The sequence below is a fragment of the Blastococcus sp. KM273128 genome (genome assembly GCF_021698975.1).
In the GTDB taxonomy this organism is placed as follows: Bacteria; Actinomycetota; Actinomycetes; order Mycobacteriales; family Geodermatophilaceae; genus Blastococcus.
The window spans coordinates 1-41,686 of sequence record NZ_SSXA01000050.1 but is presented as its reverse complement, the minus strand read 5'-3'; the positions used below and the strand labels follow the sequence as shown (position 1 = coordinate 41,686).

At 74.1% G+C, this 41,686-nt stretch carries 36 protein-coding genes; 30 read left to right on the top strand and 6 right to left on the bottom strand.

Features of this window, described 5'->3' with window-relative positions:
* The first annotated feature begins 102 nt into the window (after positions 1–102).
* The 9 genes from murG (at position 103) to E9529_RS14620 (ending at position 8,729) form a co-directional block, all read left to right on the top strand.
* Positions 103–1,200 carry an undecaprenyldiphospho-muramoylpentapeptide beta-N-acetylglucosaminyltransferase gene (gene murG / locus E9529_RS14660; RefSeq protein WP_236831887.1) on the top strand — a complete coding sequence of 366 codons (1,098 nt, stop codon included), beginning with the start codon at positions 103–105 and terminating at the stop codon, positions 1,198–1,200.
* The gene (gene murC / locus E9529_RS14655) at positions 1,197–2,654 is read left to right on the top strand and encodes a UDP-N-acetylmuramate--L-alanine ligase (RefSeq protein WP_236831886.1); all 1,458 of its coding nucleotides are present in this window, start codon (positions 1,197–1,199) and stop codon (positions 2,652–2,654) included. The genes murG and murC overlap by 4 nt, the downstream gene beginning before the upstream one ends.
* Entirely contained in the window at positions 2,651–3,466 is an 816-nt protein-coding gene (locus E9529_RS14650) for an FtsQ-type POTRA domain-containing protein (RefSeq protein WP_236831885.1), read from the top strand. Before murC ends, E9529_RS14650 begins: the two co-directional genes overlap by 4 nt.
* Positions 3,467–3,835: 369 nt before the next feature.
* Complete coding sequence (gene ftsZ / locus E9529_RS14645) at positions 3,836–5,152, top strand: cell division protein FtsZ (protein WP_236831884.1); 1,317 nt, start codon at positions 3,836–3,838, stop codon at positions 5,150–5,152.
* 122 nt (positions 5,153–5,274) lie between these two features.
* Positions 5,275–6,012 carry a peptidoglycan editing factor PgeF gene (pgeF, locus tag E9529_RS14640; RefSeq protein WP_236831883.1) on the top strand — a complete coding sequence of 246 codons (738 nt, stop codon included), beginning with the start codon at positions 5,275–5,277 and terminating at the stop codon, positions 6,010–6,012.
* An 8-nt stretch (positions 6,013–6,020) separates the two neighbouring features.
* Positions 6,021–6,821 (top strand): YggS family pyridoxal phosphate-dependent enzyme, encoded by an 801-nt coding sequence (locus E9529_RS14635; protein WP_236831882.1) that lies wholly within the window; start codon positions 6,021–6,023, stop codon positions 6,819–6,821.
* A 25-nt stretch (positions 6,822–6,846) separates the two neighbouring features.
* Positions 6,847–7,560, top strand: coding sequence for a cell division protein SepF (locus tag E9529_RS14630; RefSeq protein WP_236831881.1), 714 nt, complete (start codon positions 6,847–6,849; stop codon positions 7,558–7,560).
* 51 nt (positions 7,561–7,611) lie between these two features.
* Entirely contained in the window at positions 7,612–7,899 is a 288-nt protein-coding gene (locus tag E9529_RS14625; RefSeq protein ID WP_091934897.1) for a YggT family protein, read from the top strand.
* 98 nt (positions 7,900–7,997) lie between these two features.
* Positions 7,998–8,729, top strand: a complete 732-nt coding sequence (locus tag E9529_RS14620; RefSeq protein WP_236831880.1) for a DivIVA domain-containing protein — start codon at positions 7,998–8,000, stop codon at positions 8,727–8,729.
* Positions 8,730–8,955: 226 nt separating this feature from the next.
* Here E9529_RS14620 and E9529_RS14615 read toward each other — a convergent pair whose 3' ends face one another.
* From E9529_RS14615 to E9529_RS14605, 3 genes are all read right to left on the bottom strand, one after another.
* Positions 8,956–9,876, bottom strand: coding sequence for a carbohydrate ABC transporter permease (locus tag E9529_RS14615; protein WP_236831879.1), 921 nt, complete (start codon positions 9,874–9,876; stop codon positions 8,956–8,958).
* A complete protein-coding gene (locus tag E9529_RS14610) occupies positions 9,873–10,862 on the bottom strand; it encodes a carbohydrate ABC transporter permease (RefSeq protein ID WP_236831878.1) in 990 nt (329 codons plus the stop codon). The genes E9529_RS14615 and E9529_RS14610 overlap by 4 nt, the downstream gene beginning before the upstream one ends.
* Before the next feature lie 129 nt (positions 10,863–10,991).
* Entirely contained in the window at positions 10,992–12,368 is a 1,377-nt protein-coding gene (locus E9529_RS14605; protein ID WP_236831877.1) for an ABC transporter substrate-binding protein, read from the bottom strand.
* Positions 12,369–12,722: 354 nt separating this feature from the next.
* Here E9529_RS14605 and E9529_RS14600 point away from each other — a divergent pair, with 354 nt between their 5' ends.
* Positions 12,723–13,655, top strand: coding sequence for an ABC transporter ATP-binding protein (locus E9529_RS14600; protein WP_236831876.1), 933 nt, complete (start codon positions 12,723–12,725; stop codon positions 13,653–13,655).
* A 63-nt stretch (positions 13,656–13,718) separates the two neighbouring features.
* Positions 13,719–14,423, top strand: coding sequence for a hypothetical protein (locus E9529_RS14595; RefSeq protein ID WP_236831875.1), 705 nt, complete (start codon positions 13,719–13,721; stop codon positions 14,421–14,423).
* Positions 14,424–14,441: 18 nt separating this feature from the next.
* Here E9529_RS14595 and ileS read toward each other — a convergent pair whose 3' ends face one another.
* On the bottom strand, positions 14,442–17,603 hold the full coding sequence (ileS, locus tag E9529_RS14590; RefSeq protein ID WP_236831874.1) for an isoleucine--tRNA ligase: 3,162 nt from the start codon (positions 17,601–17,603) through the stop codon (positions 14,442–14,444).
* Positions 17,604–17,734: 131 nt separating this feature from the next.
* Here ileS and E9529_RS14585 point away from each other — a divergent pair, with 131 nt between their 5' ends.
* From E9529_RS14585 to E9529_RS14530, 12 genes are all read left to right on the top strand, one after another.
* Positions 17,735–19,246: a potassium/proton antiporter gene (locus E9529_RS14585; RefSeq protein WP_236831873.1), complete on the top strand. Its 1,512-nt coding sequence runs from the start codon at positions 17,735–17,737 to the stop codon at positions 19,244–19,246.
* A gap of 306 nt (positions 19,247–19,552) precedes the next feature.
* Positions 19,553–20,782 carry a DUF4032 domain-containing protein gene (locus E9529_RS14580; RefSeq protein WP_236831872.1) on the top strand — a complete coding sequence of 410 codons (1,230 nt, stop codon included), beginning with the start codon at positions 19,553–19,555 and terminating at the stop codon, positions 20,780–20,782.
* Positions 20,783–20,917: 135 nt separating this feature from the next.
* Positions 20,918–22,276, top strand: a complete 1,359-nt coding sequence (locus E9529_RS14575) for an extracellular solute-binding protein (RefSeq protein WP_236831871.1) — start codon at positions 20,918–20,920, stop codon at positions 22,274–22,276.
* On the top strand, positions 22,273–23,232 hold the full coding sequence (locus tag E9529_RS14570) for a carbohydrate ABC transporter permease (RefSeq protein WP_236831870.1): 960 nt from the start codon (positions 22,273–22,275) through the stop codon (positions 23,230–23,232). The genes E9529_RS14575 and E9529_RS14570 overlap by 4 nt, the downstream gene beginning before the upstream one ends.
* 3 nt (positions 23,233–23,235) lie before the next feature.
* Positions 23,236–24,069: a carbohydrate ABC transporter permease gene (locus tag E9529_RS14565; RefSeq protein WP_236831869.1), complete on the top strand. Its 834-nt coding sequence runs from the start codon at positions 23,236–23,238 to the stop codon at positions 24,067–24,069.
* Positions 24,070–24,124: 55 nt separating this feature from the next.
* Positions 24,125–25,414: an ABC transporter ATP-binding protein gene (locus E9529_RS14560; protein WP_236831868.1), complete on the top strand. Its 1,290-nt coding sequence runs from the start codon at positions 24,125–24,127 to the stop codon at positions 25,412–25,414.
* Between the two features lie 85 nt (positions 25,415–25,499).
* Complete coding sequence (gene lspA / locus E9529_RS14555; protein ID WP_308195288.1) at positions 25,500–26,081, top strand: signal peptidase II; 582 nt, start codon at positions 25,500–25,502, stop codon at positions 26,079–26,081.
* 74 nt (positions 26,082–26,155) lie between these two features.
* On the top strand, positions 26,156–27,103 hold the full coding sequence (locus E9529_RS14550; protein WP_236831866.1) for an RluA family pseudouridine synthase: 948 nt from the start codon (positions 26,156–26,158) through the stop codon (positions 27,101–27,103).
* 10 nt (positions 27,104–27,113) lie between these two features.
* Complete coding sequence (locus E9529_RS14545; RefSeq protein WP_236831865.1) at positions 27,114–27,917, top strand: CPBP family intramembrane glutamic endopeptidase; 804 nt, start codon at positions 27,114–27,116, stop codon at positions 27,915–27,917.
* 33 nt (positions 27,918–27,950) lie between these two features.
* Positions 27,951–28,385 (top strand): GNAT family N-acetyltransferase, encoded by a 435-nt coding sequence (locus E9529_RS14540; RefSeq protein ID WP_236831864.1) that lies wholly within the window; start codon positions 27,951–27,953, stop codon positions 28,383–28,385.
* A 200-nt stretch (positions 28,386–28,585) separates the two neighbouring features.
* Positions 28,586–32,146 carry a DNA polymerase III subunit alpha gene (gene dnaE, locus E9529_RS14535; protein ID WP_236831863.1) on the top strand — a complete coding sequence of 1,187 codons (3,561 nt, stop codon included), beginning with the start codon at positions 28,586–28,588 and terminating at the stop codon, positions 32,144–32,146.
* Between the two features lie 45 nt (positions 32,147–32,191).
* Complete coding sequence (locus E9529_RS14530; RefSeq protein WP_236831862.1) at positions 32,192–32,755, top strand: hypothetical protein; 564 nt, start codon at positions 32,192–32,194, stop codon at positions 32,753–32,755.
* Positions 32,756–32,761: 6 nt separating this feature from the next.
* On the opposite strand, the gene E9529_RS14525 is transcribed toward E9529_RS14530, so the two are convergent.
* A complete protein-coding gene (locus tag E9529_RS14525) occupies positions 32,762–33,559 on the bottom strand; it encodes an LON peptidase substrate-binding domain-containing protein (RefSeq protein ID WP_236831861.1) in 798 nt (265 codons plus the stop codon).
* A 117-nt stretch (positions 33,560–33,676) separates the two neighbouring features.
* Here E9529_RS14525 and hisD point away from each other — a divergent pair, with 117 nt between their 5' ends.
* The 6 genes from hisD to hisH all read left to right on the top strand — a co-directional run bounded on the left by hisD (position 33,677) and on the right by hisH (position 38,248).
* Positions 33,677–34,981 (top strand): histidinol dehydrogenase, encoded by a 1,305-nt coding sequence (gene hisD / locus E9529_RS14520; protein ID WP_236831860.1) that lies wholly within the window; start codon positions 33,677–33,679, stop codon positions 34,979–34,981.
* A complete protein-coding gene (locus E9529_RS14515) occupies positions 34,978–36,090 on the top strand; it encodes a histidinol-phosphate transaminase (RefSeq protein WP_236831859.1) in 1,113 nt (370 codons plus the stop codon). The genes hisD and E9529_RS14515 overlap by 4 nt, the downstream gene beginning before the upstream one ends.
* A 5-nt stretch (positions 36,091–36,095) precedes the next feature.
* Positions 36,096–36,692 carry an imidazoleglycerol-phosphate dehydratase HisB gene (hisB, locus tag E9529_RS14510; RefSeq protein WP_236831858.1) on the top strand — a complete coding sequence of 199 codons (597 nt, stop codon included), beginning with the start codon at positions 36,096–36,098 and terminating at the stop codon, positions 36,690–36,692.
* Positions 36,693–36,708: 16 nt separating this feature from the next.
* Positions 36,709–36,885: a hypothetical protein gene (locus tag E9529_RS14505; protein ID WP_236831857.1), complete on the top strand. Its 177-nt coding sequence runs from the start codon at positions 36,709–36,711 to the stop codon at positions 36,883–36,885.
* Between the two features lie 5 nt (positions 36,886–36,890).
* Complete coding sequence (locus tag E9529_RS14500) at positions 36,891–37,487, top strand: nucleotidyltransferase family protein (RefSeq protein ID WP_236831856.1); 597 nt, start codon at positions 36,891–36,893, stop codon at positions 37,485–37,487.
* 122 nt (positions 37,488–37,609) lie between these two features.
* Complete coding sequence (gene hisH / locus E9529_RS14495) at positions 37,610–38,248, top strand: imidazole glycerol phosphate synthase subunit HisH (RefSeq protein WP_236831855.1); 639 nt, start codon at positions 37,610–37,612, stop codon at positions 38,246–38,248.
* 5 nt (positions 38,249–38,253) lie between these two features.
* On the opposite strand, the gene E9529_RS14490 is transcribed toward hisH, so the two are convergent.
* Entirely contained in the window at positions 38,254–39,018 is a 765-nt protein-coding gene (locus tag E9529_RS14490; RefSeq protein ID WP_236831854.1) for an SDR family NAD(P)-dependent oxidoreductase, read from the bottom strand.
* A gap of 92 nt (positions 39,019–39,110) precedes the next feature.
* Between E9529_RS14490 and E9529_RS14485 the strand changes: the two genes are divergently transcribed.
* On the top strand, positions 39,111–41,444 hold the full coding sequence (locus E9529_RS14485; protein ID WP_236831853.1) for a M28 family peptidase: 2,334 nt from the start codon (positions 39,111–39,113) through the stop codon (positions 41,442–41,444).
* Positions 41,445–41,686 lie beyond the last annotated feature (242 nt).

The window sequence follows — 41,686 nt, the reverse complement described above, 5'->3', positions numbered from 1 at the left end:
GCCCCGCCCCGCCTCCCGCTCGGGGGCGCCGCTCCGGGAGGAGCGCACCGGCGCGCCCCGGCAGCGGCCGGTCGTCCCGCGCGGCCGTCCCGGGGGTGAGCGGTGAGTGCGGTCCGCTCCGTCGTCCTCGCCGGGGGCGGCACCGGGGGGCACATCGAGCCGATGCTGGCCCTGGCCGACGCCCTCCGCCGGCGCGACCCCGCGCTGCGGCTGACCTGCCTGGGCACCGCCCGCGGCATGGAGACCCGGCTGGTGCCCGCCCGCGGCTACGACCTGCGGCTGATCCCGCCCGTGCCGCTTCCCCGCAAGCCCACGCCCGACCTGCTGCGGGTGCCGGGCCGGGTGCGCCGCGCCGTGGCGGACACCCGTGCCCTGCTCGAGGAGCTGGACGCCGACGTCGTCGTCGGCTTCGGCGGCTACGTCGCGCTGCCGGCCTACCTCGCGGCGCGTCGCGCACGCGTGCCGGTGGTGGTGCACGAGCAGAACGCGCTGCCCGGGCTGGCCAACCGCATCGGGGCCCGCCTGGCCGCCCGGGTGGCGGTCACCGCCCCCGGCACGCCGCTGCACCGCGGGGAGCACGTCGGCATGCCGCTGCGCCGGGCGATCTCCTCCCTGGACCGGGCCGCGCGGCGGGCGGAGGCGCGGGCCGAGTTCGGCCTGGACCCCGACCGTCCGACGCTGCTGGTCTTCGGTGGCTCCCAGGGCGCCGCCTCGCTCAACCGCGCCGCGGTCGGTGCGGCCCGGGCGCTCACCGCCGCGGGCGTCCAGGTGCTGCACGCCCGGGGGCCGAAGAACACCGACGTCGTCGTGCCGGGGCCGGCGGGCGGCGGGGCGCCCTACGTCCTCGTCGACTACCTCGAGCGGATGGACCTCGCCTACGCCGCCGCCGACCTGGCGCTGTGCCGCTCGGGCGCGGTCACCGTCGCGGAGCTCTCGGCGGTGGGGTTGCCGGCGGCGTTCGTCCCGCTGCCCATCGGCAACGGGGAGCAGCGACGGAACGCCCTGCCGGTGATCGAGGCCGGTGGCGGCCTGCTGGTGGAGGACGCCGACCTGGACCCGGGCTGGATCACCGGCACCCTCCTGCCGCTGCTCACCGACCCGGCCGCCCTGGCCGGGCTGGCCCGCCACGCCGCCGCGGCCGGGGTCCCCGACGCCGACGAGCGGCTGGCCGACATCGTCTGCGAGGTGGCGAGCCGGTGAGCGCGGACTCCGTCGCGGCCTGGACCGGCCCCGTGCCCGCGCTGCCCGAGCTGGGGGCCGTGCACCTGATCGGGATCGGCGGTGCCGGCATGAGCGGCATCGCCCGCATCCTGCTCGCCCGCGGGGTGCCGGTCTCCGGCTCCGACCGGCGGGACGGCCCCACGCTGCTGGCGCTGCGGGCCCTGGGCGCGCGGGTCGAGGTCGGGCACGACGGCGCCCACCTGGGCGACGCCGCCACCGTGGTGGTCTCCACGGCGATCCGGGCGGACAACCCCGAGCTCGTCGCCGCCCGGGAGCGCGGCCTGCGCGTGCTGCCCCGCGCCGTCGCCCTGGCCGCGGTGATGGCCGGCCGCCGGAGCGTCGCCGTCGCCGGCACCCACGGGAAGACCTCGACGACGTCGATGCTCACCGTCGCGGTGCAGGCGTGCGGCGTCGACGCCTCCTTCGCCATCGGCGGCAACCTCAACGAGTCGGGCAGCAACGCGCACGCGGGGGAGGGGGACGTCTTCGTCGCGGAGGCCGACGAGAGCGACCGCTCGTTCCTGCTGCTCTCGCCGTTCGCCGCCGTCGTCACCAACGTCGAGGCCGACCACCTGGACAACTACGGCGACCTCGCCGCGGTCGAGGCGGCCTTCGACCGGTTCCTGCAGACCGTGGACCCCGCGGGCTTCGTCGTGCTGTGCGCCGACGACCCGGGTGCGGCGCGCCTCGTGGGGGTGCCCGCCCCGGCGCGGGTGCGCACCTACGGCACCGCCGAGGACGCCGACCTGCGCATGGTCGACCTCGAGGTGGGCCGGGAGCACACCTCCTACACCGCGGTGCTGGACGGCGCGGTGCTCGGCCGCGTGCAGATCCGGGTGCCGGGGGAGCACATGGCCCGCAACAGCGCGGCGGCGCTGCTCTCAGGTCTGGAGCTCGGCCTGCCCGTGCGCGGGCTGGTGGAGGGGCTCGCCCGGTTCGGCGGGGTGCACCGGCGCTTCGAGCTCAAGGGCACCGCCGGCGGCGTGCGCGTCTACGACGACTACGCCCACCACCCGACCGAGGTCGCCGCGCAGCTGCGGGCGGCCCGCGCGGTGGCGGGGGACGGGCGGCTCGTCGTCGCCTTCCAGCCGCACCTGTACAGCCGCACGCAGGAGTTCGCCGAGGGCTTCGGCGCGGCGCTCGGCCTGGCCGACGAGGTCGTGGTGATGGACGTCTACGGCGCCCGGGAGGACCCCGTCCCCGGGGTGACCGGGGCGATGGTCGCCGACGCCGTCCCGCTGCCCGCCGAGCAGGTGCACTTCGAGCCGTCCTGGTCGGCGGCCGCCCCCGCCCTGGCCGCCCGCGCCCGCCCCGGTGACCTGGTCATGACGATGGGCGCCGGCGACGTCTCCATGGTCGGCCCGGAGGTGCTCGACGCCCTCCGCGCCGGTGAGCCGGGCGGGGAGGACGACGCGCCGGGCACCGGCCGGTGAGCCGGACCGGCAGCACCACCCGTGACCGGACCCGGCGCGGCCGCGGCCGCGCCGAGCGCCGGCCTGCGGAGCGCCGGGGCGGGCGCGTCACCCCGCTGCCCGACCGGCGCCCGGCCCGCGGGCGCACCCGTCGGCGGCGGTCGCTGCAGCTCCTGGCGGCGCTGACCGTCGTCGCGGCGGTCTGCTGGCTGCTCTGGCTCGGCCCGTGGCTCGCGGTCCGGACCGTGCAGGTGGACGGGACGGCCACGCTGAGCGCCGAGCGCGTGCAGGAGGTTGCCCGGGTGCCCGAGGGGGTGCCGCTGCTCCGGGTGGACCTCGGCGCGGTCGAGGACCGGGTGGCCCGGTTGCCGCAGGTGCGCGACGTGCAGGCGGCCCGCGGCTGGCCCGACCGGATCGTCGTCACCGTCGCCGAGCGGGTCCCGGTGGCGGTGGTGGGCCCGCCCGGGCGGCGCTCGCTCGTCGACGCCGAGGGCGTGCTGTTCGACACCGTCACCGGCGACCCCCCGCGCGGCGTCGTCCCGCTGACCGTCGAGGCGCCCGCGCCCGACGACCCGGCCACCACGGCCGCGATCTCCGCGATCCGCGCCCTGCCCGGGGAGCTGCGGGAGGACGTCGCCGAGGTCAGCGCGCCGGACGCGCAGTCGATCTCGCTGACCCTGGCCGACGGCACCGCGGTGGTGTGGGGCGGCGCCGAGGACTCGGCGACCAAGGCCCAGGTGCTCGTCGCGCTGCTCGACCGGATCGCCGACGGCGAGCTCGAGCCGGCCGACGTCGTCGACGTGAGCGCGCCCTCCGCCGTCGTCCTGCGCTGAGCCGGCCACCGGTCCGGTGGCGCTCGGTGGCGACGCGCGTGCGCACCGGGTGGGCGGGGCGCGGCCGCCGACACGCCGTCGTCCGCGACACGCCCGACACGCGCCACGGCCGCGGATCTTTCTGTTCACGCGCGTCGGCCGCGCCTGGATCACGGGATGAGACGTTTCCGGCGCGAGTCGTCACAGCCAGTGGTGTAGAAGTGACCAACGGGTCGTCGGAGTCTGGTGCGATCCCGGTCCACCGACACGCCGACCCGGAGAGGGTGCTTGTAGCGCCTTCCGGCACGCACCTAACTTCAACTCCGTCGACCTGGTTGACATAACTGTAAGGCTGAACTCGAGGTTGAGGGAAGACGGTAGGAGCGCCGCATGACACCTCCGCACAACTATCTAGCGGTCATCAAGGTCGTCGGCATCGGCGGCGGCGGGGTGAACGCGGTCAACCGCATGATCGAAGTCGGCCTCAAGGGGGTCGAGTTCATCGCGATCAACACCGACGCGCAGGCGCTGCTGATGAGCGACGCCGACGTCAAGCTCGACGTCGGCCGCGAGCTGACCCGTGGGCTCGGCGCGGGTGCGCAGCCCGACGTCGGCCGGCAGGCCGCCGAGGACCACCGCGAGGAGATCGAGGAGGTGCTCAAGGGCGCCGACATGGTCTTCGTGACCGCGGGCGAGGGCGGTGGCACCGGCACCGGTGGCGCCCCCGTCGTGGCCTCGATCGCCCGCAAGCTCGGGGCGCTGACCATCGGTGTCGTGACCCGGCCGTTCGCCTTCGAGGGCAAGCGGCGCGCGGTGCAGGCCGAGTCGGGCATCGAGGAGCTGCGCAACGAGTGCGACACGCTCATCGTGATCCCGAACGACCGGCTGCTGCAGCTCGGCGACCGGAACGTCAGCGTCATGGACGCCTTCCGCACCGCCGACCAGGTGCTGCTCTCCGGTGTCCAGGGCATCACCGACCTGATCACCACGCCCGGCCTGATCAACCTGGACTTCGCCGACGTCAAGTCGGTCATGTCCGGGGCGGGCTCGGCGCTGATGGGCATCGGCAGCGCCCGCGGCGACAACCGCGCGCTGCTCGCCGCCGAGCAGGCGATCGCGAGCCCGCTGCTGGAGGCCTCGATGGAGGGTGCGCACGGCGTGCTGCTGTCGATCTCCGGCGGGTCCGACCTCGGCCTCTTCGAGATCAACGAGGCCGCCTCGCTCGTGTCGGACGCCGCGCACCCCGACGCCAACATCATCTTCGGTGCCGTCATCGACGACGCCCTGGGTGACGAGGTGCGGGTGACCGTGATCGCCGCGGGCTTCGACGGCGGCCGGCCCAACGCGCGCACGGAGGGTGCGGCCGCGAGCAGCTCGCCGCAGGGGGGCGTCTCCACCGGGGCCGCCTCGCCGTTCGCCGCCCACCGCCGCCCGGTGGCCGCGCCGCCGGTGGCCCCCGCCCCGCCGCCGGCCGCTGCGCCGTCGGCCAGCGCCGCACCGGCGCCGGCGCCTGCCGCCCCGCCGGTGACGGGGGAGCGGCTCGCCCAGCAGCCCCCGCAGGCCGCCGGTGGGCGTCCCGCAGCCGGGGGCGGCCTCACCGTGCCCCCGCTGCCGCCCATCCAGGGCTCCGGGGGCAACGGGCGCCGGCCGCTGTCGAACGAGGACTTCGAGGAGGAGCTCGACATCCCGGAGTTCCTCAAGGGTTGAGGACCCCCTCGCCCCCCGCACCTCGCACGCTCGGCGCGGGGCCCTGCGAGGGGGCCTTCCAGCCAGGACCAGGGCGGTAGCCTCACGTTCCTATGGATACGAGACCGGCCGCTCCGTCGGGGGTGCGACCTCGCAGGGTCGTCACCGACCGGCGGGGCGGCCGTTCCCGTCCGCCCTACGACTCCTTCAACCTGGGCTCCCACGTCGGGGACGACCCCGCCGACGTCGCCGCCAACCGGGCCCGCGTGGCGCGGGAGCTCGACGTGGAGCAGGACCGGCTGGTCTGGATGGACCAGGTGCACGGCACCGGCGTCGCCGTCGTCGACGGGCCGCAGGACGGTCCGGTGCCCGGCACCGACGCACTGGTCACCGCCACCCGCGGCCTGGTCCTCGCGGTGCTGGCCGCCGACTGCGTGCCCGTCCTGCTGGCCGACCACGAGACCGGCGTCGTCGCGGCTGTCCACGCCGGGCGGGAAGGGGTCCGGAAGGGCGTCCTCCCTGCGGCCCTGTCGGCCATGGCCGGCCTCGGCGCCCGGGCCCGGCACGTGACCGCGCTGCTGGGCCCCGCCGTCTGCGGCGCCTGCTACGAGGTGCCCGCGGCGATGCAGCGCGAGGTGGCGCGGATCGCGCCCACCGCCGCCGTCCCCACGCGGGCCGGCACCGCGGGGCTGGACCTGCGGGCCGGGATCGAGGAGATCCTCCGGCGCGCCGGCATCCCCGAGGTCGTGCAGGACCCGCGCTGCACCGTCGAGGACCCGACGCTGTTCTCCCACCGGCGCGACGGCACCACCGGGCGCCAGGCCGGCCTCGTCTGGCTCGATCGAGGGACCACCCGTCCAGTCGGTCGCCGAGGGGGATGATCCAGGCCGTGAGCCGGCTCGAGGACAACCTGCACGCGGTGCGCGCCCGCATCGACCAGGCCGCCCGCGCCGCCGGGCGCGACCCCGCCGCGGTCCGGCTGCTGGCGGTCAGCAAGACCTGGCCCGCCGACGACGTGCGGGCGCTCGCCGCGCTCGGCCAGCGCGACTTCGGCGAGAACCGGGTGCAGGAGCTGCTGTCCAAGGCCGGTGAGCTCGACGACGTCGCCGTCCGGTGGCACTTCGTCGGCCAGTTGCAGCGGAACAAGGCCGCGGCGGTGGCCCGGGCCGGCGCCGTCGTCCACTCGCTGGACCGCGCCGCGCTGGCCGCGACGCTGGACCGCGCCGGGCAGGAGGCGGGCCGCCCGGTGGACGTGCTCGTCCAGGTCGACCTCGGCGGCCCCGAGGGAGAGGTGGCCGCGCGCGGCGGGGTGGCGCCGCACGAGGTGCCCGCCCTCGCGGACGCCGTCGAGGCGGCCGCCGGCCTGCGGCTCCGCGGCGTCATGGCCGTCGCGCCGCGGGGGGAGGAGCCCGGCCCCGCCTTCGCCCGGCTCGCCCGGGTGGCCGAGCGGCTGCGGGCCGACCACCCCGGGGCGGTCGAGATCTCGGCCGGGATGAGCGGCGACCTCGAGGACGCGATCGCCGCGGGCGCCACGCTCGTGCGTGTCGGAACCGCGTTGTTCGGCGACCGCCCCCTACCCTGCGGTGAGTTCGAGCAACACCAGCCACGCGAGTCACAGCAGTCGCACCCGCCGCGCCGGCACCGGTCGGACGGGGACGACGAGCCGACGACCGGGCAGACGCGACGCTGAGGACACCAGCAGAGGGGGAGGTCCGATGGCTGGAGCCATGCGGAAGATGGGGATCTACCTGGGGCTCGTCGAGGACGACGTGCCCCGCGGCTACGGCCGGTACGACGCCCGCCCGTCCGACGAGCTCGAGCACGACCGTCGCTACGGCCGCTACGACGAGGACCGCTACGACGACGACTTCGCCGACACCGGCTACGCCGACGACGGCTACGCGGACGACTACGCCGACGACGTCCCCGCGGTGCCCCCCGCCCGCGACCCCGAGCCGCTGTCGGTGCGCCGCGTCCAGGCCCGCCCGCTCGGCCTGGCCCCCACCGGCGCGAGCGCGGCGGGCTCCACCGCCTCCCGCGTGCTGAGCACCAGCAGCGGCCCCGTGGCCGCTGCCGGCCTCGCGATGCGCGAGCCTGTGGCCGCCGCCCCCGAGCCCGAGCCCGAGGCGGCTCCCGCCCCCGCGGCCAAGAGCTACCAGGTCGTCACGCTGCACCCGCGCACCTACAACGAGGCGCGCACCATCGGCGAGCGGTTCCGCGACGGCATGCCGGTCATCATGAACCTCACCGAGATGGACGACGCCGACGCCAAGCGGCTCGTCGACTTCGCTGCGGGCCTGAGCTTCGGACTGCGCGGTAGTATCGAGCGCGTCACGGCGAAGGTGTTCCTGCTCAGTCCGCAGGACGTCGCCGTCACCGCTGAGGACAAGGCGAAGATCCGCGAGGGCGGGTTCTCCGAGAAGTCCTGAGCGGCGCGCAGTGGAGTCGGCACCGGCTGGTGCCCTGATCGAGCGGGGCCCGTGTCTCTTTTCTGGCAGATCGTCTCGTCGGTGCTGCTCGTCTTCCTCGTCCTGCTCTTCGCGCGGTTCGTCGTCGACTGGGTGATGGTGCTGGCGCGCAGCTGGCGGCCCTCGGGCGCGGTCGCGGCCGGTCTCGAGATCGTCTACTCCACCACCGACCCGCCGCTGAAGGCGGTGCGGAAGGTGATCCCGCCGCTGAACCTGGGGTCCATCCGGTTGGACCTCGGGTTTATGGTGCTGCTGATCGCCGTGGTGGTCCTCCGGAACGTCACGCTCGCACTCGCATGACAGCTGAAACCCCCCGGGTCAGAGCCGTCGGATGGTGGCGTCGTGCCACTGCTCCCGCCACGTCCCTGTTCCCGCCGTCCGACCTGAGGTGACCTGCGATGCCACTCACGCCTGCCGACGTGCACAACGTCGTCTTCAAGAAGCCGCCCATCGGCAAGCGGGGCTACGACGAGGACGAGGTGGACGCCTTCCTCGACGTGGTGGAGGCCGAGCTGGCCCGCCTCATCGAGGAGAACAACGAGCTGCGGTCCAGCGTCGGCCGGGCGGGTGCCCGCGCCGAGGAGACGCCGGCCCCCGCCCCGGTGCCCGCGCCGCAGCCGACCCCCGCCCCGCCGCCGGTGCAGCAGCCCCGCGAGGACGACAGCGCGCGCGCTTCGCGCATGCTGGCGCTGGCCACCGAGACCGCTGACCGCTACGTCAACGAGGCCAAGACGCAGGCCGAGCAGATGCTCAGCGGCGCCAAGACCAACAGCGAGCGGCTCATGACCGAGGCGCGCGCCAAGAGCGAGCAGATGGTGGCCGAGGCCAAGCACCGGGCCGACTCCATGATCGGTGACGCCCGCACCCGCGCCGAGACGGTGGAGCGGGAGGCCCGCGCCAAGGCCGCCGCCCTCGACCAGGACGCCGAGCGCCGGCACGTCGAGGTCATGGGTGGCCTCGAGGAGAAGCGCAGCAGCCTGGAGCGCAAGATCGAGGAGCTGCGCACCTTCGAGCGCGAGTACCGCACGCGGCTGCGGTCCTACCTCGAGTCGCACCTGCGCGACCTGGACAGCCGCGGTTCGGCCGAACCCGCCGCCGCCGGCCGGCAGAACCAGCACGCCAGCGCCTGACGCGCCACGACGGAGGCCCCGGACCGACAGGTCCGGGGCCTCCGTCGTGCTCAGGCTCGTCGGTGTGCCCGGCGCCCGGGCCGGGGGGGTCGACCGCGCCGCGCGTGCCCCCACCCCGCCGCACACCACGAGGTCCGCTACCGCCCGCCGAGGCAGGTGACGTGCTGGAACGGCCTCCTGCGGGGTCCCGGCGCGAGCTAGCGAGTGCCGGGGGGCAGGAGGTCCTTCACCCCTTGACGCTGCCGGCGAGCAGGCCCCGCACGAAGAACCGCTGCAAGGCCAGGAAGACGATCAGCGGCAGGACGATGGACACGAACGCGCCGGCCGCGAGCAGGTACCAGTCCGAGCCTCGGGTGCCCACCATGTCGGCCAGTCGCACGGTGAGCGGGGAGACCTCCTGCGCGCCGCCGGCGAAGGTGAGGGCGACGAGCAGGTCGTTCCACACCCACAGGAACTGGAAGACGGCGAATGCCGCGATCGCCGGGGTGAGCAGCGGCAGCAGCACCTGGAAGAAAATCTTCACGTGCCCCGCGCCGTCCATGCGGGCGGCCTCGACCAGCGAGGGCGGGATCTCCTTCATGAAGTTGTGCAGGAGGAAGATCGCCAGGGGCAGGGCGAAGATCGCGTGCGACAGCCAGATGGTCCAGAACGACCCGGCCAGCCCGCCGTCGACGTACAGGCTCAGCAGCGGGATGAGCGTCACCTGGATGGGGACGATCTGCAGCGAGAAGACGGCGACGAAGAGCATGTTTCGGCCGCGGAACGGCACCCACGCGAAGGCGTAGGCCGCCAGCAGCGCCAGGGTGATCGGGATGACCACCGCCGGCAGCGTGATCACCAGCGAGTTGACGAACAGCGACGCGAAGTCGGTGCCGCCGTAGAGCACCTGGTTGTAATTGTCGAGCGTGAACTGCGGATCGGTGATCGCCGTCCACCAGCCCGAGCGCCGGATGTCGAGCTCCGGCCGGAAGGAGGTGATCAGCAGACCGAGGATCGGCACGGTCCACAGGACGGCGATGACGATGGCGATCACCGACGCGGCGGGGGAGGTGAGCCGCTTCTTGGCCCGCTCCGCGCGGGTGTGCGTCCGGCCGCGCGTGTCCGCCTCCCCGGGCACCGGGGCCATGACGGGGGTCGTGGTGGTCATCGGATCTCCTCGGCCAGGCGCAGCTGGCGGACGTTGTAGGCGATGATCGGGATGACCAGGAGGAACAGCAGGACCGCCAGCGCGGCGCCGAGGCCGAAGTTGAACTGGCGGAAGGCCTGCGTGTAGAACTCGTTCGCCACGACGCTGGTGCCGAAGTTGCCGCCGGTCATGGTGCGGACCACGTCGAAGACCTTGAGCGTGACGATCGCGATCGTGGTGAGGACCACCACCAGTGCGGGCCGGATGCTCGGCACGGTGACGTAGCGGAACATCTGCAGGCCGCTCACCCCGTCCAGCCGCGCCGCCTCGACGACGTCGTCGGGGATCGCCTTGATGGCCGCCGAGAGCACCGTCATGGCGAAGCCGGCCTGGATCCAGATCATCACGACGATGAGGAAGAGCGTGTTGGCCGGCGCCGTGAGCAGGAACTGCTGCGGCTCGAAGCCGATGGAGACCAGGAGCTGGTTGAGCAGGCCGATCTGGTTGACGCCCGGCTGGTCGGGGCGGAACTCGTAGACGAACTTCCAGATGACGCCCGCGGCCACCATGGAGATCGCCATGGGCAGGAAGATCAGGGCCTTGGCCAGCGACTCGAACCGGGTGCGGTCGACCAGGTAGGCGTAGACCAGGCCGAGGCCGGTCGTCACCACCGGGACCAGCAGGACCCAGAGCACGGTGTTGAGCAGGACGTTCTGGAAGTTGTCCTGGGTGAAGACGGTCGCGTAGTTGTCGAAGCCGACGAACTCCGAGCCGTCCCGGTTGTAGAACGAGCCGCGCACGGTCTCCAGCGCGGGGTACACGAGGCCGACCAGCAGCAGGATGAACGTGGGCCCGAGGAAGCCGGCCACCACGACCCAGGTGGGCACCCGCTTGGGCCGGTCGACGGCGAACAGGATCGCGCCCATCACAGCGGCGAACAGCAGGATCGCGACCACCATCAGGGCGATCTTGTGACCGGCGGTGTTCGCCTCCAGGAACCACTCCACGGGTGGCCCCCTCCTTCCGACGGGGGATGCCGGGGGACGGCTGCGCTGCAACCGGCCCCCGGCATCCGGGCTGGTGGGCGCCCGGTCAGCCAGCTGGCTGACCGGGCGCCCGGTGTCACGACCGCGAGGTCAGGACGCGGGCCACGCCTGCTCGACGTCGGTGAGCACGGCCTCGGTCGGCTTGTCGTTCGCGATCCAGCTGGTCAGCTCCGTCCAGAGGCGACCGGCGCCGATCTCGGCCGGCATCAGGTCCGACCCATCGAACCGGAACACCGACTCCGGGTCCTGGAACAGCTCCGCGGAGAGCTGGTCCACCGGGGACTCGAGGTTCTCGATGTCCAGGCCGGTGTTGGCGCTGACCCAGCCCGGGCCGGAGACCTGGGCCTTGATGTTGGCCCACTCCGGGGAGGAAAGGTAGGTCTGGAAGGCCTGGGTGGCCGGGTCCTCGTTGAAGGCCGCGGTGAACTCGCCACCGCCGAGGACCGGGGCCGACTCGCCGTCGATGGGCGGCAGCGGGAAGGCGAAGACGTCGCCGTCCGGGCCGACCTCGGTGCCCTCCGGCCAGTTGGCCTGGTAGAAGGACGCCTGGCGGTGCATCCAGCAGCTGCCGTCGAGGATCGGCAGACCGGCGTCGCCGAACTCGGTGGAGGCGATGGACTGCACCTCGCCGAGGCCGCCGTTGACGAACTCGGGGTTCTTGAGGATCTCGCCGACGGTGTTCAGCGCCTCGACGATCTGCGGGTCGTTGAACGGGATCTCGTGGTTGACCCACTGGTCGTAGACCTCGGGGCCGGCCGTGCGGAGGACGACGTCCTCCAGCCAGTCGGTGGCCGGCCAGCCGGTGGCGTCACCTGAGCCGATGCCCGCGCACCACGGCTTGGCGCCGGTCGCGGCGATCTCCTCGGAGAGGGCGATCATGTCGTCCCAGGTCTCGGGGACCTCGTAGCCGGCCTCCTCGAAGGCCGACGGCGAGTACCAGACGAAGGACTTGGCGTTGGCGCCCAGCGGCGCGGCGTAGAACTCGCCGTCGACGCTGCCGTACTCCTTCCAGCTCTCGTCCCAGTACTCGTCGACGTTCGCCTCGGTCTGCGCGGGGGCGGCCACGACGTCACCGGAGCGGACGAGGTTGGCCAGCAGGCCCGGCTGCGGGATGAAGGCGATGTCCGGCGCGTTGCCCGACTGCGTGCGGACGACGAGCTGGGCCTCGAACTCTCGGGAGCCCTCGTACTGCACGTCGACGCCGGTGCACTCCTCGAAGGGCACGTAGGAGTCGATGTGCGGCTGGTCCTCCGGGTCGACGATCGAGGTGTAGACGGTGACCGTCTCGCCCTCCAGGTCGCCGAACTCCTCGTAGGGCGCGCAGTCGATCTCCGTGTCCGCGGCCGCCGCGCCGCCGCCGCTGCCACCCCCGTCGATCTCGTCGGCGCCGCACCCGGTGAGCAAGAGCGTCAGCCCCAGCCCGCCGGCCAGGGCCGCTGCCCCGCGGCCCCTCGCACGCTTGCTCATGTGGTCCCCTCCAGACTCCTGCGGCTCCGTCGCCGCGTCGTGTGACCCGTGCCGGCACCCCATCGCGGGTGCGGCCGCCACATCCGTCCGGCGACAGTAGCCGCGCGGGAGACCCCCGGTGGCAACGTTGCCGTAACGGTTGTGCAGCATCCGATCGGGAGTACCTCGTTCGGGTGCCGCTGCGTCGGGGAGCATATGGGAGCGCTCCCACGACTGTCCCGCCCTTGGTGCACGATCGGGGGAGGAATTCCTCCTCACCGGGTGATCCAGCGGGGGGCGGCGGCGACGTCCTGGTGGTCGTGGGGCCACCGGGCATGCCACAGTGACCGAACCGTTCGGCGCAGGAAGGGACCCATGGCCGCCATCACGTTCGACCACGCCACGCTCGTCTACCCCGGCGCGAGCCGCCCATCGGTGGACGCGCTGGACCTCGAGATCGCCGACGGGGAGTTCCTGGTGCTGGTCGGCCCCTCCGGCTGCGGCAAGTCGACGTCGCTGCGGATGCTGGCCGGCCTGGAGGAGGTCACCGACGGCACCATCCGGGTCGGGGACCGGGACGTCACCCACCTCCCGCCCAAGGACCGCGACATCGCGATGGTCTTCCAGGTCGCCATGGGCCGGGCCATCGTGCGCCAGCCGCAGGTGTTCCTGATGGACGAGCCGCTGTCCAACCTCGACGCCAAGCTGCGGGTGCAGACGCGCACCGAGATCGCCGCCCTGCAGCGCCGGCTGGGCGTCACGACGGTGTACGTGACCCACGACCAGGTCGAGGCGATGACGATGGGCGACCGCGTCGCGGTGCTCAGCGAGGGCGTCCTCCAGCAGGTCGACACGCCGCGCAACCTCTACGACCGGCCGGCCAACGTGTTCGTCGCGGGCTTCATCGGCTCGCCGGCGATGAACATCGTCCCGGTGACGCTCACCGAGGGCGGCGCGCAGGTCGCCGGCCACACCGTCCCGCTGCCGCGCGAGGCGCTGTCGGCGCTCGCCCGCGAGGGGAGCAGCACGGCCACCCTGGGGTTCCGCCCGGAGTCGGTGGAGTTCGTGGCCGAGGGCCAGGGCATCCCGGTCGAGGTGCTGCTCGTGGAGGAGCTGGGGTCGGACGCCTTCGCCTACGGCCGCCTGGCCGCGGGGGAGGCCGGGGGTGAGGACCGCCAGCTCGTGCTGCGGGCCGACCCGCGCCGCCCGCCCATGAAGGGCGAGGTCGTCCACGTCGGGATCCGGCCGGGCGAGGCGCACCTGTTCTCCGCCGAGACCGGGCTCCGGGTCGCCGAGCCGCAGGGCTGACACCCGCCGCACCGGGGGCGTCCGACGGCGCCCCCGGTGCGGCCGCGCCCTACAGTCCCTGCTGTGATCGCGATCGCCGCGCTGCTGGTGCTGCTGGGCCTCGGGCTCTTCGTGGGCGGTCTGGTCACCGGCAGCACCGCGCTGTACTGGGCGTGCGTGGCGGCCTGCGTCGTCGCCGCGGCGGTCCTCGTCGTGGCGCGGCGGCAGATCGCCGCGCGCGCCGAGCCGACGGCGGGTGCCCCCGCGGCCGCCGGCACCGGGTCGACGGCGTCCGGCGCGCGGACCGCCGCCCCGGCGACTGGCCCGCCCGACGGCGCCCCGGCCGCCTCCGGCGCGGCGGCGACCGGGCCGGACCTCGCCACCGGTGCGACGGCGGTACCGCCCGCGAGGACGGCGCCGTCCCCCGAGCCGTCTTCCGAGCCACCCGCCGCGGAGGCACCCGCCGAGGAACCGCCGGCCGCCGAGCCGCCGGCCGCGGAGCAGCCCGTCGCCGAGCCGACTGCCGGGGCGCCGGAGCTGCCCGACCCGCCGGTCGAGGAGGTCGAGGTGACCGACCTGCTCATCGTCGTGGACCTCACCGACGAGGTGCTCGTCGTCGACGAGCACCCGCGCTACCACCTGCCCGGCTGCGTCCACCTCCGCGGGCACGAGCCGATCCCGCTGCCGCTGGACGAGGTGCGCACCGACGGGTTCACCCCCTGCGGGGTGTGCCGGCCCGACCGGCAGCTCGCCGACCGGGCTCGGGCGCGCAGGGCCCGGGGCGCCTGAGCCGCGCCCGGACCGGCGTCAGCCGGCGGCCCGGATCACCCAGAACCGCGAGCCCTCCGGGCCCCCGACGCCCTCCCCGGACCCGGCGGTGCCGGCGTGGACGGCGACGGCCAGGACCTCGCCGGCGAGCTGCTCGGCGTGCTCGGTGAGGGCCTGCGCCATGGCGCCGTCAGCGGTCCACGACAGCTCGATCCGGTCGCTGACCTCCAGGCCGCTGCCCTTGCGCGCCTCCTGCACCAGCCGGACCGCCTCGCGGAACAGCCCCGCGCGCTCCAGCTCCGGGGTGAGCGCGAGGTCCAGCGCCACGGTCAGCCCGCCGCTGCTGGCCACCGTCCAGCTCTCGCGGGGCGTCTCGGTGACGATCAGGTCGCCCTCGGCCAGCGCGACCTCCGCGCCGTCGACCTCGACGGTGGCGGTGCCGGCCCGGTAGGCGGCCACCAGCGACGGGGCGTCGGCGGCGGCGACGGCCTTGGCCACCGCCTGCACCTGCTTGCCGAGGCGACGGCCCACGGCGCGGAAGTCGATCTTCACGCTCACGTCGACCAGGTCACCGCCGACGGAGGCGAGCTCGAGCACCTCTGCCACGTTGAGCTCGTCGGCCACCTCGGCGACCAGGTCGCGGGGGAGGGTCCCCCAGCCCGGGGCCGCCACGACCGCGCGCGCGAGCGGCTGCCGGGTGCGCACCTTCGCGGCGGTACGGGCCGAGCGGCCGAGCTCGACCAGCCGGCGCACCAGCGCCACCTGCTCGACCAGGGCGTCGTCCAGCGCCTCGGTGTCCACGGCCGGCCAGCTGGCCAGGTGCACCGAGTCCGGCGTGTCCGCGCCACCCAGGCCGGGCACGATGGCGCGGGCCCACACCTCGTCGGTGACGAACGGGGTGAAGGGCGCCATCAGCCGGGTCAGCCCGTCGAGCACCTCGTGCAGGGTGCCCAGCGCCGCTGGGTCGCCGTCCCAGAAGCGGCGCCGCGACCGGCGCACGTACCAGTTGGACAGGTCGTCGACGAACTGGGCGAGCAGCCGGCCCGCGCCCTGGGTGTCGAAGTCCTCCAGCGCCGCGGTCACGTCACGGGTGACGGCGGCGAGCTCGGCGAGCGCCCAGCGGTCCAGCAGCGGGCGGTCGGCCCGTGCCGGGGCGGGGGAGGCCGCTGCGTCCCAGCCGTTGGTCTCCGCGTACAGGGTGAAGAAGCTCGCGGTGTTCCAGTAGGTGAGCAGCACCTTGCGGACGACCTCGGACAGCGTCTCGTGCCCGACCCGCCGGGCCGACCAGGGCGAACCGCCGGCCAGCATGAACCAGCGGACGGCGTCGGCGCCGTGCCGGTCCATCAGCGGGATGGGCTCCAGGATGTTGCCCAGGTGCTTGCTCATCTTGCGGCCGTCCTCGGCCAGGATGTGGCCCAGGCACAGCACGTTCTCGTACGAGCTCTTCTCGAACACCAACGTGCCGACGGCCATGAGCGTGTAGAACCAGCCGCGGGTCTGGTCGATCGCCTCGCAGATGAACTGCGCCGGGTAGGCGGCCTCGAACTCCTGCTGGTTGCGGTGCGGCGCGCCCCACTGGGCGAACGGCATCGAGCCCGAGTCGTACCAGGCGTCGATGACCTGCCGGACCCGCCGGTAGGTGCCCTCCTCGCCGGGCCGGGTGAAGGTGACCTCGTCGATGAACGGGCGGTGCGGGTCGAGGTCGGAGAGGTCCCGGCCGGTCAGCTCCGAGAGCTCGGCCAGCGACCCGACGGCGACCACGCGCGACGGGTCGGCGTCGTTGCGCCAGATGGGCAGCGGCGTGCCCCAGTACCGGTCGCGGGAGAGCGCCCAGTCGACGTTGTTGTCGAGCCAGTCGCCGTAGCGGCCGGTCTTGATGCTCTCCGGGTACCAGTTGGTGCGCTCGTTCTCGGCGAGCAGCTGGTCCTTGATCTGGCTGGTGCGGATGTACCAGGACGGCTGCGCGTAGTACATGAGCGGCGTGTGGCAGCGCCAGCAGTGCGGGTAGCTGTGCTCGTACCGGATCTCGCGGAACAGCACGCCGCGGCTGGTCAGGTCCTCGACCAGCGCGGGGTCGGCGGCCTTGAAGAAGTGCCCGCCCACCAGCGGCACCTCGCGCAGGAAGTGCCCGGTGGCGTCGATCGGGTTGACCACGGGCAGCCCGTAACCCCGGCAGACGGCGAGGTCGTCGGCGCCGAACGCGGGGGACTGGTGCACCAGCCCGGTGCCGTCGTCGGTGGTCACGTAGTCGGCGAGGACGACGAAGTGCGCGTCGCCCTCAGGGAACTCGACCAGCTCGAACGGCCGCCGGTAGTGGGTGCGCTCCCAGTCGCGGCCCGGGGCCCGGCCGAGCACCTCGGCGTCCTCCCCGAGGACGGCGGCCAGCAGCGGCTCGGCCACCACCAGGGGGACGTCGTCGGTGCCGGCGGGGCGGGCCACCACGTAGGTGACGTCGGGGTGCACGGCGACGGCGGTGTTCGAGGGCAGCGTCCACGGCGTCGTCGTCCAGATCAGCAGGTCGGCCCGGCCGGCCCACTCGCCGTCGGTGACCGGCAGGCGGACGTACACCGAGGGGTCGGTGATCGACTCGTACCCCTGGGCGACCTCGTGGTCGGAGAGCCCGGTGCCGCAGCGGGGGCAGTACGGGGCGACCCGGTGGTCCTCGACCAGCAGGCCCTTCTCGAAGACCTGCTTGAGCGACCACCAGACGCTCTCGATGTAGGCCGGGTCCATCGTCCAGTAGGCGGTGGACATGTCGACCCAGTAGCCCATCCGGTGGGTCAGCTCGGTGAAGGCGTCGACGTGGCGCTCGACGGAGGCGCGGCACCGGGCGTTGAACTCGGCGATGCCGAACCGCTCGATGTCGGGCTTGCCGGCGAAGCCGAGCTCCTGCTCGACGGCGATCTCGACCGGCAGGCCGTGGCAGTCCCAGCCGGCGCGGCGGGGCACGTGCCAGCCCTGCATCGTCTTGAACCGCGGGAAGACGTCCTTGAACGCGCGCGCCTCGATGTGGTGGGTGCCGGGGCGGCCGTTGGCGGTCGGCGGGCCCTCGTAGAAGTTCCACTGCGGGCGGCCCTGGGACGCCTCCAGGGACCGGTCGAAGACCTTCTCGCGCTCCCAGCGTTCGAGGATGCGGTGCTCCAGCGCGGGGAGGTCGACCTGCGGGGGCAGCGCGGTGAAGGGACCGGTGGGAGCACTCACGGCACCCATTCTCCCCGAACCGGCAAACCGGTCCGGCGGTGCGTCCCCGGGCGCCGCCGACCCGCCGTCCCGCACGCGCCCGGCGGCCCCGGAGCAGGGGTGCGGGAGACTGCCCCCATGGGGCGGGCAGGGTGAACACGGCGGTCACCGTCGCCCTCGCCCTCGGCGCGGGCGTCGTCATCCTCGCGGCCGTGGCGCTGCGCCTGGCCGACCGGCTCGGGCTGCCCAGCCTGCTGTTGTACCTGGCGATCGGCGTGGTGCTGGGGGAGAGCGGCCTCGGCATCCAGTTCGACGACGCCGAGCTCACCCAGACCCTCGGCGTCGCCGCGCTCGTCGTCATCCTCGCCGAGGGTGGCCTGACCACCCGGTGGGCCGACGTCCGGCGGGCGATCGGGCCGGGGCTGACGCTGGCCACGGTGGGGGTCGCCGTGAGCGTGGCGGTCACCGCGGCGATCACGGTGTGGCTGCTGGACGCGTCGTGGGGCTTCGCCCTGCTGCTGGCCGCGGTCGTCGGGTCGACCGACGCCGCGGCGGTCTTCGCGGCGCTCCGCCGGCTGCCGCTCCCGCGCCGGCTCGCCGCCGCCCTCGAGGCCGAGAGCGGCCTGAACGACGCCCCGGCGATCCTGCTGGTCACCACGCTGGCGGCCCTCCTCACCGAGGCCTCCGCCGGCGCCTGGTGGCTGGTCGCGCTCCAGGTGGTCGGCCAGCTCGCCGGCGGGGCCGTCGTCGGCGTCGGCACCGGGCTGCTCGGCGCCGAGCTGCTGCGGCGGGTGGCGCTCCCGCTGGCCGGCTTCTACCCGCTGGCGACGCTGGCGCTGTGCGTGCTCGCCTTCGCCACCGCCACGCTGGCGTGGACCTCGGGCATCGTCGCCGTCTACCTCTGCGGCGTCGTGCTCGGCAACGTGGCGCTGCCGCACCGCACGGCGAGCATCGGCTTCGCCGAGGGCATGGCGTCGCTGGCCCAGATCGGGCTGTTCGTGCTGCTGGGGCTGCTCGTCTCGCCGCCCCGGCTGCTCGACGCCCTCGTGCCGGCCCTCGTCGTCGGCGGCGCGCTGCTGCTGGTCGCCCGGCCGCTGTCGGTCGTGGTCTCGCTGGTGTGGTTCCGCTGGCCGTGGGCGCAGCAGGCCTTCGTCTCCTGGGCCGGCCTCCGCGGTGCCGTGCCGATCGTCCTGGCGACCTTCCCCGTCACCGCCAACGTGCCCGGGGCGGAGCGGATCTTCGACACCGTGTTCGTGCTGGTCGTCGTCTTCACGATCGTCCAGGGCTGGTCGCTGCCGTGGGTCGCCCGGCGGCTGCGGATCGGCGCGCCGGTGGCGCCGCGCGAGATCCAGGTGGAGGCCGCGCCGCTGGAGGAGCTCGACGCCGAGCTGATGCAGATGCGGGTGCCGGAGGGGTCCCGGCTGCACGGCGTCTACCTGCCCGAGCTGCGGCTGCCCGAGGACGCCGCCGTGGTGCTCATCGTGCGCGAGGGCAAGGCGTTCGTGCCCGACGAGACGACGCGGCTCATGCACGGCGACCAGGCGCTGCTGGTGTCGGCGCGCGCGTCCCGGCCCGAGGCGGAGCGGAGGCTGCGGGCAGTGAGCCGGGCCGGCCGGCTGGCCATGTGGCGCGGCGAGGACGGCCGCCCCGACGAGAAGGACTAGAAGGACCACCCTTCCGCCCACGACTCGCAGGCTCGCCGCGGGGCCCTGAAGGGTGGCCGTTCCAGCACGTCACCTCCCCACGACTCGCAGGCTCGCCGCGGGGCCCTGAAGGGTGGCCGTTCCAGCACGTCACCTCCCCACGACTCGCAGGCTCGCCGGGTCCCTGAAGGGTGGCCGTTCCAGCACGTCACCTGCCCACGACTCGCAGGCTCGCCGCGGGTCCTTGGAGGGTGGCCGTTCCAGCACGTCACCGGGGCCGCGACGTGGGATCGTGACGGTCAGCACCGACACCCCCCGGAGCGCGCCATGCGGTACCTCTTCCGACCACCGGCCGACGACGCCGCCGGGCTGCTGGCGCTCCCGTGGCACCAGCCGCTGGAGGAGTGGGACCAGAGCCTGCTGCTCGACGTCCCCTCGCGCGGCATCTCCCGCCACGTCGTGCGCTTCGTCGCCGTCGAGGACCGGGTCTACGCGCTCAAGGAGATCGACGAGCGGCTCGCCCGGCACGAGTACGCGCTGCTGGCCCAGTTCGAGGCCGAGGGGCTGCCGACGGTCTCGGTGCTCGGCATCTGCGTCGACCGGCCCGACGACCAGGCGGCGATCCTGGTGACCCGCTACCTCGAGTACTCGATGTCCTACCGCTGGCTGTTCTCGGGCCCGCGTGGTGGCCGGTCGGCCGACCAGCTGCTGGACACGATGGTCGTGCTGCTGGTCCGGCTGCACCTGGCCGGCATCTTCTGGGGCGACTGCTCGCTGTCCAACACCCTCTTCCGGCTGGACGCGGGCACCTTCGCCGCCTACCTGGTGGACGCCGAGACCGTCGAGCGCCACCCGCGGCTCTCACCCGGCCAGCGCCGCTACGACGTCGACCTGGCCTGCGAGCGGGTCGGCGCGGAGCTGCTCGACCTGCAGTTCGGCGGGCTGCTGCCCGAGGACGTCGACCCGATCGAGGTGGCCGAGGGCCTGCCGCGGCGGTACGAGTCGCTGTGGGAGGAGGTCACCCGCGAGGAGGTCTTCCGCACCGACGAGCAGCGCTACCGCGTCGCCGAACGGTTGCAGCGGCTCAACGAGCTCGGCTTCGACGTGGGCGAGGTCGAGCTGCGCACCACCGAGGAGGGCACCCGGCTGCGGGTGGAGACCCGCGTCGCCGAGCCGGGCCACAACCGCCGCGAGCTGTTCCGCCTCACCGGGCTCGAGGTGCGCGAGCGGCAGGCGCAGCGGCTGCTCAACGACGTCCGGGCGTTCCGCGCCTACCTGGAGCAGAAGTCGGGGCAGCCGGTGCCCGAGACGATCGCCGGCCACCGCTGGCTCGCCGAGGTCTACCAGCCGGTCCTGGACGCCGTCCCCGAGGAGCTGCGCGGCCGGCTGGAGCCGGCCGAGGTCTTCCACGAGGTGCTCGAGCACCGCTGGTTCCTGTCGGAGAAGGCGGGGCGTGACGTCGGGACGACGAAGGCCGCGCGCTCCTACTTCACCAACGTGCTGCCGGGCACGCCGCAGGAGCTCACCACCCCCTCCGTCATCGCCGGCCGGGGATGAAGCGCAGGTGGCGGGCCGGTCGGCCGGTCATCACGTGTGCGTCTCGTTCCGTTTGACAGCCCCTGGCGACGGTACGAGGCTTCCTGCACCCCCGAGATCATCGGGCTGCACCGGACGCCAACGGAGGCGATGCGCGTGTCAGCGATTTCCGAAAGCCACCCGGCCCGAGCTCAGACCAGGGCTCCCGTCCAGGGCCGGGACCGGCCTCGGCGCCGCCTCGCGGGTGCAGCCGCAGGCGCGCTCCTCGCCTCGGGCCTGGCGGCCTGCGGGGGCGGGGGCGGGGGCGCCTCGACGCTGACCTGGTACATCAACCCCGACGCCGGCGGGCAGGCCGAGATCGCCGCCCGGTGCACCGAGGAGGCCGGCGGGCGGTACACGATCGAGACGGCGCTGCTGCCCCGCGACGCCGCGTCGCAGCGCGAGCAGCTGATCCGGCGCCTCGCGGCCAACGACGACTCGATCGACCTCATGAGCCTGGACCCGCCGTTCATCCCGGAGTTCGCCCAGGCCGGCTTCCTGGCCCCGGTGCCCGACGACGTGGCCGACCGGGTCACCGAGGACGTCGTGGAGAGCGCGATCGAGGGCTCCACCTGGGACGGCGAGCTCGTCGCGGTGCCGTTCTGGGCCAACACCCAGCTGCTCTGGTACCGGCTGTCCGTGGCGGAGGAGGCGGGGCTGGACATGTCCCAGCCCGTCACCTGGGACCAGATCGTGCAGGCGGCCGAGGAGACCGGCACGCTGGTCGGCGCGCAGGGGACCCGGGCCGAGTCGCTGACCGTCTGGTACAACGCGCTGATCGAGTCCGCCGGCGGCTCGATCATCACCGAGTCCTCGCCAGAGGACCCGGCCCAGATCGAGCTCGGGCTCACCTCCGAGGCCGGTGTCCGGGCCGCCGAGGTGATGCAGATGGTCGCCGAGTCGGACGCCGTCAGCGCCGCCTTCTCGACCTCGAACGAGGACTCCACGGCCACCGGTTTCGAGAGCGAGGACGGCGGCTTCCAGGTCAACTACCCGTTCGTCTACCCCCGCGCGCTGGGGGCGGCCGAGGAGGGGACGCTCGACCCGTCGGTGCCCGAGGACTACGGCGCGGCGATCTTCCCGCGGGTGGACGAGGACACGCCGGCCGCCCCGCCGTACGGCGGGATCAACCTCGGGGTGAGCGCCTTCAGCGAGAGCCCCGAGCTGGCGTACGAGGCGGCGGAGTGCATCGTCTCGGACGAGAACCAGGCGTACTACTTCATCACCAACGGCAACCCGGCGTCGTCGACCGCGGTCTACGACGACCCCGAGGTGCTCGAGGCCTTCCCGATGGCCCCGGTGATCGAGGAGTCCCTGGAGCTGGCCGCACCCCGGCCGCAGACCCCGTACTACAACGAGATCTCGGTCGGCATCCAGCGCAGCTACCACCCGCCGTCGAGCGTCGAGCCCGGCCAGACCGGTGAGGCGGCGACCGAGCTCATCAGGGCAGTCCTGGCGAAGGAGGACCTGCTGTGAGTACCACGACGCTGCCACCGACCAAGAAGGACGAACCGGTCTCGGCACCCAAGGCCCGGGCCAGCGACCGGGCACGCAGCGAGCGGAAGCTGGGCTGGCTGCTCGCCGGGCCCGCGTTCGCGGTGATGCTGCTCGTCACCGCCTACCCGATCCTGCAGGCCACCTACGAATCGCTGTTCGACTACCGGCTCACCGACCCGGAGAACCGCTCCTTCACCGGGCTCACCAACTACTGGGTCATCCTCACCGACTCGCTGTGGTGGCAGTCGATCGGCGTCACCGCCTTCATCACCGTGGTCACCGTCGCCGTGGAGCTGGTGCTCGGCTTCGGGCTGGCGCTGGTCATGGTGAAGGCGCTGCGGGCGCTGCGGCCGGTGCTGCGGGCGGCGATCCTCATCCCGTACGCGGTCATCACCGTCGTCTCGGCGTTCGCCTGGCAGTTCGCGTTCGACATCCAGTCCGGCTTCGTGAACTCGTGGTTCGCCTGGCTGCCCGGCGTCTCGGAGAACACCGACTGGTTCGGCGACCGCTGGACGGCGCTGCTGGTCATCTGCCTCGCCGAGATCTGGAAGACCACGCCGTTCATCTCGCTGCTGCTGCTCGCCGGCCTGGCGCAGGTGCCCGAGGTGCTGCAGGAGGCGGCGAAGGTCGACGGCGCGACCCGCTGGCAGCGGCTGTGGCGGGTGACGATCCCGAACATGAAGGCGGCGATCATGGTGGCGCTGCTGTTCCGCACCCTGGACGCGTTCCGGGTCTTCGACAGCATCTTCATCATGACCGCGGGGGCGAACGGCACCGAGTCGGTGTCGTTCCTGGCCTACCGGCAGACGATCGCCCGGCTGGAGATCGGCCTGGGGTCGGCGGTCTCGGTGCTGCTGTTCCTCGCCGTCGTGCTCATCGCCTTCAGCTTCATCAAGCTCTTCAAGGTCGACCTGGCCCAGGCGCGGGGGGAGTAGCAGATGTCCACGCGGAAGAAGGTCCTCTGGGGGATCGGTGCGGCGGTCATCGTCGTCTACTGCCTGTTCCCGATCGCCTGGATCGTCTCGGTGTCGCTCAAGGCGCCCAGCGACCTGTCCAACGAGAGCTTCCTGCCGAGCCAGGTGACCTGGGAGAACTACGAGCTGATCCTCACCGGCAGCGCCAGCGACCTGTTCCTCCCGGCGCTGCGCAACTCCTTCGGCATCTGCCTGATCGCGACGGCGATCTCCTGCCTGCTGGCGATGTTCGCCGCCTACGCGATCGCCCGGCTGGACTTCCCGGGCAAGAAGCTGATCCTGTCCACGGCGCTGGCCGTGGCCATCTTCCCGGTCATCTCGATCGTCACGCCGCTGTTCAACCTCTGGCGGAACATCGGCCTGTACGACACCTGGCCGGGGCTGGTCATCCCCTACCTGTCGCTGACCCTGCCGATCTCGATCTGGACGATGTCGGCGTTCTTCCGGGAGATCCCCTGGGAGATGGAGCAGGCGGCGCAGGTCGACGGCGCCACCACCTGGCAGGCCTTCCGCAAGGTGATCGTCCCGCTGGCCGCTCCCGGCGTCTTCACCACGGCGATCATCGCCTTCTTCATCGCCTGGAACGACTTCATCTACGGCATCTCGCTGACCTCCACGGAGGCAGCCCGCCCGGTGCCCGCGGCGCTCGGTCTGTTCACGGGTGCCTCACAGTTCGAGGAGCCGACCGGCGCCATCTCGGCGGCCGCGGTGATCGTGACCATCCCCGTGGTGGTCCTCGTCCTGCTCTTCCAGCGGCGCATCGTCGCCGGCCTCACCAACGGCGCGGTCAAGGGCTGATCGCCGTGACCGACCGCAGCTGCACCTCATCGACCCAGCGAGGGGACGAATCCTGATGGCCTCCATCGAGATGAAGAACATCGTCAAGCAGTACGGCGACGGCTTCCCGGCGGTGAACGACGTCAGCCTGGACATCGCCGACGGGGAGTTCATGATCCTGGTCGGCCCGTCCGGCTGCGGGAAGTCGACCCTCCTGCGGATGATCGTCGGCCTGGAGGACATCACCAGCGGCGACATGGTCATCGGCGGCAAGCGGGTCAACGACCTCGCGCCGCGCGACCGCAACCTGTCGATGGTCTTCCAGAACTACGCGCTCTACCCGCACATGACGGTGTTCGAGAACATCGCCTTCCCGCTGCGGCTGGCCAAGACGCCCGACGACGAGGTCCGCCGCAAGGTGGAGGAGGCGTCGGACGTGCTGGAGCTCAAGGAGCACCTGGAGCGCAAGCCGGCCAACCTCTCCGGCGGCCAGCGGCAGCGCGTCGCGATGGGCCGGGCCATCGTCCGCGACGCCGAGGCGTTCCTCTTCGACGAGCCGCTGTCGAACCTCGACGCCAAGCTCCGCGGCCAGATGCGCACCGAGATCTCCCGCCTGCAGCGCCGGCTGGGCATCACCACCGTCTACGTCACCCACGACCAGACCGAGGCGATGACCCTGGGCGACCGGGTCTGCGTGCTGCGCAAGGGCAAGATCCAGCAGGTCGCCTCGCCCCGCGAGCTCTACGAGCAGCCGGTCAACCTCTTCGTCGCCGGGTTCATCGGCTCCCCGCCGATGAACTTCCTGCCGGCGACGCCGGAGGGCAACCGGCTCAAGACGCCGTTCGGGGACATCGAGCTCGACGAGAAGCGGGCCGCCGCGGTCGCCGGGCACGACCTGCTCCTCGTGGGCATCCGGCCGGAGTACTTCGAGGACGCCACGCTGGTCGACGAGGCCAAGCGGCCGGTCGGCTCGACCTTCCGGGCGCGGGTGGACGTCACCGAGTGGCTGGGCGACTCCCAGTACGCCTACATCCCCTACGACGCCCCCGACTCGATCAGGGCGCAGCTGCGCGACCTGTCCAAGGAGCTCGACAGCGAGGAGCTGCGCACCCAGGCGATCGTCTCCATCGACGCGACCAGCCGGATCCGCGAGGGCCGCGAGGCCGAGTTCTGGCTGGACAGCCGCAAGGTGCACGTCTTCGACCCGGAGACCGGCGACAACCTGACCCGCGACGCCGAGGCCGGCGCCGAGCTCACCCGGCTGGCCAACGAGGACCGGCTGGAGCAGATGGAGGACTCGCACGCCGGCTCGCGGGCCGACGAGGGGCAGGTGCGGACGGGCGGCGCCACCGCGGTCGGGTCGTAGCGGACGGGGCGGGGCGGCGCGCGGCTATCGTCGTCGGCGAGGGTGGCGCGCCGCCGCGCCACCCCGCCGACCCGAGGAGCCCGAGCTGTCCGAGCACGTCGACCCGGCCGACGGCGCCGGTGGTGGCTCCACCGCCGCCGCGCCGCCCGGCCGGCCGCGCACCCGGCTGCTGCTGTCCCTGGCCGCCGCCGTCTTCGTCCTCGACCTGGTCACCAAGCTGGTGGTCGTCGCGACCATCGAACCGGGGGAGGACATCCGCGTCCTGGGTGGCGCGCTGTACCTCACCAACCTGCGCAACACCGGCGCCGCGTTCTCGTTCGCGGAGGGCGCGACGGTGGTGTTCAGCCTGATCGCCGCCGTCGTGGCCGTCGTCATCGTGCGCACCGCCCGTCGCCTGTGGTCCACGGGCTGGGCGGTGGCGCTGGGGCTGGTCCTCGGCGGGGCGCTGGGCAACCTGGTCGACCGGGTGTTCCGCGACCCGGGCTTCCTGCGCGGCGGCGTCGTCGACTTCCTGTCGGTGTTCGGGCCCGACGGGAGCGTGTGGCCGGTGTTCAACGTGGCCGACTCGGCGATCGTCTGCGGGGGAGTCCTCGGCGTGGTCCTGGCCCTGCGGGGGGTCGAGTTCGACGGCAGCCGCAGCGGCGCCGAGCGGCCCGGCACCGCGTAGGGCGAGGGCTCGGCCGCCCGCCGCCGCTCGCGGACCCGGGCCGTTCCACCGCCTCCTCCGCACCGACCCGCACAATGGGTGCCGTGACCAGCACTCCCGGCCTGCACCGGGCCCTCCCGGTGCCCGACGGCCTGGAGGGCCAGCGGGTGGACCAGGCCCTCTCCCGGCTCTTCGGCCTCCCCCGCACGACGGCGGCCGAGCTCGCCGACGCCGGCCACGTCGTCGTCGACGGCCGGGCGCGCGGCAAGGGTGACCGGCTGACCGGGGGCAGCTGGCTGGAGGTGGAGCTGCCGCCCCCGCCGGGCGAGCCGGCCCCGCCGCAGCCGGTCGAGGGCATGACGGTCCTGCACGACGACGACGACCTGGTGGTCGTCGACAAGCCGGTCGGGGTCGCGGCCCACCCCAGCCCCGGCTGGGACGGGCCCACGGTGATCGGCGGCCTGGCCGCCGCCGGGTACCGCATCTCCACGTCCGGCGCCGCCGAGCGGCAGGGCGTGGTGCACCGGCTGGACGCCGCCACGACCGGCGTCATGGTCGTCGCCAAGAGCGAGCGGGCCTACACCGCGCTCAAGGCCGCCTTCAAGGAGCGGACGGTGGCGAAGGGCTACCACGCGCTCGTGCAGGGCCACCCCGACCCCTCGCGCGGCACCATCGACGCGCCCATCGACCGGCACCCGCGGCACGACTGGAAGTTCGCCGTCGTCAGCGGCGGCCGCCCCTCGGTGACCCACTACGAGGTGACCGAGGCGTTCGCCGCGGCCAGCCTGGTCGACATCAGGCTGGAGACCGGCCGCACCCACCAGATCCGGGTGCACTTCTCCGCGCTGCGCCACCCCTGCGTGGGCGACACGACCTACGGCGCCGATCCGACGCTGGCCGCCCGCCTCGGGGTGGCCCGGCAGTGGCTGCACGCGGTGCGGCTGGGCTTCCCGCACCCGGCCGACGGGCAGTTCGTCGAGTTCACCAGCGCCTACCCGCCCGACCTCGCCGGCGCGCTGGCCGTGCTGCGCGCCGAGGCCTGACCCACCGGCGGTGACGACCCTGCCGGTCGCCCTCGACGCCTTCGGCCCGGCGGCGCTGGCCGCGGTGGTCGTGGCGGCCTACCTGGTGGTGGGGGAGCCCGTCGTCGGTCACGTGCTGCACCGCCGGTTCGAAGGGCGGCTGCGCACCGACGCGGGGGCGCGCCGCTCGTTCTACCGGCGGCTGCTGGTCCTCGAGTGGGGGCTGGCGGTGGTCGCCTCCGTCGTCTGGCTGGCCTCGCCGGGGGTCGACGCCGCGGCCGTCGGGCTGGTCTGGCCGCGGGGGTGGCCCGGGCCGGGGACGGTCGTCGTCGTCGTGGTGGTGCTGCTGTTCGTCGTCGCCTCCACCCGCCAGCTGCGGGCGGGAGCGCTGCTCGAGGCCGCCCGATCGGCTCGCCGCCCCGGGGAGGGCCGGCACGCCGAGCCGCCCGGGCAGTCCACCCTGGCGCTGCTGCCCCGCACCGAGGGGGAGCGGCGGCTGTTCACGCTGGTCGGCGTCACCGCCGGGGTGTGCGAGGAGTGGCTGTACCGGGGCTTCTTCCTCGCCGTGGTCGCGGCCGTCGCCGGCGGCCCGCCCACCTGGGTGCTCGTGGTCGTCGCGGCGGTCGCCTTCGGCCTCGCGCACGCCTACCAGGGCCGCGCCGGGATCGTCCTGACCGGCGTGCTGGGCGGTGTGATGGCGCTGGTCTACGTGGACACCGGCTCGCTGCTGCTGCCCGTGCTCCTGCACGCGCTCATCGACCTGCGGTTCCTGCTGGTGCCGGCCAGCGCGCTCCCGGCGTCGGTGCACGAGGCGGGCGGCCCGCCGGGGCGCTGACCGGCCCGCCGCGGCGGGGGCGAGAATGGGCCGGTGCCCAGCCCCACCGCGCAGGTCGCCGCCCCCGCCGACCTGGCCGAGGTCCTGGCCCTGCGCACGCGGGTGTTCGTCGAGGAGCAGGGCGTCCCGCCGGAGATCGAGCAGGACGCCGCCGACGGGACCGCGGTCCACGTGCTCAGCCGGGACGACGCCGGCCGCGTGGTCGCGACCGGGCGACTGCTGCTCGACGGGGCCACGGCGCGAATCGGCCGGATGGCCGCCGACGCCGGGGTGCGCGGCCGCGGCCACGGCGCCGCGGTGCTCGCGGAGCTGCACCGGCAGGCGGTGGACCGCGGGGCCCGCGAGGTGGTGCTGCACGCCCAGCTCCCGGCCCGCCGGTTCTACGAGCGCGCCGGCTACACCGCCGTCGGCGAGGTCTACGAGGAGGCCGGCATCGCGCACATCACCATGCGGCGACCGCTGCCCTGAGCGCCGCATGTGACGGAGCGGTCCGGTGTGAGGAGACACGTCCTGTCAGACCCTCGGCGTAGAACAGAACCAGTGCGAGGATCGACGCACCGGCCCGCCGGTGCCTGCCGCCCCCCGCACGCACCGCCGGTCTTCCCCGCCGGTCGCCCGCCGCGTGACGCCGGCCGGGCACGCACGACCCGTGAGGAGCCAGACCCGCTGTGAGCAGCCCGTCCGATTCGTTCGTGCACCTGCACGTGCACACCGAGTACTCGATGCTCGACGGCGCGGCGAAGCTGCCCGAGGTCACCAAGGCCGCGGCCGAGCAGGGCATGCCGGCGCTGGCGATGACCGACCACGGCAACGTCTTCGGCGCCTACGACTTCTACAAGCAGGCGAACGCGGCGGGCGTGAAGCCGATCATCGGCATGGAGGGGTACTACACCCCGGGCTCGCGCTTCGACCGCGCGCCGTTCGACTTCGGCGACAACCTCATCGACGAGGAGGGTGACGGCGGCTCGAACCGGGGCAAGGCCGCCTACACCCACATGACGCTGCTGGCCCGCACCACCGAGGGGATGCACAACCTCTTCCGCATCTCCTCGCTGGCCAGCCTCGAGGGCCAGTACCGCAAGCCGCGGTTCGACCGCGACCTGCTGGAGCGCTACGGCAAGGGCCTGATCGCCACCACCGGCTGCCCGTCGGGCGAGGTGAACATGTGGCTGCGCGCCGGCAAGGAGGACAAGGCGCGCCAGGCGGCCGCCGATTTCCAGGACATCTTCGGGCGGGAGAACTTCTACGCCGAGCTGATGGACCACGGCCTGGCCATCGAGCAGAAGACCCGCCCGGCCCTGATGGCCATCGCGAAGGACCTCGGCATCCCGCTGCTGGCCACCAACGACCTGCACTACACGCACAAGGAGGACGCCGAGGCGCACGACGCCCTGCTGTGCATCCAGACCGGGTCGCGGCTCAACGAGCCCAACCGCTTCAAGTTCAACGGTGACGGCTACTACCTGAAGTCCGCCGCCGAGATGCGGGCGCTGTTCACCGGCGACCTCCGCGAGGCCTGCGACAACACCCTGCTGGTCGCCGAGCAGTGCGAGGTCACCTTCACCGAGGGCGCCGACCTCATGCCGCGCTTCCCCCTGCCCCCGGGGGAGGACGAGACCTCCTGGTTCGTCAAGGAGGTCGAGCGCGGCCTGCACAAGCGCTACCCGGGCGGCATCCCCGACCACGTGCGCAAGCAGGCCGACTACGAGGTCGGGATCATCACCCAGATGGGCTTCCCGGGGTACTTCCTCGTGGTCGCCGACTTCATCAACTGGGCCAAGGACAACGGCATCCGGGTGGGCCCCGGGCGTGGCTCGGCGGCGGGCTCGCTGGCCGCCTACGCCATGGGCATCACCGACCTCGACCCCCTGCAGCACGGGCTGATCTTCGAGCGCTTTCTCAACCCCGAGCGCGTCTCCATGCCCGACGTCGACATCGACTTCGACGACCGCCGGCGCGGGGAGGTCATCCAGTACGTCTCGAAGAAGTACGGCGAGGAGCGGGTCAGCCAGATCGTCACCTACGGGACGATCAAGGCCAAGGCCGCGATCAAGGACGCCGCGCGCGTGCTGGACCGGCCCTACTCGGTGGGCGACGAGCTGACCAAGCTCATGCCGCCGGACGTCATGGGCAAGGGCATCCCGCTGTCGGGCGTCTTCGACCCGGCCCACCCGCGCTACAAGGAGGCCGCGGAGTTCCGCGCCCGCTACGAGTCCGACCCGGGCGCGGCCGAGGTCGTCGACCAGGCCCGCAAGCTCGAGGGGCTGAAGCGCCAGTGGGGCGTGCACGCGGCCGGCGTCATCATCGGCCGCTACCCGCTGATCGACTCGATCCCGATCATGCGGCGCGAGGCCGACGGGGCGGTCATCACGCAGTTCGACTACCCGACCTGCGAGACGCTCGGCCTGCTGAAGATGGACTTCCTCGGCCTGCGCAACCTCACGGTCATCGACGACGCGCTGCGCAACATCGTGATCAACGGCAAGGAGCCGATCGACCTCGACGAGATCAGCAAGGACCTCACCGACCCGAACACCTACGCGCTGCTCAGCCGCGGCGACACCCTCGGGGTCTTCCAGTTCGACGGCGGGCCGATGCGCTCGCTGCTGCGCCTCATGCGGCCGGACAACTTCGAGGACATCTCCGCCGTCGGCGCGCTCTACCGCCCCGGCCCGATGGGCGCGAACTCGCACACCAACTACGCGCTGCGCAAGAACGGCCAGCAGGAGATCACGCCGATCCACCCCGAGCTCGCCGAGCCGCTCGAGGACATCCTCGGCCAGACCTACGGCCTGATCGTCTACCAGGAGCAGGTCATGGCGATCGCGCAGAAGGTCGCCGGGTACTCGCTCGGCAAGGCCGACCTGCTGCGCCGCGCGATGGGCAAGAAGAAGAAGTCGGTCCTGGACGCCGAGTTCGTCGGCTTCGAGGCGGGGATGAAGGCCAACGGCTTCTCCAGCGCCGCGATCAAGACGCTGTGGGACATCCTCGTCCCGTTCGCCGACTACGCGTTCAACAAGGCCCACTCGGCCGCCTACGGCCTGGTGTCGTACTGGACGGCCTACCTCAAGGCCAACTACCCGGCCGAGTACATGGCCGGGCTGCTCACCAGCGTCCAGGACGACAAGGACCGCCGGCCGATCTACCTGGCCGAGTGCCGCCGGATGGGCATCAAGGTGCTCCCGCCGGACGTGAACGAGTCCTCCTGGGACTTCACCGCCGTCGGCACCGACATCCGCTTCGGCCTGGCGTCGGTCCGCAACGTCGGCACCAACGTCGTCGAGTCGATCGTCCGGGCGCGGGAGGAGAAGGGCGCGTTCAAGGACTTCGCCGACTTCATGCGCAAGATCGACACGGTGGCCTGCAACAAGAAGGTCATCGAGTCCCTGGCCAAGGCCGGCGCCTTCGACTCCCTGGGCCACTCGCGCCAGGGGATCGTCGCGATCCACGCGCAGGCGGTCGACTCCGCGATGGGGCTCAAGCGCAAGGAGGCCGAGGGCCAGTTCGACCTGTTCGGCAGCTTCGGCGAGGGGGACGCGGCCGAGGACCCGTTCGGCAGCGCGCTGGACATCACCATCCCCACCGCCGACTGGTCCAAGAGCGAGCGGCTGATGTTCGAGCGCGACATGCTCGGCCTGTACGTCTCCGACCACCCGTTGCACGGCGTCGAGCACGTGCTGGCGGCCAACGCCGACACCCCCATCGCCGAGATCAACGCCGGTGGGGTCGAGGACGGCGCGAACGTGACCATCGCCGGCATCCTCACCTCGGTCTCCCCGCGCACCAACAAGCAGGGCGCGCCGTGGGCGATCGCCACGCTCGAGGACCTCGAGTCCGGCATCGAGGTGCTGTTCTTCCCCAAGACCTGGGCCGAGGTCTCGGAGAAGGTCGTCCGCGACCAGATCGTCGTCGTCAAGGGGCGGATCAGCCGCCGGGACGACCAGCCCTCGCTGTTCGGCTCCGAGGTGACCACCCCCGAGCTCACCGAGGGGCCGCGCGGACCGGTGCTGGTCTCCATGGCGGCCGCCCGTTGCACGCCGCCGGTCGTCGAGCGGCTCCGCGAGGTGCTGGGCAGCCACCCGGGGACGACGGAGGTGCAGCTCAAGCTGGTCAACGGCAGCCGCGAGACGGTGCTCCGCCTGGACCAGGGGCTCCGGGTGCGCCCCAGCACGGCGCTGATGGGCGACATCAAGGCCCTCCTCGGCCCGACGAGCGTGGCGCTGCTCTAGGAGGCCCTCGCGCCGCCGGGCGCGCGCTCGTTGTTCACTGGGGCGGTGACCACCTCACCGCTGCCCGTCCAGCCCGCCCCGGGGGTGCCCGTGCACGCCTACTGGCGGGGGATGGCGGAGGTCCGCGAGGACCTGCGCGCCGCCCGCCCGCTGCTGGTGGGGCTGGTGCTCGCCGGGCTGCCGACCGGGGTGCTCTGGTGGCTGCTGGCGCCGCGGGCCGACTTCCAGGTCACCGAGACCGGCCCGGTACCGGTCGGCCCGCCCGCGGCGGAGGTCCGGGTGGCCGACGACGCCGTGTTCGTCCTCCTGCTGCTCGGGCTGGGCGCGCTGGCCGGAGCGGCCGCGTGGCGGGTCCGCCGCGGCCGCGGGGTGGGCATGCTCGTCGCCCTCGCGGTCGGGACCTCGGCGGCCGCCGTGCTCGCCTGGCAGCTCGGGGAGCTGCTGGCGCCCCCGCCGACGGAGGCGCAGCTGGGCGAGGTGGGCGTCGAGGTGACCACGGGGCTGGTGCTCAGCTCGTTGCCCGGTCTGGCCGCCGCGCCGTTCGCCGCGCTGCTGGTGTACCTCGGGTACGCGCTGCTGGCCGCCGACGACGGACTCGACCGCTCCTGACCGCCTTCAGTTCACCGTCATGGGCGCGGCGAACTGCTGCAGCGGCGCCGGCACCGCGCCGAGCGTCTGCAGCAGCGTCAGCTCGCGGCGCAGCAGGCGGGACTCGGCGGCCAGGCGCCGGCGCGTCGCCGACTCGGCCAGCAGCGCCTGCCGGTCCTCGGTGGTGAGCAGCGCCGAGGAGGCCACCAGCCAGGAGAGCGCCGAGGGGTCGTCGGCGGCCGCGGCCAGGCGCACCGCCGCCTCCACGCCGTCCCCGTGCGCGCCGGCGCCCAGCGCGGACACCTCGGCGACGTACTGCGTGAACAGGTCGCCCACCCCGCGGGCCAGCAGGTCCAGGGACCCGCGGGCCACGGAGTCCGCCAGCGCGTCCGGGGGCGGGGCCAGCCCGGCGCCGTCGGTCACCGCCTCGGCGTCCCCGGCGGCCTCCTCGGCCGCCTCCTCCTCGGCCAGCCACTCGACCTCGGCCTGCAGGTAGGGCGGGTCCTCGCCGACGACGACGTCGAGCAGCCGGAACCGCTCGCCGCCGACGGTGACGATGCGGAAGCCGCCGTCGGCCTGCGGCTGCACGCGCTGCAGCCGCGCGGTGCAGCCGATGTCGTACAACGCCGCCGCCGGGGCCACCCGCTCGACCTCCCAGCCCTGCCGGATCGCGACCACCCCGAAGTAGCGGCGGTCCCCGTGCTCGGGGAGGTCCAGGAGATCGCGCATGAGGCGGCGGTACCGGGGCTCGAAGATCTGCAGCGGCAGCACGACCCCGGGGAACAGGGGCCGCCCCAGCGGGAACAGCGGGATCAGCTCACCCATCCCGGCAAGCCTACGGGCCGCGCGCCGCCCACCCGCGCGGGCGCCCCGGGCGTGCCCGAGAGCGCTGGATACCCTGGGAGCCGCGTCGCACCCCCCGATCCGACCCCGGAGGCCCTCGTGCTGGCACGCATCGACCTGCGTGGAAACGCGCTGCCCGGCGTCCGGGAGCTCGCCGGGCTGCTGCCGCGGGCGGCCACCGACATCGACTCGGTGCTCGCCACGGTGCGCCCGCTCTGCGAGGACGTGCGGCTGCGCGGCGCCCAGGCGGTGCGCGAGATCACCGCCCGGCTCGACGGCGTGGACGCCGAGGACTTCGCGGTGCCGCAGGAGGCCCTCGACCGGGCCCTGGCCGAGTGCGACCCGACGCTGCGTGCCGCCCTCGAGGAGTCCATCGGCCGCGTGCGGAAGGTGCACGCAGACCAGCGGCGCACCGACGTCACCACCGAGGTGGTGGCCGGCGGGACCGTCACCGAGCGCTGGCTGCCGGTCCGGCGCGTGGGGCTGTACGTCCCCGGCGGCCTGGCGCCGCTGCTGTCCAGCGTCGTGATGAACGTCGTCCCCGCCCAGATCGCGGGGGTCGAGTCGATCGCGGTCGCCTCCCCGCCGCAGCGGGACAACGGCGGGCTGCCCGACCCGGGCGTGCTCGCCGCGTGCGCGCTGCTGGGCGTCACCGAGGTGTACGCCGTCGGCGGGGCGCAGGCCATCGCCGTCTTCGGCTACGGCGCCGGCTCCTGCGAGCCGGTGGACATGGTCACCGGCCCCGGCAACGTCTACGTGACGGCGGCCAAGCGGCTGCTGCGCGGGCTGATCGGCATCGACTCCGAGGCCGGCCCGACCGAGGTGGCGATCCTCGCCGACGACACCGCCGACCCCGCGCACGTCGCCGCGGACCTGATCAGCCAGGCCGAGCACGACCCGCTCGCCGGCGCCGTGCTCGTCACCCCCAGCGAGGAGCTGGCCGAGGCCGTCCTCGCCCTGGTGCCCGGGCAGGTCGCGGCCACCAAGCACTCCGACCGGATCACCACCGCCCTGGACGGCACCCAGTCGGGCATCGTGCTGGTCGACGACCTCGACGCCGGGGTGCGGGTGGTCGACGCGTACGCCGCCGAGCACCTGGAGATCCAGACCCGCGACGCCCGCGCCGTGGCGATGCGGGTGCGCAACGCCGGGGCGATCTTCGTCGGGGCGTGGTCGCCGGTCTCGCTGGGCGACTACATCGCCGGCTCCAACCACGTGCTGCCCACCGGCGGCTGCGCGCGGCACTCCAGCGGGCTGTCGGTGCAGTCGTTCCTGCGCGGCATCCACCTGGTCGAGTACGACGAGCAGGCGCTCGCCGACGTCGCCGCGCACGTCGACGCCCTCGCCGGCGCCGAGGACCTGCCGGCGCACGCGGCCGCGGTGCGGGTCCGGCAGCGGTCGTGACGTCGCTCGACGAGCTCCCGCTGCGGCCGGAGCTGCGTGGGCGCACGCCCTACGGCGCCCCGCAGCTGCCCGCCGCGCACCGGCTCAACACCAACGAGAACCCGCATCCCCTGCCGGCCGAGCTGCTCGCCGACCTGGGGGCGGCGCTGGGGCACGCGGCGCTGGAGCTGAACCGCTACCCCGACCGGGACGCCGTCGCGCTGCGGGCCGACCTCGCCGCCTACCTGTCGCGCACCGGCGGCGTGCCGGTGGAGCCCGCGCAGGTGTGGGCGGCCAACGGGTCCAACGAGGTGCTGCAGCAGGTCCTCCAGGCCTTCGGCGGCGCGGGGCGCACCGCGCTGGGCTTCACGCCCTCGTACTCGATGCACCCGATCATCGCGGCCGGCACCGGGACGGCGTGGGTCGACGGGCACCGGGCCGCGGACTTCACCATCGACACCGACGCCGCCGTGGCCCAGGTGCAGCAGGTGCGGCCCGACGTCGTCTTCGTCACCAGCCCGAACAACCCGACCGGCACCGCCGTCGACCTGGAGACCGTGGCCGCCCTCTACGAGGCGACCGACGGGGTCCTCGTGGTCGACGAGGCGTACGCGGAGTTCGCCCGGGCGGGGACGCCGTCGTCGCTCACGCTGCTGCCCGGCCGGCCGCGGCTGGTGGTCAGCCGCACGATGAGCAAGGCCTTCGGCATGGCGGGGCTGCGCCTGGGCTACCTGGCCGCGGACCCGGCCGTCGTCGACGCCATCCAGCTGGTCCGGCTGCCGTACCACCTGAGCTCGCTCACCCAGGCCGCCGCGCGGGCCGCGCTGGCGCACACCGACGCCCTGCTGGCGACCGTCGACGCGGTGAAGGCGCAGCGCGACCGGATCGTGGCGGCGCTGCCCGGCCTCGGGCTGACGAGCGTGCCCAGCGACGCCAACTTCGTCCTCTTCGGCCACTTCGCCGACGCCCCCGCCGCGTGGCGGGCGCTGCTGGACCGGGGGGTCCTCGTCCGCGACGTCGGCCTCCCCGGCTGGCTGCGGGTGACCGCCGGGACCGCCGAGGAGACCGACGCCTTCCTCACCGCGCTGGGTGAGGTCGCGCCGGCGCACCGCAGCACTCTGGGAGGATGAGCGGCATGGGTCGCACTGCACGCGTGGAACGGGAGACCAGCGAGACCAAGCTGGTCGTCGAGCTCGACCTCGACGGCACCGGTGCCAGCTCGATCAGCACCGGGGTCGGCTTCTACGACCACATGCTCACCGCGCTGTCCAAGCACAGCGGCATCGACCTCACCGTGCGGGCCGACGGCGACCTGCACATCGACGCGCACCACACGGTGGAGGACGTCGCCATCGCGCTGGGGCAGGCATTCGCCGAGGCGCTGGGCGACAAGCGCGGCGTCACCCGCTACGGCGACGCCACGATCCCCATGGACGAGGTGCTCGCGCAGGCGGCGGTCGACCTCTCCGGCCGGCCGTACTTCGTGCACGCCGAGCCGGAGAACATGACGCCGATGATCGGGCCGGACTACCCGACCTCGCTCACCAAGCACGTGCTGGAGTCGTTCGCCTTCAACGCGCGGATCAGCCTGCACGTGCGGGTGCTCTACGCCGGCCGGGACGCCCACCACATCGTGGAGGCGCAGTTCAAGGCGCTGGCGCGGGCGCTGCGCGCCGCCGTGGCGCTGGACCCCCGGGTGACCGACGTCCCCTCCACCAAGGGCGCGCTGTGACCCGTCGCGGCCGGCGGTGAGCGGGGGGCTCCCGCTCCTGCTGCTCGGCGGCTTCCTGCTCGGTGGGGCGTGGAGCGTCTGGCAGCTGGACGCGGAGAGCGGCGGCCGCACCGGCCCGCAGGTGGCGTTCGCGGTCATCCTGCTGGTCGCCGCCGTGCTGGCCAGCGCCGCGGGCGTCCTGCGCCTGGTCTGAGACAGGTGCGCCCGGCCGACGAGGAGCGGTTCCTCGGGATCGTGACGGCCGACCCCACGGTGCGGGCCGTCCTCGAGCGCGCCCCGGCCCTCGGCCTGGGGGAGTGGTGGCTCACCGCCGGGGTGCTGTTCCAGGCGGTGTGGAACGAGCTCACCGGCCGGCCGCCGGGTACCGGCATCCGGGACGCCGATCTCTTCTACTTCGACCCCGTCACCTCCTGGGACGCCGAGGACGCCGTCATCCGGGCCGGCGCGGAGCTGTTCGCCGACCTGCCGGTGCCGGTGGAGATCCGCAACGAGGCCCGGGTGCACCTCTGGTACGAGGCGCGGTTCGGGGTGCCCGCAGCGCCGTTCCGCGACTGCCGCGACGCCATCGACCACTTCGCGGCCGTCTGCTGCTGCTACGGGGTGCGGATTGACCGCGACGGCCGGCCCGAGGTCTACGCGCCGCACGGCTACGCCGACCTGTTCGACCTGGTGGTCCGGCCGAACCGGCGGCTGGCCCCGCGCCACGTCTACGAGGCCAAGGCTGCCCGGTGGCAGCAGGAGTGGCCGGAGCTCACCATCGTCCCCTGGTCGCCGGCCGGTCCGCCGGGCTGCTGATCGACCGTCGACCGTCGGCCGGTGGCGGTCACTGGGGCCGGGAGACGACCACCGGCCGACGCTCGCCGGCGCCCGGGGGAACACCCCGGGGCCGTCCGGCGCTGGTCGGTAGCGTGGCAGGCGTGAAGAAGGTGGCGGTCCTCGACTACGGCTCGGGCAACCTGCGCTCCGCGGAGCGCGCGCTGCAGCGGGTCGGCGCCGAGGTGACGGTGACGTCCGACGCGCGGACGGCGCTGGACGCCGACGGCCTCGTCGTCCCCGGCGTGGGTGCGTTCGCCGCCTGCATGGCGGGCCTGGACGCCGTCGACGGCCGGCGGATCATCGGCCGCCGCCTCGCCGGGGGTCGGCCGGTGCTCGGCATCTGCGTCGGCATGCAGATCCTGTTCGAGCGTGGCGTGGAGCACGGCGTGGACGCCGAGGGCTGCGGCGAGTGGCCGGGCGTCGTCGAGCCGCTGCAGGCGCCGGTGCTGCCGCACATGGGCTGGAACACCGTGCAGGCGCCGCGGGGCAGCGTGCTCTTCGACGGGCTCGCCGACCAGCGCTTCTACTTCGTGCACTCCTACGGGGTGCGCAGCTTCCCGATGGGCCAGGACGGCGCCGCCTCGCCGCTGGCCCCGCCGCTGGTGACCTGGGCCGAGCACGGCGACCGGTTCGTCGCGGGCGTGGAGAACGCCGCCCTCTCGGCCACCCAGTTCCACCCGGAGAAGTCCGGGGACGCCGGGGCGCAGCTGCTCACCAACTGGCTGCACACCCTGAGCTGAGCGGCTCAGCTGCGCAGGTAGCTGGCCCCGTTGACGTCGATGATCGTCCCGGTGGAGAACCGGGCCTCCGGCGACGCCAGCCACAGCACCGCCGCGGCGACCTCCTCCGGCCGGGCCACGCGGCCGTAGGGCGACTGCGCCCGGACGGCGTCCCCGCCCGGGCCGTCGAGGACCTCGCGCGCCATCTCGGTCTGCACGAACCCCGGCGCGACGCTGCCCACGCTGATCCCGTGCGGGGCGAGCGCCTGGGCCATCGACTGCCCGAACGCGTTCAGCCCCGCCTTGGCGGCGCCGTAGGCCGGCGTGGCCGGCTCGCCGCGGAAGGCGCCGCGGCTGGTCACGTTGACGACCGCCCCGCCGCCGCCGGCGACCAGGTGCGGCACCGCGCGGAAGGTGGCGTGCATCGCGCCGACCAGGTTGACCTGCAGCGTGCGGGCCACCACGGCCTGCCAGTCGGCCCACGAGGTCTCCAGTGGCGGGTGCGGGGTGAAGACGCCGGCGTTGTTCACCAGCACCTGCAGGCCCCCGAGGGCGGCGGCGGCCTCGTCCACCGCCGCGCCGACCGCTTCCGCGTCGGCGACGTCGGCCTGCACCACGGCGTGGCCGCTGCCCGGCAGCTCGGCGGCGACCCGCTCCGCCGCCTGCCGCGAGCTGCCGCAGTGCACGGCCACCCGGTCGCCCCGGGCGGCGAAGGCCAGCGCGATCGCCCGCCCGATGCCGCGGGAGGCGCCGGTGACCAGGACGGCGCGGGAGGTGGGGGCGCTGCTCATGGCGGCAGTCAACCAGGCACCGTCGGTCGCGCCTGCCCGGCCGGGGTCCGTCCGCGCCCTAGGGTGCGCGGGTCGTCGTCCGAGGAGGTCGTGTGCCCGCCGAGCGCCCGTCTGGCCCCGGCCGCCTCGCGGGGCTGGCCGTCGTAGCGCTGCTGCTGGCGCTCACCGCCTGGACCGTCGTGGGGTTGCAGCCGCCGGACCCGCGCCCGGCGGACGCCCCGGCCGGGGAGTTCAGCGCCGCCCGCGCCCTCGCCCACGTCGAGCGCATCGCCGCCGGACCGCACGTGGCGGGCAGCCGGGCGAACGACGCGGTGGTGGAGCACCTGGTCGCCACGCTCACCGACCTCGGGCTGGACACCCGCGTGCAGAACGCCGTCGGCGCCCGGGCCGGCGGCGGGGGCGGGGCCCGGATGGCGCGGGTGCGCAACGTCGTCGCCGTCCTCCCGGGGGCCGAACCCACCGGCCGGCTCTACCTGGTGGCCCACCACGACTCGGTGGAGGGCGGCCCGGGCGCGGCCGACGACGCGGCCGGCGTCGCCACGCTGCTGGAGTCGGTCCGCGCCCTGACCGAGGGCCCGCCGCTGCGCAACGACGTCGTCGTCGTCCTCACCGACGCCGAGGAGGCCTGCCTCTGCGGCGCCGAGGCGTTCGCCGCCTCCCACCCGCTGGCCGGCGGTGGCGTGGTGCTCAACGTCGAGGCCCGGGGCACCGGCGGGCCGCCGATCATGTTCGAGACCTCGCGCGGCAACGCCGGCCTCGCCGCGGCGTTCGCCGACGCCGCGCCGCACCCGGTCGCGAGCAGCTTCGCCGTCGAGGTCTACCGGGCGCTGCCCAACGACACCGACTTCAGCGTGCTGCTCGAGGACGGCGCCTTCACCGGCATGAACACCGCCTTCATCGACGGTGCGGCCGCCTACCACTCGCCGCAGGACACCCCGGAGCGGCTGGACCGCGGCACCCTGCAGGCGCTCGGCGACAACACCCTCGCGCTCACCCGCGAGCTGGGCGGGCGCGACCTCGCCGTCCTCGCCGAGCCCGCGGCCGAGGACGCGACCTACTTCCCCCTGCCGGGCCTGCTGGTGCGCTACCCGGGCTGGCTGGTCTGGCCCGTGGCCGGGGCGGCGCTCGCCGCGGTCGCCGGCCTGGGGTGGACGCTGCGCGCCCGCGGGGTCGGCCCGCTGCGGCGCACGGCCGGGGCGGCGGCGCTGGCGGTGGTCCCGCTCGTGGCCGGGCCGCTCGCCGTCCAGGGGCTGTGGGCGGCGCTGGTCGCCACGCGCCCCGGCTACGCCACGATGCTGGACCCCTGGCGGCCCGGCTGGTTCCGGCTGGCCGCGGTCGCGGTGGTGCTCGGCGTGGTGCTGCTCTGGTACGCGCTGCTGCGCCGCCGGGTGGGCCCGGCCGCGCTGCAGGCCGGCGCGCTGGTGTGGCTCGCCGTCCTCGCGGCGGTGCTCGCCGCGGTGGCGCCGGGCGGCTCCTACCTGGCGGCGTGGCCCGCGCTGGTCGGTGGGCTCACCGGCGTCGTCGCCGTCCTGGCGCGGAACCGGGTCGTGACCGCCGTCGCCGCGCTGCTCACCGGGGCGACGGCGGTGCTGGTCCTCGCGCCGACGGCCGCGCTGTTCTTCCCCGCCCTCGGCCTGTCGCAGGCGCTGGCGCCGGCGGTGGTCGTCGTCCTCGGCGTCCTCGCCCTGCTGCCGGCCCTCGAGCTGCTCTTCCCGGACCCCGGGACGGCGACCGGGGCGCGCGGCCGGCTCGCCGCGGCCGCCGTCCCCGGCGTGGCGCTGGTCACGGCGTGGGCGTGCGTGGCGGTGGGGCTCGCGGTCGACCGGTTCGACGCCGGGCACCCGGTGCCCAGCCGGCTGGCCTACGTGCTCGACGCCGACCAGGACCAGGCCCGGTGGGTGACCACCGAGACGCCGCCGGGGGAGTGGACGGGGCGCTTCGTCGACGGCCGCGGTGCGCTCGGGGCGGAGCTGCCCTACCTCGCCGGCCGCGACCTGCTGACCGGGCCGGCCGAGGTCGCCGACCTCCCCGCCCCGGAGGTCGCCGTCGTCTCCGACGAGCTCCTCGGCGGGCGGCGGGAGATCGCCGTGCGCATCACGCCGCAGCGGGCGGGGGTCCGCCTCGTCGACCTGCAGCTGACCGTGGACGGCGGCAGCGTCGTCCGCGGCCGGATCGGCGGCCGGGACGTGCCCGAGGAGGCGATCGGCGGCAGCGCGCTGCGCGTCACCTTCCACGCGCCGCCCGCCGACGGGCTGCAGGCGGCCTTCACGGTGGAGGGCGACGGCCCGGTGCGGCTGCGCGCGACCGACGGCAGCGACGGCCTGGCCGGGCTCCCCGGTTTCGAGCCGCGGCCCGAGGGCGTCGACGTCGCCGGCTCGCACGGCGCGGACCTGGTGCTGGTGACGGCGACGACCGCCCTGGGGTGACCGCGCCGCCCCCGACGCATGAGAGCGTCCTCATCTCCTTCTCACCGGTTCGACACCCGCCCGCTGCACCCTCGGACCGTGCGCCCGCCTCCCCGCTCCGCCGCCGTGCTCGCCGGCCTGGTGGCCGTGCTGCTCGGCGGTGCGACGGCGTGGGCGCTGCTCGGTCCCCCGGGCGGCGGGGAGCGCCCGGTGCCGGCGCCGATCGAGGTGCCGGCGCGCCAAGCGCCCCTCGAGCCGGCGCC

Excerpts from the sequence above, each read along its gene's own strand:
- E9529_RS14490 (WP_236831854.1), bottom strand. The coding sequence starts at position 39,018 with ATGAGCAGCGCCCCCACCTCCCGCGCCGTCCTGGTCACCGGCGCCTCC.
- E9529_RS14565 (WP_236831869.1), top strand. The coding sequence starts at position 23,236 with ATGTCCACGCGGAAGAAGGTCCTCTGGGGGATCGGTGCGGCGGTCATC.
- E9529_RS14600 (WP_236831876.1), top strand. The coding sequence starts at position 12,723 with ATGGCCGCCATCACGTTCGACCACGCCACGCTCGTCTACCCCGGCGCG.
- E9529_RS14550 (WP_236831866.1), top strand. The coding sequence starts at position 26,156 with ATGGGTGCCGTGACCAGCACTCCCGGCCTGCACCGGGCCCTCCCGGTG.
- E9529_RS14580 (WP_236831872.1), top strand. The coding sequence starts at position 19,553 with ATGCGGTACCTCTTCCGACCACCGGCCGACGACGCCGCCGGGCTGCTG.
- hisB (WP_236831858.1), top strand. The coding sequence starts at position 36,096 with ATGGGTCGCACTGCACGCGTGGAACGGGAGACCAGCGAGACCAAGCTG.
- E9529_RS14525 (WP_236831861.1), bottom strand. The coding sequence starts at position 33,559 with ATGGGTGAGCTGATCCCGCTGTTCCCGCTGGGGCGGCCCCTGTTCCCC.
- E9529_RS14620 (WP_236831880.1), top strand. The coding sequence starts at position 7,998 with ATGCCACTCACGCCTGCCGACGTGCACAACGTCGTCTTCAAGAAGCCG.
- ftsZ (WP_236831884.1), top strand. The coding sequence starts at position 3,836 with ATGACACCTCCGCACAACTATCTAGCGGTCATCAAGGTCGTCGGCATC.
- E9529_RS14615 (WP_236831879.1), bottom strand. The coding sequence starts at position 9,876 with ATGACCACCACGACCCCCGTCATGGCCCCGGTGCCCGGGGAGGCGGAC.
- E9529_RS14630 (WP_236831881.1), top strand. The coding sequence starts at position 6,847 with ATGGCTGGAGCCATGCGGAAGATGGGGATCTACCTGGGGCTCGTCGAG.
- E9529_RS14560 (WP_236831868.1), top strand. The coding sequence starts at position 24,125 with ATGGCCTCCATCGAGATGAAGAACATCGTCAAGCAGTACGGCGACGGC.
- E9529_RS14605 (WP_236831877.1), bottom strand. The coding sequence starts at position 12,368 with ATGAGCAAGCGTGCGAGGGGCCGCGGGGCAGCGGCCCTGGCCGGCGGG.